The organism is Micromonospora sp. RTP1Z1 (assembly GCF_033804685.1).
Taxonomy (GTDB): domain Bacteria; phylum Actinomycetota; class Actinomycetes; order Mycobacteriales; family Micromonosporaceae; genus Micromonospora.
The window spans coordinates 1-55393 of sequence record NZ_JAPFQV010000043.1 but is presented as its reverse complement, the minus strand read 5'-3'; the positions used below and the strand labels follow the sequence as shown (position 1 = coordinate 55393).

At 72.9% G+C, this 55393-nt stretch carries 54 protein-coding genes; 15 read left to right on the top strand and 39 right to left on the bottom strand.

What is annotated here, in order from left to right; all coding sequences use genetic code 11:
- Window positions 1-304, top strand: a 304-nt coding sequence (locus tag SLP03_RS21030) for a zinc ribbon domain-containing protein (protein WP_319462331.1), incomplete at its 5' end; no start/stop codon positions are given.
- Window positions 305-371: 67 nt separating this feature from the next.
- Here SLP03_RS21030 and SLP03_RS21025 read toward each other — a convergent pair.
- Complete coding sequence (locus SLP03_RS21025) at window positions 372-1160, bottom strand: sporulation protein (protein ID WP_319462330.1); 789 nt, start codon at window positions 1158-1160, stop codon at window positions 372-374.
- A gap of 227 nt (window positions 1161-1387) precedes the next feature.
- Between SLP03_RS21025 and sigB the strand changes: the two genes are divergently transcribed.
- Window positions 1388-2404 carry an RNA polymerase sigma factor SigB gene (sigB, locus tag SLP03_RS21020; RefSeq protein WP_413644606.1) on the top strand — a complete coding sequence of 339 codons (1017 nt, stop codon included), beginning with the start codon at window positions 1388-1390 and terminating at the stop codon, window positions 2402-2404.
- Window positions 2405-2496: 92 nt separating this feature from the next.
- Entirely contained in the window at window positions 2497-2904 is a 408-nt protein-coding gene (locus SLP03_RS21015; RefSeq protein ID WP_319462329.1) for a VOC family protein, read from the top strand.
- A gap of 9 nt (window positions 2905-2913) precedes the next feature.
- On the opposite strand, the gene SLP03_RS21010 is transcribed toward SLP03_RS21015, so the two are convergent.
- From SLP03_RS21010 to SLP03_RS20995, 4 genes are all read right to left on the bottom strand, one after another.
- Window positions 2914-5469 carry a GNAT family N-acetyltransferase gene (locus tag SLP03_RS21010; RefSeq protein ID WP_319462328.1) on the bottom strand — a complete coding sequence of 852 codons (2556 nt, stop codon included), beginning with the start codon at window positions 5467-5469 and terminating at the stop codon, window positions 2914-2916.
- A 24-nt stretch (window positions 5470-5493) separates the two neighbouring features.
- Window positions 5494-6675, bottom strand: coding sequence for an acetoin utilization protein AcuC (locus SLP03_RS21005; RefSeq protein ID WP_319462327.1), 1182 nt, complete (start codon window positions 6673-6675; stop codon window positions 5494-5496).
- A gap of 48 nt (window positions 6676-6723) precedes the next feature.
- Complete coding sequence (locus SLP03_RS21000; RefSeq protein ID WP_319462326.1) at window positions 6724-7581, bottom strand: sulfurtransferase; 858 nt, start codon at window positions 7579-7581, stop codon at window positions 6724-6726.
- 182 nt (window positions 7582-7763) lie between these two features.
- Window positions 7764-9218, bottom strand: coding sequence for a recombinase family protein (locus SLP03_RS20995; protein WP_319462325.1), 1455 nt, complete (start codon window positions 9216-9218; stop codon window positions 7764-7766).
- Between the two features lie 80 nt (window positions 9219-9298).
- On the opposite strand from SLP03_RS20995, the gene SLP03_RS20990 reads away from it, so the two are divergent.
- Entirely contained in the window at window positions 9299-9997 is a 699-nt protein-coding gene (locus tag SLP03_RS20990; RefSeq protein WP_319462324.1) for a metal-dependent transcriptional regulator, read from the top strand.
- Between the two features lie 4 nt (window positions 9998-10001).
- Here SLP03_RS20990 and SLP03_RS20985 read toward each other — a convergent pair whose 3' ends face one another.
- The 4 genes from SLP03_RS20985 to SLP03_RS20970 form a co-directional block, all read right to left on the bottom strand.
- Entirely contained in the window at window positions 10002-10550 is a 549-nt protein-coding gene (locus tag SLP03_RS20985) for a hypothetical protein (protein ID WP_319462323.1), read from the bottom strand.
- An 83-nt stretch (window positions 10551-10633) separates the two neighbouring features.
- Window positions 10634-10876 carry a DUF5522 domain-containing protein gene (locus tag SLP03_RS20980; protein ID WP_319462322.1) on the bottom strand — a complete coding sequence of 81 codons (243 nt, stop codon included), beginning with the start codon at window positions 10874-10876 and terminating at the stop codon, window positions 10634-10636.
- A gap of 121 nt (window positions 10877-10997) precedes the next feature.
- Entirely contained in the window at window positions 10998-11975 is a 978-nt protein-coding gene (locus SLP03_RS20975) for an asparaginase (protein ID WP_319462321.1), read from the bottom strand.
- Entirely contained in the window at window positions 11972-12622 is a 651-nt protein-coding gene (locus tag SLP03_RS20970; RefSeq protein WP_319462320.1) for a class I SAM-dependent methyltransferase, read from the bottom strand. Before SLP03_RS20970 ends, SLP03_RS20975 begins: the two co-directional genes overlap by 4 nt.
- A 145-nt stretch (window positions 12623-12767) precedes the next feature.
- On the opposite strand from SLP03_RS20970, the gene SLP03_RS20965 reads away from it, so the two are divergent.
- A complete protein-coding gene (locus tag SLP03_RS20965) occupies window positions 12768-14051 on the top strand; it encodes an MFS transporter (protein WP_319462319.1) in 1284 nt (427 codons plus the stop codon).
- On the opposite strand, the gene SLP03_RS20960 is transcribed toward SLP03_RS20965, so the two are convergent.
- From SLP03_RS20960 to nrdR, 3 genes are all read right to left on the bottom strand, one after another.
- Window positions 14035-14970 carry a DUF2332 domain-containing protein gene (locus tag SLP03_RS20960; RefSeq protein WP_319462318.1) on the bottom strand — a complete coding sequence of 312 codons (936 nt, stop codon included), beginning with the start codon at window positions 14968-14970 and terminating at the stop codon, window positions 14035-14037. The two genes, SLP03_RS20965 and SLP03_RS20960, sit on opposite strands and share 17 nt — an antisense overlap.
- 83 nt (window positions 14971-15053) lie before the next feature.
- Window positions 15054-17957, bottom strand: coding sequence for a vitamin B12-dependent ribonucleotide reductase (locus SLP03_RS20955; RefSeq protein ID WP_319462317.1), 2904 nt, complete (start codon window positions 17955-17957; stop codon window positions 15054-15056).
- A gap of 66 nt (window positions 17958-18023) precedes the next feature.
- The gene (nrdR, locus tag SLP03_RS20950; protein ID WP_319462316.1) at window positions 18024-18524 is read right to left on the bottom strand and encodes a transcriptional regulator NrdR; all 501 of its coding nucleotides are present in this window, start codon (window positions 18522-18524) and stop codon (window positions 18024-18026) included.
- Between the two features lie 547 nt (window positions 18525-19071).
- Here nrdR and lexA point away from each other — a divergent pair.
- Window positions 19072-19857, top strand: coding sequence for a transcriptional repressor LexA (lexA, locus tag SLP03_RS20945; RefSeq protein ID WP_319462315.1), 786 nt, complete (start codon window positions 19072-19074; stop codon window positions 19855-19857).
- Between the two features lie 46 nt (window positions 19858-19903).
- Here lexA and SLP03_RS20940 read toward each other — a convergent pair whose 3' ends face one another.
- On the bottom strand, window positions 19904-21463 hold the full coding sequence (locus tag SLP03_RS20940; protein WP_319462314.1) for a hypothetical protein: 1560 nt from the start codon (window positions 21461-21463) through the stop codon (window positions 19904-19906).
- Between the two features lie 50 nt (window positions 21464-21513).
- The gene (gene hflX, locus SLP03_RS20935; protein WP_319462313.1) at window positions 21514-22980 is read right to left on the bottom strand and encodes a GTPase HflX; all 1467 of its coding nucleotides are present in this window, start codon (window positions 22978-22980) and stop codon (window positions 21514-21516) included.
- Between the two features lie 197 nt (window positions 22981-23177).
- Between hflX and SLP03_RS20930 the strand changes: the two genes are divergently transcribed.
- A complete protein-coding gene (locus SLP03_RS20930) occupies window positions 23178-24650 on the top strand; it encodes an NAD-dependent malic enzyme (protein WP_319462312.1) in 1473 nt (490 codons plus the stop codon).
- 62 nt (window positions 24651-24712) lie between these two features.
- On the opposite strand, the gene dapF is transcribed toward SLP03_RS20930, so the two are convergent.
- Genes dapF through SLP03_RS20915 form a run of 3 tightly spaced genes read right to left on the bottom strand, consistent with a single transcriptional unit; the run spans window position 24713 to window position 27199 of the window.
- A complete protein-coding gene (gene dapF / locus SLP03_RS20925) occupies window positions 24713-25558 on the bottom strand; it encodes a diaminopimelate epimerase (RefSeq protein WP_319462311.1) in 846 nt (281 codons plus the stop codon).
- Between the two features lie 7 nt (window positions 25559-25565).
- A complete protein-coding gene (gene miaA / locus SLP03_RS20920) occupies window positions 25566-26489 on the bottom strand; it encodes a tRNA (adenosine(37)-N6)-dimethylallyltransferase MiaA (RefSeq protein WP_413644608.1) in 924 nt (307 codons plus the stop codon).
- The gene (locus SLP03_RS20915) at window positions 26474-27199 is read right to left on the bottom strand and encodes a hypothetical protein (RefSeq protein ID WP_319462309.1); all 726 of its coding nucleotides are present in this window, start codon (window positions 27197-27199) and stop codon (window positions 26474-26476) included. Before SLP03_RS20915 ends, miaA begins: the two co-directional genes overlap by 16 nt.
- A gap of 195 nt (window positions 27200-27394) precedes the next feature.
- Between SLP03_RS20915 and SLP03_RS20910 the strand changes: the two genes are divergently transcribed.
- The gene (locus tag SLP03_RS20910) at window positions 27395-28603 is read left to right on the top strand and encodes a DUF349 domain-containing protein (protein WP_319462308.1); all 1209 of its coding nucleotides are present in this window, start codon (window positions 27395-27397) and stop codon (window positions 28601-28603) included.
- A gap of 192 nt (window positions 28604-28795) precedes the next feature.
- Here the strand turns inward: SLP03_RS20910 and miaB are convergent, their stop codons facing one another.
- On the bottom strand, window positions 28796-30331 hold the full coding sequence (gene miaB, locus SLP03_RS20905; protein WP_319462307.1) for a tRNA (N6-isopentenyl adenosine(37)-C2)-methylthiotransferase MiaB: 1536 nt from the start codon (window positions 30329-30331) through the stop codon (window positions 28796-28798).
- A 52-nt stretch (window positions 30332-30383) separates the two neighbouring features.
- Here miaB and SLP03_RS20900 point away from each other — a divergent pair, with 52 nt between their 5' ends.
- Window positions 30384-30608, top strand: a complete 225-nt coding sequence (locus SLP03_RS20900) for a DUF2277 family protein (RefSeq protein ID WP_319462306.1) — start codon at window positions 30384-30386, stop codon at window positions 30606-30608.
- 56 nt (window positions 30609-30664) lie between these two features.
- Here SLP03_RS20900 and SLP03_RS20895 read toward each other — a convergent pair whose 3' ends face one another.
- Both SLP03_RS20895 and selD read right to left on the bottom strand, forming a co-directional pair.
- Window positions 30665-31144 (bottom strand): hypothetical protein, encoded by a 480-nt coding sequence (locus tag SLP03_RS20895; RefSeq protein WP_319462305.1) that lies wholly within the window; start codon window positions 31142-31144, stop codon window positions 30665-30667.
- Window positions 31145-31343: 199 nt separating this feature from the next.
- A complete protein-coding gene (gene selD / locus SLP03_RS20890; RefSeq protein ID WP_319462304.1) occupies window positions 31344-32333 on the bottom strand; it encodes a selenide, water dikinase SelD in 990 nt (329 codons plus the stop codon).
- A gap of 196 nt (window positions 32334-32529) precedes the next feature.
- Here selD and SLP03_RS20885 point away from each other — a divergent pair, with 196 nt between their 5' ends.
- From SLP03_RS20885 to SLP03_RS20870, 4 genes are all read left to right on the top strand, one after another.
- The gene (locus tag SLP03_RS20885; RefSeq protein WP_319462303.1) at window positions 32530-33285 is read left to right on the top strand and encodes an amino acid ABC transporter ATP-binding protein; all 756 of its coding nucleotides are present in this window, start codon (window positions 32530-32532) and stop codon (window positions 33283-33285) included.
- Between the two features lie 58 nt (window positions 33286-33343).
- Window positions 33344-34276 carry a glutamate ABC transporter substrate-binding protein gene (locus SLP03_RS20880; RefSeq protein ID WP_319462302.1) on the top strand — a complete coding sequence of 311 codons (933 nt, stop codon included), beginning with the start codon at window positions 33344-33346 and terminating at the stop codon, window positions 34274-34276.
- Between the two features lie 78 nt (window positions 34277-34354).
- Entirely contained in the window at window positions 34355-35011 is a 657-nt protein-coding gene (locus SLP03_RS20875; protein WP_319462301.1) for an amino acid ABC transporter permease, read from the top strand.
- The gene (locus tag SLP03_RS20870) at window positions 35008-35880 is read left to right on the top strand and encodes an amino acid ABC transporter permease (protein ID WP_319462300.1); all 873 of its coding nucleotides are present in this window, start codon (window positions 35008-35010) and stop codon (window positions 35878-35880) included. Before SLP03_RS20875 ends, SLP03_RS20870 begins: the two co-directional genes overlap by 4 nt.
- Window positions 35881-35966: 86 nt before the next feature.
- Here the strand turns inward: SLP03_RS20870 and rny are convergent, their stop codons facing one another.
- The 11 genes from rny to SLP03_RS20815 form a co-directional block, all read right to left on the bottom strand.
- Window positions 35967-37733, bottom strand: a complete 1767-nt coding sequence (rny, locus tag SLP03_RS20865; protein WP_319462299.1) for a ribonuclease Y — start codon at window positions 37731-37733, stop codon at window positions 35967-35969.
- A complete protein-coding gene (locus tag SLP03_RS20860; RefSeq protein WP_319462298.1) occupies window positions 37730-37870 on the bottom strand; it encodes a hypothetical protein in 141 nt (46 codons plus the stop codon). Before SLP03_RS20860 ends, rny begins: the two co-directional genes overlap by 4 nt.
- A 435-nt stretch (window positions 37871-38305) precedes the next feature.
- Entirely contained in the window at window positions 38306-38551 is a 246-nt protein-coding gene (locus tag SLP03_RS20855) for a 3-keto-5-aminohexanoate cleavage protein (protein ID WP_319462297.1), read from the bottom strand.
- Window positions 38552-38842: 291 nt separating this feature from the next.
- Complete coding sequence (locus SLP03_RS20850) at window positions 38843-39541, bottom strand: regulatory protein RecX (protein WP_319462296.1); 699 nt, start codon at window positions 39539-39541, stop codon at window positions 38843-38845.
- Window positions 39542-39556: 15 nt separating this feature from the next.
- Window positions 39557-40603, bottom strand: coding sequence for a recombinase RecA (recA, locus tag SLP03_RS20845; RefSeq protein ID WP_319462295.1), 1047 nt, complete (start codon window positions 40601-40603; stop codon window positions 39557-39559).
- A gap of 185 nt (window positions 40604-40788) precedes the next feature.
- Window positions 40789-40989 carry a DUF3046 domain-containing protein gene (locus tag SLP03_RS20840; RefSeq protein ID WP_319462294.1) on the bottom strand — a complete coding sequence of 67 codons (201 nt, stop codon included), beginning with the start codon at window positions 40987-40989 and terminating at the stop codon, window positions 40789-40791.
- Between the two features lie 4 nt (window positions 40990-40993).
- A complete protein-coding gene (locus SLP03_RS20835; RefSeq protein WP_319462293.1) occupies window positions 40994-42313 on the bottom strand; it encodes an MFS transporter in 1320 nt (439 codons plus the stop codon).
- A gap of 65 nt (window positions 42314-42378) precedes the next feature.
- Entirely contained in the window at window positions 42379-43521 is a 1143-nt protein-coding gene (locus SLP03_RS20830) for an acyl-CoA dehydrogenase family protein (RefSeq protein ID WP_319462292.1), read from the bottom strand.
- A 20-nt stretch (window positions 43522-43541) separates the two neighbouring features.
- Complete coding sequence (locus SLP03_RS20825; protein WP_319462291.1) at window positions 43542-44048, bottom strand: hypothetical protein; 507 nt, start codon at window positions 44046-44048, stop codon at window positions 43542-43544.
- A gap of 185 nt (window positions 44049-44233) precedes the next feature.
- Entirely contained in the window at window positions 44234-44938 is a 705-nt protein-coding gene (locus SLP03_RS20820; RefSeq protein WP_319462290.1) for a UdgX family uracil-DNA binding protein, read from the bottom strand.
- A 241-nt stretch (window positions 44939-45179) separates the two neighbouring features.
- Entirely contained in the window at window positions 45180-46520 is a 1341-nt protein-coding gene (locus tag SLP03_RS20815; RefSeq protein WP_319462289.1) for an aminotransferase class I/II-fold pyridoxal phosphate-dependent enzyme, read from the bottom strand.
- Between the two features lie 38 nt (window positions 46521-46558).
- Here SLP03_RS20815 and SLP03_RS20810 point away from each other — a divergent pair, with 38 nt between their 5' ends.
- Together SLP03_RS20810 and leuE are read left to right on the top strand one after the other, a co-directional pair.
- Window positions 46559-47806 (top strand): bifunctional pyridoxamine 5'-phosphate oxidase family protein/GNAT family N-acetyltransferase, encoded by a 1248-nt coding sequence (locus tag SLP03_RS20810; protein ID WP_319462288.1) that lies wholly within the window; start codon window positions 46559-46561, stop codon window positions 47804-47806.
- Window positions 47803-48471 (top strand): leucine efflux protein LeuE, encoded by a 669-nt coding sequence (gene leuE / locus SLP03_RS20805; RefSeq protein WP_319462287.1) that lies wholly within the window; start codon window positions 47803-47805, stop codon window positions 48469-48471. Before SLP03_RS20810 ends, leuE begins: the two co-directional genes overlap by 4 nt.
- Before the next feature lie 11 nt (window positions 48472-48482).
- Here the strand turns inward: leuE and SLP03_RS20800 are convergent, their stop codons facing one another.
- The 8 genes from SLP03_RS20800 to SLP03_RS20765 form a co-directional block, all read right to left on the bottom strand.
- Complete coding sequence (locus SLP03_RS20800) at window positions 48483-49403, bottom strand: sporulation protein (protein ID WP_319462333.1); 921 nt, start codon at window positions 49401-49403, stop codon at window positions 48483-48485.
- Window positions 49404-49536: 133 nt separating this feature from the next.
- A complete protein-coding gene (locus SLP03_RS20795) occupies window positions 49537-50601 on the bottom strand; it encodes a hemolysin family protein (RefSeq protein ID WP_319462286.1) in 1065 nt (354 codons plus the stop codon).
- Window positions 50598-51953: a hemolysin family protein gene (locus SLP03_RS20790; RefSeq protein WP_319462285.1), complete on the bottom strand. Its 1356-nt coding sequence runs from the start codon at window positions 51951-51953 to the stop codon at window positions 50598-50600. The genes SLP03_RS20795 and SLP03_RS20790 overlap by 4 nt, the downstream gene beginning before the upstream one ends.
- Window positions 51954-52114: 161 nt before the next feature.
- Window positions 52115-52444, bottom strand: a complete 330-nt coding sequence (gene mnhG, locus SLP03_RS20785) for a monovalent cation/H(+) antiporter subunit G (protein ID WP_319462284.1) — start codon at window positions 52442-52444, stop codon at window positions 52115-52117.
- Window positions 52444-52707, bottom strand: coding sequence for a monovalent cation/H+ antiporter complex subunit F (locus tag SLP03_RS20780; RefSeq protein ID WP_319462283.1), 264 nt, complete (start codon window positions 52705-52707; stop codon window positions 52444-52446). Before SLP03_RS20780 ends, mnhG begins: the two co-directional genes overlap by 1 nt.
- Window positions 52704-53396: a Na+/H+ antiporter subunit E gene (locus SLP03_RS20775; RefSeq protein WP_319462282.1), complete on the bottom strand. Its 693-nt coding sequence runs from the start codon at window positions 53394-53396 to the stop codon at window positions 52704-52706. Before SLP03_RS20775 ends, SLP03_RS20780 begins: the two co-directional genes overlap by 4 nt.
- Window positions 53393-54901, bottom strand: coding sequence for a Na+/H+ antiporter subunit D (locus SLP03_RS20770; protein ID WP_319462281.1), 1509 nt, complete (start codon window positions 54899-54901; stop codon window positions 53393-53395). Before SLP03_RS20770 ends, SLP03_RS20775 begins: the two co-directional genes overlap by 4 nt.
- Entirely contained in the window at window positions 54898-55377 is a 480-nt protein-coding gene (locus SLP03_RS20765; RefSeq protein WP_319462332.1) for a Na(+)/H(+) antiporter subunit C, read from the bottom strand. The genes SLP03_RS20770 and SLP03_RS20765 overlap by 4 nt, the downstream gene beginning before the upstream one ends.
- Window positions 55378-55393: the final 16 nt, after the last annotated feature.

The following is a 55393-nucleotide window of genomic DNA, read 5'->3' as shown; positions in this document are numbered from 1 at the left end:
AGCCAAACTGCCGCTGCACGCGCGCACTTTCTGCTGCGATGTATGCGGCCTGGTGATGGACCGGGACGCTAACGCCGCCTGCAACCTCGCCGCCCTTGCGGCGGCCAGCACCACCGGTACCGGAGTGCCCGGAGACCGGGGCGCGAAAGCGCCGAAGCCTCGTGGAGCCGACCAGAAGACCCGCGTCACCCTCCCCAGCCGAATCGCCGGGGCGGGGCGGGCAGGTGGCGCAACCCTGCCACGACAGCGGCAGACGGAAACGAGAGACCGTCATCAGGACACCACGACCCTCACGTTGCGGTGACACCGTTACGGACCTTCCATGCGGAAACGCACGGATTGCTGAGACCTGACGATAGGATCAGCAACGGTCAGGAGAAGAGGCCGCGGCGGTGGAGGGACTGGCGGAGCCGGGCGTCGAGCTGGGCGGCCCAGTCGACCGTCGCGGCGCTCGCGTGGCCGACGGTGAAGCGACCGAAGGCGTCATGGCCCTCGGCGAAGAGGCCGCCCCGCTTGTCGACCTCCAGCACCACCTGCACCTGCTGCGGGTCGGTGACGAAGGTGACCTCGAGCTGGTTGATCGCGCGGGCGTACTGCGGCGCGGGATGGAACTCGATCTCCTGGTAGAACGGCAGGCTTTGGCGTACGCCGTAGATGTGCCCGCGCTCCACGTCGGCCCGGGCGAACCGGAAGCCCAGCCGCAGCAACGCCTCCAGCAACCGCTCCTGGGCCGGCAGCGGATGCACCGCCACCGGGTCTAGGTCGCCGGAATCGACCGCCCGGGCCACCTCCAGCTCGGTACGCAGCCCCATGGTCATCCCGTGCAGGTGCTGGCCGTACAGGTCGGTCAATGGCGTCTCCCACGGCACGTCGAACCGGAACGGGATGTCGTACCGCTGCCCCGGCTCCAGCCGGAACGCCCCGGTGACCCGACGGCGGCCGAACTCCTGGTTGGTGTCGTAGTCGGAGTCCCCGCTCTCCACCTCGACCCGGGTGACCAGGCCGAGGGCCACGTAGGACACATCCACGGCGTGGTCGCCGCCAGCCACCTGGATCCGGCCCTCCAGGTGACCACCCGGGCGGCAGTTCGGGTCGGTCAGCACCGTCTCCACCGAGGGACCACCGACACCCATCGCCTGCATGAGCCGCTTGAAGACCACCACGTCCTCCGATCACGTGTCTTGCCGGGCCCCAGTGGCCGGCCGCTGGCACGGTAACCGGGTCGGGCAACCGACGCCCGACGTTCCGACGGTATTGCTGTCGGTTCCCCGATCGCCTCACTCCCGTTTCACGCCCCGACCGCCAAGCTGTTCCTCACCGGCACCACCGCGCCGGCACGCGGCACGGAATCCGGTACGCGGCACGAAGGACACGGGGAGAGACAGAGATGGCCCTGCAGATGATCGAGCACCAGACCCGCCCGGCTGCCACCGTCGACGCCGAGCCAGGCACCGACACCCTGACCGATCTGGACGCCACCGACGAGCGCGGCGTCTCCACCGACCTGGTCCGGGCGTACCTGAACGGGATCGGCCGCACCAAGTTGCTCACCGCTGCGCAGGAGGTCGGGCTCAGCAAGCGGATCGAGGCCGGGCTCTTCGCCGAGGAGAAGCTCTCCACCTGCACCCCGGTCTCCACTGAACTGCGGGCCGACCTGGCGCTGATCGCGGCCGAGGGCCGCGCCGCCAAGGACCACCTGCTGGAGGCGAACCTGCGGCTGGTGGTGAGCATCGCCAAGCGGTACACCGGTCGCGGCATGGCGTTCCTGGACCTCATCCAGGAGGGCAACCTCGGCGTGATCCGCGCCGTCGAGAAGTTCGACTACACCAAGGGCTACAAGTTCTCCACCTACGCCACCTGGTGGATCCGCCAGGCCATCACCCGCGCCATGGCCGACCAGGCCCGCACCATCCGCATCCCGGTGCACATGGTCGAGCAGGTCAACCGGATGGTCCGGGCCCGCCGGGAACTGTCGGTCTCACTGGGCCGGGAGCCCACCGTCGCCGAGGTGGCCGTCGCGCTGGGCGTCCCGGAGTTCCAGGTGATCGAGCTGATCTCGTACGACCGGGAGCCGGTCAGCCTGGACCAGGCGGTCGGCGCCGACGGGGAGAGCGCGCTCGGTGACTTCGTAGCTGCGGTGGACCCGCGCGCGGAGCCGGGTGACGCCGCGGCCAACGGCGAACTGCGCAACGAGGTCCGGATTGTGCTGGCCACCCTCTCCCAGCGGGAGCAGGCGGTGATCCGGCTCCGGTTCGGCCTGGACGACGGCCGGCAGCGCACCCTCGACGAGGTGGGCCGGGAGTTCGGCCTGTCCCGGGAGCGGATCCGGCAGATCGAGAAGGTGACGCTGCTCAAGCTGCGCGCCCCGGAGCGGGCGAATCGCCTGGAGGCGTACGCCTGCTGACGCACCCGGACGCGGAGGCCCCGGCGGTTCGCCGGGGCCTCCGCCGCGTGGCGCCCTTGACACCCTGCTCAGGTCGGGCAGGGTGCGAAGGCATGAACTGGACCCTGGAAGTGGTGGTGGTGCCGGTCTCCGACGTGGATCGGGCCAAGGAGTTCTACGCCGACCGCCTCGGCTTCGCCGTCGACCACGACACCCGGATCGGCGATGACATACGGATCGTGCAGCTCACTCCCCCGGGCTCGGGCTGCTCGATCGTGATCGGCAGAGGCGCGGTCCCGGACATGCCGCCGGGCTCGCTCAAGGGCCTCCAACTGGTGGTGCCGGACCTGGAGAAGGCCCGCGCGGAGCTGGTCGAGCGGGGCGTGGCGGTCAGCGAGATCCAGGTGATGGGGCGCAACCCCCGCCCGGTGCCGCACCCGCTGGACAACGTCGGCTTTGTCTTCTTCACCGACCCGGACGGCAACGCCTGGGCCGTCCAGCAGATCTCCGGTCGCGGCTGACGCCGACCGTCAGAGCCGGCGGGGTCCGGTGTCGGGGCGGGGCGCCTCGATGCCGGTGCGGACGGCGGCGTGCAGCACCGAGATGCCGTCCGGACGGGCCAGCACCGGGTTGAGGGTCAGCGACCGGACCCGGGGCTGCTCGTCGGCGAGCCGGCCGACCCGCAGCAGCAGCTCGACCAGGGCGGCCCGGTCCACCGGGGCGGCGCCCCGGTGCCCGCGCAGCAGTGGCGCGGCGCGCGGCTCGTCGACCAGCTCGGCGGCGTCCCGGTCGGTCAGCGGCACGGCCCGCCAGGCCCGGTCGCCGAGCAGCTCGGTGGCGACACCGCCGAGCCCGAAGCCGACCACCGGCCCGAACGCCGGGTCCTCCATCAGCTCCACCACGCAGGCCACGCCGGGCGGGACCATCGGCTGGACCAGGACGTCCGCGCCGAAGACCGGGGCCATGTCCGCGTACGCCCGGCGCAGCGCCGCCGGGTCGGCCAGGTCGAGGCGGACTGCGCCGAGGTCGAGGCGGTGCCGCAGGCCGGGCGCGGCGGCCTTCAACGCCACCGGCCAGCCGAGTCGCCCGGCGGCCTCGACCGCCTCGTCGGCCGTCCGCGCCGGCGCGGACTCCACCACGTCGATGCCGTACGCCCCGAGCAGCGCCGCCGGATCGGCGCCGTCCACCCGGAACGCGGCCTGCCCGGCAGCCCGGTCGACCCGGTCCAGCTCCGGCAGCACCCCGGCCGGCCGGCGCAGCCAGTCGGCGTACGTGGAGGCCCGGGCCAGGGCCCGGACCGCCTCCTCCACGCTCGGGTACGCGGGCACCCCGGCGGGCACCCGGCCGGCGAGGAACGTCGCCACCACCGGCTTGCCGGCGGCGAGGGCGTCGGGCAGGGCGGCGGTGAAGTCGGCGTCCGGGTCGGCGAGCTGGCCGGGCAGCGGGGGGGCGAAGACCGCCACCACCGCGTCGACGCCCTCGTCGGCGGCCGACGCGGCGAGCGCGGCCGCGTACTCGGCGGCGCCGGCCCGGGGGCCGACGTCGCGGGGGTAACCCTCGGCCACGGTGAGCCCCTGGGCGGCGCAGGCGGTGGCGGCCAGCCCGGTCAGCGCGGAGGAGTTGCCCACCACGGCCACCCGGCGGCCGGCCGGCAGCGGCTGGTGGGCCAGGAGCACGCCGACGTCGAGCAGTTCGGCGACGGTGTCCACCCGGATCACCCCGGACTGGGCGAAGAGCGCGCTCACCGCGACGGCGTCCAGGGCCGGCGCGTCGCCGACGCCGGGCGGGCGGGCCAGCGAGGCGAGCGCCACCACCGGCTTGCTCCGGCCGATCCGGCGGGCCAGCCGGGCGAACTTGCGCGGGTTGCCGAAGGTCTCCAGGTAGAGCGTGATGACGTCGGTGCCCGGGTCGTCCTGCCAATACTGGAGCAGGTCGTTGCCGGAGACGTCGGCCCGGTTGCCGGCCGAGACGAAACTGGACACGCCGAGTCTGCGTCGGGACGCCTCGGCGAGCAGCGCCACCCCGAACGCGCCGGACTGGCTGAACACGCCGACCCGACCGGGGGCGGGCAGCACCGGGGCGAGGGTGGCGTTGAGGCGTACCGTCGCGTCGGTGTTGGCGACACCGAGACAGTTCGGGCCGACCACCCGCATGCCGGCCAGGTGCGCGGCGCGGACCAGGGCCCGCTGGGCGGTCGCCCCCTCCGGCCCGGCCTCGGCGAACCCGGCCGAGATGACCACCAGGCCGTGCGCGCCGGCCTTCGCGGCGTCAGCGACCACCGCGGTCACCGCCTCCGGGGCCACCGCGACCACCGCCAGGTCGATGTCGAGCCCCGCGTCGGCCGCCGACGGGTACGCGGGCAGCCCGGCCACCGTGGCCGCGGTGGGGTGCACCGGCACGACCGCCCCGGTGAAGCCGCCGTCGCGCAGGTGCCCGAGCACCGCCGCGCCGACGCCCTGGCCGGTGGCGCTCGCCCCGTAGACGGCGATGCCGCGCGGGGCGAGCAGCCGGGCGATCGAGCGGGATTCGGTGCGATGCTCCCGGCCGCGCTGCACCTCCAGGGTCGCCTCGGTTGGCGCGATCGGGAAGCTCAGGTGCACCACGCCGTCGGCGAACTGGCGCTGGACCTGGTAGCCGAAGTCGGAGAAGACCCGCAGCATCGCCCCGTTGGCCGGCAACACCTCGGCGACGAAGTGCACGATGCCGAACCGGCGGGCCGCGTCGGCCAGGTGCTCCAGCAGCACCGAGCCGATGCCCCGGCTCTGGTACGCGTCCTCGACCACGAAGGCCACCTCGGCCTCCGGCGACCCGGGGCCGAGCCGCTCGTACCGGCCGACGGCCACGATCCGGCCGCCGGCCAGCACCACGAACGCCTCCCGGTCGCGGTGGTCGACGTTGACGAACCGCTGCAGGTCCCGCTCCGGGATGCGCGGGTACGGCGAGAAGTAGCGCAGGTAGCGGGTGCGCTCGGAGAAGCGCGCGTGCATCGCCACGATCGCCGGGGCGTCGTCCGGACGGATCTGTCGCAGCTGCACGGTCGTACCGTCGCTGAGCAGCACGTCCACCGGTTGTTCGACGGTGGTCACCGTCGTCCTCCCCCCACCGCCGGCTCAGTCCCGGGGATCGTGCGGGTCCAGCCCGAGCAGCGGGAAGACCGCCCTGCGGGTGGCCGCGACGGCCCGGCCCACGGCGTCCGGCTCACCGTTCGGCTGCCACGGCTCGTAGGACGGGTCGGCGTCGTCGGTCATCCGCAACGGCACCTCCCGGCCCGGCCGCCGCGCGGCGGCCAGCTCGCGCCAGGCCGGCGGGGTGAGCCTGGCCGGGTCGATCGGCTCGCCGCTGGCGATCGCGAGCAGGTGGGTCCACGCCCGGGGCACCACCTCGACCAGCGCGTACCCGCCGCCGCCGAAGGCCACCCAGCGGCCGTCGCAGAGCTCGTCGGCGAGCGCCCGCAGCGCCAGGTAGGTGGCCCGCTGCCCGTCCACCGAGAGGTGCAGGTCGGCGAGAGGGTCGAGCCGGTGGCCGTCCGCCCCGCACTGGGTGACCAGCAGCTGGGGCCGGAACGCCCGCAGCACCGACGGCACGATCGCGTGGAAGGCGCGCTGCCAGCCGGCGTCGTCGACCCCGGGCGGCAACGGCACGTTGACGGCGCTGCCCTGCGCGCCCGGCCCGCCGGTCTCGTCGGGGAACCCGGTGCCGGGGAAGAGAGCGAGCGGGGTCTCGTGCAGGCTGATCGTGAGCACCCGCGGGTCGTGGTAGAAGATCTCCTGCACGCCGTCGCCGTGGTGCACGTCCACGTCCACGTACGCGATCCGCTCCGCGCCGAGGTCGAGCAGGCGGGCGATGGCCACCGCCGGATCGTTGTAGACGCAGAAACCGGCGGCCCGGGCGGGCATCGCGTGGTGCAGGCCGCCGGCGACGTTGACCGCCCGACGGGCGTCGCCGCGCCACACCGCCTCGGCGGCGGCCACGCTGGCCCCGGCGATCAGCGCGCTGGACTCGTGCATGCCGTCGAAGACGGGATTGTCCGACGTGCCCAGTCCGAAGCCGGCGAAGAGCGGATCGCACGGCGCGGCGCGGACCGCGTCCAGGTAGCGGGGGTCGTGCACCAGGGTCAGCAGCGCGTCGTCGGCCGGCTCCGGTTTGACCAGGCGGACTCCGGGTCGGTCCAGCACGCCGAGCTCGCGGGCGAGCGCGATGGTCAGCTCGACCCGGACCGGGTCGAGGGGATGGTCACCCATGTCGTAGGCGAGGAGGGCCTCGTCCCACACCACCACCGTGTCGTCGGCCATGGCGTCATCGTCGCACGCGGCCCGGCGGGTGCCCACCGCACGCGCTGCTCAGCCGACGGGTGTCTCCCCGGTGGCGACCGACCGGGCCGGGTCGGCGACCCAGTTGCTCCACGAGCCGACGTAGAGCGCGGCGTCCGGCCGGCCGGCGAGGTGCAGCGCGAGGACCGCCTGGGCGGCGGTCACCCCGGATCCGCAGTACGCCCCGACCGGCGTGGTGTCGACCACCCCCGCCGCGGCGAACCGCTCCCGCAGCGCCTCGGCGGCCGGGAAGCGGCCGCCGGTGACGTACTCCGGTGCGGGCAGGTTCACCGCACCCGGCACGTGCCCGGCGACCGGGTCGATCGGCTCGGTCTCGCCCCGGTAGCGCGGCGCGGCCCGCACGTCGAGCAGGACGCCGGAGTCGGCGGCGGCCAGCCGGGCGGCCTCCCCGGCGTCGAGGACCGGCAGCGCGCCGGGCGCGACGGTGACGTCACCGGGGGTGGGGGTGGGCGGCTCGGTGGAGGTGGGCAGGCCGGCGGCGACCCAGGCCGGGAAGCCGCCGTGCAGCACGCGTACCGGCCGGTGCCCGACCCAGCGCAGCGTCCACCAGGCCCGGGCGGCGGCCATGCCGTCACCGCCGTCGTACACGACGACGGGGTGACCGGCCCGGACGCCGGCGGCCCGCAGCGCGGCCTGGAGCGCGGCGGGGTCGGGCAGCGGGTGCCGGCCGGCGGCGCCGGGCCGGCCGCAGAGCTCGGTGTCCAGGTCGACGAAGACCGCGCCGGGCAGGTGGCCGGCCGCGTAGTCGTCCCGACCGGGTGGGCCGACGAGCCGCCAGCGGACGTCGAGCAGGACGGGCGGGTCGGCGCGGTCGAGCTCGGTGCCGAGCGCGTCGGCCTCGACCAGCAACTCCTCGGTTCCGGACATGAGGTCCAGTCAACACCATCCGGGCAGCGACCTTGGGCGTTGGCCTGTGAGCAAGCGCCCGACCCCGGAGAGCGTCCGGACCCATTTCCGCCAGCTTGGCCGGGAGTGGGTCCGGCAACGCCCGGACCCTCAGCGAGACGCCGAGGTGACAGCCATCCTCCGATCCATCCGGAAGGACAGGGTCAGCCGCGAGGGACGATAACCACCGAGTCAGGCGGCGGCCCGTCCCATCCGTTGCTGGCTCTCTTACCTACTGGCTTGACGATGATCCGCTTGACGTAGCGGCCCAGGATCTCCCTGCGCCTGTGCAAGCTCTCCGGAGCATCGTCAAGCCAGTCTTCTAGCTCCTCGTCCTTGTCGACCGAGATCATCGCGGCTTCCTTGGCCAGCTCGCCCTGCTGGGCTCGTAGCTGCTGGATTTGCTCGCGTAGCGGGATGAGCCGGTCCATGGCCTGATCGTCGTTGTAGATGCCCTTCTGGTGGCCGTTCTGGACTCGCGTGTACTCCGTCTCCAGCTCCCGGATTCGAGCCTCAATGGCAGGGTTGGGATCGTCGGCCTGCTCCGCGGGGCCGCTCAACTTGCCTTCGATGGCGCCGGTTACCCACTCCCTGACCGCATCCTCCAGCCAGGGGCGCTGGCGGGAGCACTGGCCGCACCCTCCCCGCTGGGAGATGCAGACGTAGCGGTTGTACCGGCTGTACTTGGTGTCCCCTGGCGGGTCGTACACCTGGGCGGACATCGGGGCACCGCACATGCAGTACACGAAACCCGGCAGCAGGTACTTTCGAGCCCTCGTGGGTCCACCCTTCCCCTTGGCCCCCCGGGTACCCAGAGCCTCAAGGATGGCCTCATGTTCGGCCCGGGTGATGATGGCGGGCCACTTGCCCTCCCCGACAACCTCTCCGTCGTGAGCCACCAGGCCGGCAATCCGCGGGTTGCGCAGGGTCCGGGCCACGTTGCCGTCGTTCTGCCATTCCTTCCCCAGCGGTGTACGCACCCCCATGCGCTGCCAGAGCTTCCGAACCTCGGACACCCTTCCGGTGACAAACAGCCTCTCCATGCCCTCCCGGATGGCCTTGGCGGCGACCGGGTCGATCTCTTGGCAGTACCCGAGCGGGGAGCCGTGGACGTACCCGAACGTCCGCGCCCCGCCGTGTAGACGGCCTTCCTCCCGGCGCTGCCTGGCGGCCCGCTCCACCCGCTCCCCGGTCCGCTCCGCTTCCGCAGCGTCAATCGACGCCTTGATGCGGGCGGTCATGCGGCCTTCCGCGGTGCTCAGGTTGTCGTCGCCGCTGACGAGGGTGCGGAGGAAGACGCCCGTGTTCTGGTGCAGGGTGATGAGGCGTTCAAGCTCAAGGGGCCGGCGGGTAAGCCGGCTGTTGGAGTAGGACACGATCACGTCAGCGTGGCCGCCCTCGGCGGCGGCCATCATGTCCTCGAAGCCGGGCCGGCGCTTCTTGGCGCGGGTCGACGCGGATAGGTCGTTGTCGACGTACACTCGGACAACCTCGAACCCGAGCTTGGCGGCTAGCTCCCGGCAGTCTTCCTCCTGCCGGGTGACGCCCCGCTCCTCGCTCTCCCGGTCCTGGCTGATCCGGCAGTAGATGGCGCACCGCAGGGGTACGGGCTCACCCACGGTTCACCCCCTGATGGTGGTGGCAGGTGGGCGCTTGATCGTGAGACACTTGGGCCTCCGGTTCGTTCCTCGCTAGACGGGTGATAAAGATAAACGCTCACTCACTGGTAGATACAACCGAGATGTACCTGCGCACCATCCTCGAGCTGGAGGAGGAGGGGGTGCCGCCGCTGCGTGCCCGGATCGCGGAGCGGCTGCGGCAGAGCGGTCCCACCGTCAGCCAGACCGTCGCCCGGATGGAGCGGGACGGCCTACTCACCGTCGAGGGCGACCGGCACCTGTCGCTCACCGCGCTGGGTCGCGCCGCCGCAGTCTCGGTGATGCGCAAGCACCGGCTGGCCGAGCTGCTGCTGGTCAACGTGATCGGCATGCCCTACGAGGAGGCCCACGAGGAGGCCTGCCGCTGGGAGCACGTGATGAGCGACGCGGTCGAGAAGCGGGTCTACGACCTGCTCAACCGGCCGACCCGCTCGCCGTACGGCAACCCGATCCCCGGTCTGGAGGAGCTGGGCAGCGCCGAGCAGCCCGAGACCGTCGGGGTGGAGGCCGAGCGCAACCTGGCGTTCCCGGGCCTCTCCGGGCCGGTCGTGGTCCGGCGGATCTGCGAGAGCGTGCAGACCGACGCCGACGTGCTCCGGCAGCTGCACGCGGCGGGCGTCGACCCGGGCGCCACGGTGACCGTCGCCCAGGAGCGGGACGGCGTGTCGATCGACCGCTCCGGCGACCGGGTCCGGCTGCCCCGCGAGGTGGCCTCCCGGGTGTTCGTCGCCACCCACTGACGGGTCAGAGCCGGCGGGTGTCCACCGTCTTCGCCAGGATGACCAACCGGCCGGCCACCTTCTCGGCGGCCGCCTTGTCGGCGCCGGGCGGGCAGGTCCAGCGGAGGGTGGCCAGCCGCCCCTCGGTGGCGAGCCAGCCCACCTCGCCCGCCGGCCCGAGCTTCGCGGTCTTCGGCAACGTCCGGCGGTAGGCGATCTGGCCCAGCTTGGGCACCTTCTTCGACCCGTCGGGCAGCACGTCGGCGGAGAAGGCCGACACGTCGATCGAGGTCTCGGTGACGGTCAGCGTCAGCTCCGGCAGGACGGCCTGCTCGGCCCGGACCACGCAGGTGTGCGTGTCCCCCCGCTCGCTCGCCGCCGCCACGTCGAACCGGCCGCCGGTGTGCTTCGCGATCACCGTGAAATCGAGCAGCCGGCAGGCGCCGCCGGAGGAGGCGGCCGCCACCTCGACGGTCACCGGTTCGGCTGCGGGAACCGCCACCGGCTGGGCCTCCTTGGCGCAACCGGCGGTCAACGCCACGGCCACGCCGACGAGCCAGATCCGCCCGTGCACGCCCACCCCTCCTCACCGGCGGGGCTCCCCTCGCCGGACGTCCGTCGGACACCGTACGGGGTGCCCCGGTCCGGCGGAAGCCCTCAATCGTCCACATACGGACAGTGCCGGCACCCTCGCCCACAGCAGGTGCCGCGCCGAGCCAGGAACCCGGCGCTGAGCACGAAGAGCCCGGTCGCCGGGTCGAGGTAGCCGGCCTCCCCGGCGGCCAGGACGGCGGCGTGCGCGGCCAGGATCACTTCCCGGTCCGGATGGTCGGACGGCAACCGGGACGGGTGCGGCTCGGTCAACGGCCGGTCCGCCAACGGTCGTTGCTCTCCAGGCACCGGGCGAGTCTACGGAGGTCGGATCGCTCGATCATCGACCACGACAAGGTCGGGGGAGGGTGGTGCGGATGCTACGAAGCTGATGTCGCAGATGAATCGGGACGTCAGCCGGGCCGGGCCGTCAGCCGTGGCGGGCGAAGGCGGCGGCGATCTCCGCCCGGTCCGCGCCGCCCGCCAGCAGCAGCCGGAGCAGCACCTTCGCCTTGTACGGGTCGAGCAGCCCGCCGTTGACCAGCCCGCGTCGCCGCAGGTCGGTCTCCGAGCCCGCCGCGCCGTACGTGTGCCGCAGCACCGACCCGGCGCCGGTGCGTGAGGTGAGCACCACCGGCATCCGCTCGGCGAGGGCGCCGAGCACCGGCGCGAATGCGGGCGGCACGTGACCGACGCCGAAGCCGGCCACCACCAGACCCTGCCGACCGTGGGCGAGCCCGTCGAGCAGCGCCACATCGTCGTCGAGGGTGACGGTGTGCAGGGCCACCCGGGTGGCGGCCAGCCGGTCGGGGTCCACCGACGGCAACGGGGCGTGCCGCGCCGGCCGGGTCAGCAGCCGTACCGCTGACTCGATCACGTGGCCGAGCGGGCCGGCGTTGGGCGAGGCGAAGGTGGCCGTGCTGGTGCTGTGGGTCTTGCGGACGTACCGGGCGGCGTGGATCTCGTCGTTGAACGCGACGAGGACGCCGAGGTCGCGGGCGACCGGCGCGGCGGCGACCCGGACGGCGGCGAGCAGGTTCGCCGGTCCGTCCGGGCCGGCCAGGGTGGGGTTGCGCATCGCGCCGGTGAAGACCAGCGGCGCCGGGTGCGGCCAGACCAGGTCGGCCAGGAAGGCGGTCTCCTCCAGGGTGTCGGTGCCCTGGGTCACCACCACGCCGGTCGCCCCGTCGGCCACCGCCGCGCCCGCCGCGGCGACCAGGTCGAGGATCCGGCGGTACGTCAGGTCGGCGCTCGGCACCGCCTGCACGTCCCGCACGTCGAGCGGGAGGTCGGCCAGCCCGGGCACGGCGGCGGCGAGTTCGGCGCCGGTCAGCCGGGTGACCACCCCCGTCGACCCGGCCCCGGCCATCGCGATGGTCCCGCCGAGGGTGAAGAGGACGACGCTCACCGGTCGACCCCGTCCGCCCGGACCGCCAGCATCAACGACTGCGGCCCCTTCTCCCGGCCCTGCCGCTCCCGGTCCAGCCGGGCGCACACCTCGAACCCGGCCGCGGCGAGCTGCTCGGCGACCCGGTCCGGCGACAGCCAGTGCACGTCGTACGAGACGGTGTGGCCGTACGCCTCCTCGAGGCGACGGCAGCGGTCGCCGGCCTTGAAGGCGAGCAGCAGCCGACCGCCCGGGGCGAGCACCCGGTGGAACCCGGCGAAGACGCCGGGCAGCAGCTCCGGCGGCACGTGGATGATCGAGTACCAGGCGACGAGACCGGCGAGGGCTCTGTCGGGCAGCGCCAGGTCGGTCATCGAGCCGACCTCGAAGCGCAGCCCCGGGTGGTTCCGCCGGGCCACCTCGACCATGCCGGGCGACAGGTCGATCCCGGCGACGTCCAGCCCGAGGTCGCGCAGGTGGGCGGTGATCCGCCCGGTGCCGCAGCCGACCTCGACCACCGGTCTCGCTCCACCGACCTGCTCGGCGAACGCGGCCAGCATCGCCCGGTCCAGCGTCCCCTCCCCCACGTCGGGCAAGAGTCGGGCGTAGTCGACGGCGACGGTGTCGTAGGCGGCGCGGGTCTCGGCCATCCAGTGCGGTTCCGGCATGACCGGAAACCCTAGTGGGCCGCGGCGCACGGGGCGGCGATCGGTCGGCGGACCGAAATCCCGTGCTGTGGTACGGGATGCGGCGATAGGGTGCTCCAGCTCCGGGGCAACCGGCCGCGGCGCTCGTCAACGGACAGGCTCAGCAGTGACGCAACAGCTGGCACCCCCCACCACCCCGGGTCATGCCTCGCTCTGGCGTAGCCGGAACTTTCTGCTGCTGTGGAGCGGCCAGACGGTCAGCGAACTTGGCACTCGGGTCTCCGGCGTGGCGGTGCCGCTGCTCGCCGCGGACGTCCTCGGCGCCAGCGTCTTCCAGATCTCCCTGCTGACCGTCCTGGCCTGGCTGCCGTACCTGATCTTCTCGCTGCCCGTCGGGATCCTGGCCGACCGGGTGGACCAGCGCCGGCTGATGATCGTCTGCGACCTGGGCCGGGCGGCGCTCATGCTCTCCCTCCCGGTGGTCGCGCTGGTTGGGCACCTCACCCTGGCGTTCCTGTACGTCGTGGTGAGCCTCTCCGGGGTGCTGACCGTCGCCTTCACCGTGGCGTACCGGAGCATGCTGCCGCGGCTCGTGGGCGCGGATCAGCTCGTCGACGGCAACGCCAAGCTGGTCGCCAGCCAGCAGTTCGCCGAGCTGGCCGGCCCCACCCTCAGTGGCGCGTTGATCGGACTGGTCGGCGCGGCCCGGACGTTCTTCACCACCGGCGTCGCCTTCACGGTCAGCGCGGTGACGCTCCTGCTCATCCGCCCCACTCCGGACGCCGCGCCGCCGACCGCCGGGCGGGTGCCGCTGCGGGCCGCCCTGGGCGAGGGGATCGGTTTCGTCCGCCGCCAGCCGATCCTGGTGAAGATCCTCGCCTGCACCACCACGTCGAACTTCTTCGTGATGGCCGCGAGCTCCATCGAGGTCCCGTTCCTGCGCCGGGAGCTGCACGCCTCACCCCTGGTGATCGGGCTGGTATTTTCTGCCGGCGCCGTCGGCGGCCTGGTCACCGGCGCCCTGGCCAACCGGCTCTCCCAACGGATCGGCACCGCCCGGATCATCTGGGTGGCGATGGCCGCGCCCGGACCGCTCTACCTGCTGATCCCGCTGGCCCGATCCGGCTGGGGCGTGCTGCTCTTCGCGGTCGGGTTCGCCGCGTTCTCCGCGAACGCGGTGCTGTTCAACGTGGCGGCGATGTCGTACCGGCAGCGGATCACCCCGGCGCCGCTGCTCGGCCGGGTCAACGCCGCGTTCCTCTGGATCTGCTACGGGGTGATCCCGCTGGGCGCCCTGTTCGGCGGGACGCTCGGCAGTCAGCTCGGGCTGCGGCCGGCGCTGTGGATCTGCGTGCTGGGCATGTGGAGCGCCGCGGTGTTCGTGGTCTGCTCCCCGCTGGGGAGGATGCGCGACTTCCCGCCGATCGGTGACCTCACCCGAACCAGCTGAGCGCCTGCCCGTGCCCGCGGGTCCAGGCGAGCGGCGTGCCGTCCAACGCGAGCACGTTGTGCAGCGCCCCGCCCGGCGGCTCCGGCAGCCCGTCGTGGCGCAGCACGTCCGGCGCCTCGTTCGCGATCCAGTGCCCCGGGAGGCCGCCTACCACCTCGACGAACGCCTCCCGACGCGGCGCCGGGACCTGGTAGAGCATGGAAGTGTGGAACACCACCAGGGTCGCGCCGGCCGGTGCCTGCGCGGCCAGCGCCGGCAGGTCGTCCGCCAAGTCGCCGCGCATCAGCACCGGCGGCTCGGCCGCGGCGACGGCCACCGCGGCCCGCAGTCGGGCACGGCGGTGCGTGTGCTCCGGCCAGATGAGGGCGTCGAGCCACGCGACGTCCGCGGGTTCGCTCACGTCGAGCGGGTTCAGGTCCAGGCCGGCCCGCCACACCACCTCGGGCAGGCCGACGGGCGGCGCCATGCCCGTCGCCGCGCACTCGAGCACCGGTTCACCGGAACCAACCTCGTGGTCTCCGTAGCGGTAGGCGTACCGGTCGGGATAGAGGCAGAGCCCGGCGGACGCGCCGACCTCCAACAGCGCGAGCGGCTGCGGCAGCGCGGCCAGCACCGGCAGCAGCACGGTACACCGCCCGGCCTCGTTCGTCTGTGTCGCCCGGACGCGCATCTCGGCCTCGACCGTCGGCCAGTTCGCCACCGTGTAGTCGTGGAACGCGGCGGGGTCTTCGACCGGGCCGCCGAGCAACCGGACGACGCCGAACAGCAGATTCGGCTGCCGCTTGGCGGGCGGGAGCGTGCCGAGCAGGGCGAGCAGTTCCTCGTCGCGGGAGACCGCCAGTGCCAGGCGCTCGTACGCGGATGACAGGCCGTGCGCCTCGCGGGCGGCGAACGTGGTGTAGCTCGCGGCGATCGACATGTCCCAATGATCGCACCGCCCCGGACAACGCGAGGGGAGCCGGGCAACGCCCGACTCCCCTCGCGCCTACTGCACTTTCAGCGTCAGCTGCAGCCGCTGGTGGAGCCGCAGCCCTCGCAGACGTAGCAGCTACCGGCCGGCCGCATCTTCGTACCGCAGGTGAAGCAGAGCGGCGCGTCGGCTGCCTTGCCGATGACGGCCTCCAGCAGCTCGGTGCTGGAACCGACGGCCGGCGCCGGCTTGGCGGCGGCGACGTCCGCCATCTCCAGCGCCGGCTGGGCCACCGCCTTCTTCTCGACCGGGGTCTCGACCGGGGCGGAGGACGCCATGGCGGTGAGCTCCGCGCCGCTCACCGAAGCGCTCTCCGCCTCGGCCTCGGCCCGCAGCTGCGCGGCACGCTCGCTGGCGGTGAAGATGCCCAGCTCCGCGCGACGCTCGTACGGCAGGAAGTCCAGTGCCAGGCGACGGAAGATGTAGTCCATCACCGAGGCCGCCATCCGCACGTCCGGGTCGTCGGTCATGCCGGCCGGCTCGAAGCGCATGTTGGTGAACTTGCTGACGAACGTCTCCAGCGGCACGCCGTACTGCAGACCGATGGAGATGGCCACCGAGAAGGCGTCCATCACGCCGGCCAGGGTCGAGCCCTGCTTGGACATCTTGAGGAAGACCTCACCCAGGCCGTCGTCCGGGTACGACGACGCGGTGAGGTAGCCCTCGGCGCCGCCCACCGAGAAGGAGACCGTCTCCGACGGACGCTTCTTCGGCAGCCGCTTGCGCACCGGCCGGTACTCGACGACCTTCTCGACGACCTTCTCGACGGCGGCCGGGGCGGCCCCGGCGGTGGTGGTTGCCGCGGCCTTGTTCGGCTTGGCCACCGAGAGCGGCTGGCCCACCTTGCAGTTGTCCCGGTAGATCGCCAGCGCCTTGAGGCCGAGCTTCCAGCCCTCGAAGTAGATCTTCTCGACGTCCTCGACGGTGGCCTGCTCCGGCATGTTGACCGTCTTGGAGATGGCGCCGGAGATGAACGGCTGGACGGCCGCCATCATCCGCACGTGCCCCATCGGGGCGATCGTGCGCTCACCCATCGCGCAGTCGAAGACCGGGTAGTGCTCCGGCTTCAGCCCGGGGGCGTCGACCACGTGGCCGTGGTCGGCGATGTGCTCGACGATCGCCTCGACCTGCTCCTCGGGGTAGCCGAGGCTGCGCAGGGCGCGCGGGACGGTCTGGTTGACGATCTGCATCGAGCCGCCGCCGACCAGCTTCTTGAACTTGACCAGCGCCAGGTCCGGCTCGACGCCGGTGGTGTCGCAGTCCATCATCAGGCCGATGGTGCCGGTCGGCGCGAGCACGGCGGCCTGCGAGTTGCGCCAGCCGAACTTGTCGCCGATCTTGTTGCCCTGGGTCCACTGCTTGGTGGCCTCGCGGCCGATCGCGGTGGCCACGGTGCTGGTGGGCTTGATCTCGTCGTTGGCCGCGGCGTGCTTGCGCATGACCCGCTTGTGCGGCTCGGCGTTGCGGGCGTAGCCCTCGTACGCGCCGACGATGCCGGCCAGCTCGGCCGAGCGGCGGTACGCGGTGCCGGTCATCAGCGAGGTGATCGCCGCGGCGACCGAGCGGCCCTGCTCCGAGTCGTAGGGCAGGCCGGTGGCCATCAGCAGCGCGCCGAGGTTGGCGTAGCCGATGCCGAGCTGCCGGTAGGCGCGGGTGGTCTCGCCGATCTTCTCGGTCGGGAAGTCGGCGAAGCAGATCGAGATGTCCATCGCGGTGATGACCAGCTCGACGGACCGGACGAACTTCTCCACCTCGAAGCCGCCGTCGGCGCGGAGGAACTTCATCAGGTTGAGCGAGGCCAGGTTGCACGAGGAGTTGTCCAGGTGTAGGTACTCCGAGCACGGGTTCGACGCGGTGATCCGCCCGGTCTCCGGGCAGGTGTGCCAGTCGTTGATGGTGTCGTCGTACTGCAGGCCGGGGTCGGCGCACTCCCAGGCGGCCTGGGAGATGGTGCGGAAGAGCTTCTTCGCGTCGATCGTCTCGATGGTCTGCCCGTCGAGCCGGCCGCGCAGGTGGAAGCCGCCGCCGTTCTCCACCGCGGTCATGAACTCGTCGGAGACCCGCACCGAGTTGTTGGCGTTCTGGTACTGCACGCTGACGATGTCGGCGCCGCCCAGGTCCATGTCGAAGCCGGCGTCCCGCAGCGCGCGGATCTTGTCCTCCTCGCGCGCCTTGGTGACCACGAACTCCTCGATGTCCGGGTGGTCCACGTCGAGGATGACCATCTTGGCCGCGCGCCGGGTGGCGCCGCCGGACTTTATGGTCCCCGCGCTCGCGTCCGCGCCGCGCATGAAGCTGACCGGGCCGGAGGCGGTGCCGCCGGAGGAGAGCAGCTCGCGGGAGGAGCGGATCCGGGACAGGTTGACGCCGGAACCGGAGCCGCCCTTGAAGATCAGCCCCTCCTCCTTGTACCAGTCCAGGATGGAGTCCATCGAGTCGTCGACGGCCAGGATGAAGCACGCGCTGACCTGCTGCGGCGACGGCGTGCCCACGTTGAACCAGACCGGCGAGTTGAAGCTGAATACCTGGTGCAGCAGCATCCAGGTCAGCTCGTGCGCGAAGATCTCGGCGTCCGCCGGGGTGGCGAAGTAGCCGTTGTCCTCACCGGCCTTGCGGTAGGTGGTGACCACCCGGTCGATCAGCTGCTTGAGCGACCACTCCCGCTCCGGGGTGCCCACCGCGCCCCGGAAGTACTTGGTGGTCACGATGTTGGCCGCGTTGACGCTCCACGACTCGGGGAACTCCACGCCGCGCTGCTCGAAGTTGATCGAGCCGTCCCGCCAGTTGGTCATCACGACGTCGCGGCGCTCCCACGCCACCTCGTCGAACGGATGGACCCCCTCGGTCGTCCACACCCGCTCGACCTTCAGGCCTGCGTTGGCCGTCGCACCGGCCCGGGTCCGCGACTTGCTTGCTGTCACGCCGTCCCCCGCCATCTCATCCGCCCCCTCGTCTGCGCGGTCACCCGCCGCGCGTTCGTCGCTGTCAGAAATCCGAAAAACTCAACTGGTACGGCCGGCGGTCTCGACCGCGTCGGCCCCGGTGCCCTCCCGGGCGCGCGCGGCGGCCCGCAGCGTCTCGATCTCGTGCTCGAAGTCGGCGAGCGAGTCGAAGGACCGGTAGACGCTGGCGAAGCGCAGGTAGGCCACCTCGTCCAGGTCGCGCAGCGGCCCCAGGATCGCCAGCCCGACCTCGTGGCTCGGGAGCTCGGCGGCCCCCTTGGCCCGGACGGTCTCCTCGACCTTCTGCGCCAGCAGCGCGATCGAGTCGTCGTCGACCGGCCGGCCCTGGCACGCCTTGCGCACCCCGCCGATGATCTTCGTACGGCTGAACGGCTCGGTCACCCCGCTGCGCTTGACCACCGCGAGCACCGCCTCCTCGACGGTGGTGAACCGCTTGCCGCACTCCGGGCAGGACCGCCGCCGGCGGATGAGCTGGCCGTCGTCGGCCTCCCGCGAGTCGACGACCCGGGAGTCGGCGTGCCGGCAGTACGGACACCGCATCGCCTGACCTCCTTCATCGAACCGCGGGCGCACCGACGCGCTCCGGGCACGCGTCACCGCGCCGAAGGCCATCGTCGGATGGCCGTCGCCGGGTCGACGGTACGGGAGTGCGGTCGGTAGTCGAACCCAACCTGTAGGCAACTTACGCCCATGTGACTACTACATCTAGGGGTCGACGGTATGTCGTCGCCCAGGCGAGGTCAAGCTCGCCGGCGTGTCCGGCGCGTCATCAGAATCACTCACCCGTCCCACCTCCCCGGGGGGTCGCGGAAAGCCCAACGCCCCACTCCCGCCACGGTCACGGTCAGCCGTCACCTCGAACACCCGTTCGAAGTCGACGTATCATTTATCAGAACAGGCGTTCGGAATTCTCGGATTTCGCCCCGACACGCCGACAAGAGGTCGTACAGATGTTTGAAAATGGCCGATCTCACCTATACGGTCAACAACGACCGGGCGCGGCGTGTCGCCTCCGGCCGGTCGGCAGCATCATCCGCGCGCACCACGAGCCGCCAAGGCACCCAGCGCCGACCAGGGAGGGACGGACGTGACCGAGGACCGGGCCAGCCGGCAAAAGAACCCGCAGCCGATCGACGGGGCGGGTCCGCCGGCGATCCGACGGCCCCGCGCCGCGCGCAGCCGGACGGGCCAGCCCGCCGTGCGACCGGTCACGCCGGTGGTCAGCAGCTTCCCCGACCCCGCCACCGTCGACCTCACCGCCCGGCAGCGCCGGATCCTGGAGTTCATCCGCAGCTGGGTGGAGCGCCACGGGTACCCGCCGAGCGTGCGCGAGATCGGCGAGGCGGTCGGTCTGGTCTCCCCGTCCAGCGTCGCCTACCAGCTCAAGGAGCTGGAGAAGAAGGGCTTCCTGCGCCGCGACCCGAACCGGCCCCGGGCGGTCGACGTCCGCGCCCCCAGCGACGCGATCGACGACGAGCTGACCCGCTCGCAGCGTCCCACCCCGGCGTACGTGCCGATGCTGGGCCGGATCGCCGCCGGCGGCCCGATCCTCGCCGAGCAGGCGGTGGAGGACATCTACCCGCTCCCCCGCGAGCTGGTGGGTGAGGGCGAGGTCTTCATGCTCCAGGTCAAGGGCGATTCGATGCTCGACGCGGCCATCTGCGACGGCGACTGGGTGGTGGTCCGCCAGCAGCCCAACGCCGAGGCCGGCGACATCGTGGCCGCCATGCTGGACGGCGAGGCGACCGTGAAGACCTACCGGCGCCGCGACGGGCACGTCTGGCTGATGCCGCAGAACCCGGCCTTCGACCCGATCCCCGGCGACGACGCCACCATCATGGGCCGCGTCGTCGCGGTGCTGCGTCGGATCTGACACCCGGCCCGGGTGACCGCCGCGCGGCGGTCACCCGCTGGTGCGGTCAGTAGCGGTCGCCCCGGTACTCGCGGCCGTCGGGCACCTGCCCGTACTGGCCCCGCAAGTCGTCGTGGCCGTTGCGCCGGCCCCCGCGCGGGTCCCGAGGGTCCGGGTCACGCCGGGGCGGCTCCGCGCGGCCACCGCCGTACGCGCCGCCGCCCTGCGGGGCGCCCCCGTAGACCCCGCCGCCCTGGGGGCGGCCGCCACCGCCGCCGTAGACGCCGCCCTGCGGACGGCCGCCCTCGGCGGGACGCCCGCCGCCGTACACCCCGCCCGAGGCAGGTCGGCCGGCCGGTGCGCCGTAGCCGCCCCCGGCCGGGCCGCCGCCGTACCCGCCACCGTGGGGTCCGCCGGGTGGCGGACCGCCCTCGGCGCGGCGGTCGTCGAAGCCGTCGTTCAGCGAGGGTCCGTTCGGGCCCGGTCCGTCCGCCCGGTCGGTGGCCGGTGCGGGCCGGCGCCGGGCCCGGAGGATGCCGAAAATGCCCGCGCCGACCAGCAGGGCGCCGAGCACGCCGACCGCCGCGATCAGGTATGTGATCTCGTCCAGGGTCAGCCCCTCGACCCAGGACTTCTGCGCGCCCGGCTTGGCCACCTCACCGGCCGCCGGAAGCGCCTCGATCCCCTTGGTCGACGGGACGTAGCCGAGGATGTCGATCGGGTCGTCGGGGGCGAGCTGCTGACCGCCGTCCGAGACGGTGACGAAGGACTTGCCGTCCGGGGTGTAGGAGATCGCCTCGCCGAACGGGTCGGTCAGCGGGGTGACCCGCGGCTTGCCCGTGGACAGGGCGCCGACGATGTCACCGCCGGTTACGTCGAACTCGAAGGCGTCCGCGTACGTCCGCAGCACCACCTTCGTGCCGTCCGGGGAGCGGGCCGCGCCGGTGACCAGGAGCCGGCCGGCCGCGCCCAACTTGTTGTCGGTGGTGGTCTTGGGGAGCGTGACCTCGCCGAGCTTCCGCAGTGGCACCGGATCGGTGTCGCCGTTCTTCAGCGCGGCCGCCGGGGTGAAGATCTCCGACTTGCCGGAGAGCTCCTTGGTGATGATCAGCGGCTTGCCGTCGTCGCCGATGAGCAGCGCCTCGGCGTCGTGCGGCTGCTTGTCCGGGTACGACAGCCGGTGCAGCACCGGCTGCTTGGATCCGCTGACCGGCATGGTCCAGACGGCCACGCGCTCCCGGCGCTGCTTGCTGGTGATGTTGTCCCCGGTGTCCGCGATCCACAGGGTTCTGTGGTCCGGCGAGAGCGCCAGGTCCTCGGTGTCGAACGGCCCGTCCCCGGAGTAGCGGACCGGCTCCTTCGCGATCTTGCACTTGGTGTCCAGGTAGAAGACCCGCTTAAGGCTGTCCTTTTCGCTGCTGTCGTTGATGACGATGTAGCCGCTGCTCGTGGCCACCAGGCCGGAGAGCTCGCGCAGCCGCACGTCCTCGACGGTGCATTTCTTCTTACCGGGGGCCGCGGCCTGCACGGGGGCCGCGACCGGGCCGGCCAGGGCGATCCCGGCAGGCGCCACGGTTGCGCCGAGCAGGCCGAGCGCAACCGTGACCGAGGAGACAACGTGCCGCATGAGGCCCAGTGTCGCATGCCCGGTAACCCGGGCGGGTGACGCCGGACGCCTCACCGGCCGGCGCCGACCCGCTCCTCCTCGACGAACCGCTCACCGGCGTGGAACGGCGCCAGCTCGGCGGCGAGCGCCTCGCCCACCCGGACGTGCAGCAGCGTCCCCTCCGGCAGGTGGGCGGTGCTGAGCACCTCGCCCTGCCGGTGCACCCGGGCCACCAGGTCGCCCCGGTCGTACGGGAGCACCGCGTGGATCTCCACCGCCGGACGGGGCAGCCGCTCCTCGATCGCCTCGCGCAGCCCGTCGATCCCCCGCCCCCGGTGCGCGGAGACGAAGACCGCGTCGGGCCAGAGCCGCTTGAGCCGCAGCAGCGTCTCCTCGTCGGCGGCGTCGGTCTTGTTGACCACCAGCAGCTCGGGCAGCCGGTCGGCGCCCACCTCGGCGAGCACCTCGCGGACCGCCCGGACCTGCTCCTCCGGGTCCGGATGGGCGCCGTCGACCACATGCACCACCAGGTCGGAGTCGGCGACCTCCTCCAGGGTCGAGCGGAACGCCTCGACGATCTGGTGCGGCAGGTGCCGGACGAAGCCGACCGTGTCGGACAGGGTGTAGAGCCGCCCGTCGGAGGTGGTGGCCTTGCGGGTGGTCGGGTCGAGGGTCGCGAAGAGCGCGTTCTCGACCAGCACACCCGCCCCGGTCAGCCGGTTCAGCAGGCTGGACTTGCCGGCGTTGGTGTAGCCGGCGATCGCCACCGCGGGCACCGCGTTGCGGGACCGGCGGGCGCGCTTGGTCTGGCGTACCGTCTTCATGCCCTTGATCTCACGGCGCAGCCGCGAGATCCGGTTCCGGATCCGGCGCCGGTCGGTCTCGAGCTTGGTCTCACCGGGACCGCGCAGGCCCACCCCGCCGCCGGCGCCGCCGCCGCGGCCGGAACCACCGGCCTGCCGGGAGAGCGTCTCACCCCAACCGCGCAGTCGCGGGAGCAGGTATTCGAGCTGGGCCAGCTCGACCTGCGCCTTGCCTTCCTTGCTCTTGGCGTGCTGGGCGAAGATGTCGAGGATCAGCGCGGTACGGTCGACCACCTTGACCTTGGTGCGCTGCTCCAGGTTGCGCAGCTGGGACGGGGAGAGCTCACCGTCGCAGATCACCGTGTCGGCGCCGGTGGAGAGCACCAACGCGCCGAGGTCCTCGACCTTGCCCCGACCCACATAGGTGGCCGGGTCCGGCCGGTGACGCCGCTGGATCAGCCCCTCGAGCACCTGCGAGCCGGCCGTCTCGGCCAGCGCCGCCAGCTCGGTGAGGCTGTTGTCCGCGTCGTCCTGCGTGCCCTCGGTCCAGACACCCACCAGGACGACCCGCTCCAGCCGCAGCTGGCGGTACTCGACCTCGGTGATGTCCGTGAGTTCGGTGGAGAGGCCGGGGACCCGCCGCAGCGCTTGCCGCTCCGACAGCTCGAACTCGCCGGTGGTGGTGGCGTTGAGCTCGTCGTCCTCGAAGGGAACGTAGGTCTCCTGGTCTCGCAAATCGCGTCTCCTGTCCGTTCTGTCAGCTACCGAGGGATTTCGGGCTGGTACCGAGCATCCTGACATGTGGCAACGCCCGACGCACCCGCTATATGCCCGTGACACACACCCTCAACAGCGGGGGCGGATGCCGGGCGACCTCGGCGGGCGAGTAGAAATGCGGGGCGAGCCGCTCAGCGTTGACGGAGGGATTTCCCGTGGGCATCACCCGACTTCCGAGTGCGGGATTTTCGATCACGATCCGGATCGCGGTGACGGCGGACGCCTCCTCGATCGGCCGGCTGACCACCGCGGTGGGTGAGGCCGACGCGATCGTCACCGCGCTGGACGTGGTCGACTCCGACCCGACCAGCGTGATCGTCGACCTCACCTGTGACACCGCCGACGCCGGCCACGCCGAGCAGGTGGTCGACGCGCTGACCGCTCTCGACGGCGTGGACGTCCGCAAGGTCTCCGACCGGACGTTCCTGCTGCACCTGGGCGGCAAGATCGAGGTCAGCTCCAAGGTCGCGCTCCGCACCCGCGACGAGCTGTCCCGGGCGTACACCCCGGGGGTGGCCCGGGTCTGCATGGCGATCGCGGAGAACCCGGCCGACGCTCGCCGGCTGACCATCAAGCGCAACACGGTGGCCGTGGTCAGCGACGGCTCGGCCGTGCTCGGCCTGGGCAACCTCGGGCCGGCGGCGGCACTGCCGGTGATGGAGGGCAAGGCGGCGCTGTTCAAGCGCTTCGGCGGGGTGGACGCGTGGCCGGTGGTGCTGGACACCCAGGACACCGACGAGATCGTGGCGATCGTCAAGGCGATCGCACCCGCGTACGGCGGGATCAACCTGGAGGACATCGCCGCGCCGCGCTGCTTCGAGATCGAGGCCCGGCTGCGCGAACTGCTGGACATCCCCGTCTTCCACGACGACCAGCACGGCACCGCGATCTGCGTGCTGGCCGCGCTGACCAACGCGCTGCGCGTCGTGGGCAAGCAGCTCGCGGACGTCCGGGTCGTCGTCTCCGGGGCCGGCGCGGCCGGCACCGCGATCATGAAGCTGCTGCTGCGCCAGGGCGTGGGCGACATCGTCGCCTACGACCGGCAGGGCGCCCTGCACCGCGGGCTGCCCGACCTGAACCCGGCCTGGCAGTGGCTGGCGGAGAACACCAACAAGGAGAACTACTCCGGCGACCTGCCGGGCGCGCTGCGCGGCGCGGACGTCTTCATCGGGGTGAGCGCGCCGAACCTGCTCACCGGGGACGACATCGCGACCATGGCCAAGGACTCGATCGTCTTCGCGCTGGCCAACCCGGACCCGGAGGTCGACCCGCGGGAGGCGCGCAAGCACGCCGCGGTGGTCGCCACCGGCCGTTCCGACCAGCCGAACCAGATCAACAACGTGCTCGCCTTCCCGGGCGTGTTCCGCGGCATGCTCGACGCGCACGCCGAGGAGTTCACCGAGGAGATGGCGATCGCCGCGGCGCGGGCCATCGCCGACGTGGTCGGCGAGGAAAAGATCAACCCCACGGTGATCGTGCCGAGCGTCTTCGACTCGCGGGTGGCCCCCGCCGTCGCCGCCGCCGTCCGCGCCGCCGCCCAGCACCCGGCGACCACCCCGCCGCCGGCCGCCGACCCGGGCCCGGCCGACCTCCCCGAGATCGCCGCCAACGCCAGCGCCACCCCCTGACCCACCTCCGGGTGTGTTTCTCGTCGCGGTGGCGACCAGAAGCGCACCCGCGGGCGGCGGGCTCAGGCGAGCAGGGCGCTCCGGGTGACCTCGCCGGCGGCGACCAGCACCGCCGGCCCCGACAGCCAGCAGGAGTCCCCGGTCACCGTGACCGTGAGGCGCCCGCCGGGGACGTCCACCGTGACCGTGCCGGTGTCCCGGGCGGCGTCGCGCAGGGCCACCGCGGCCACCGCGCAGGCACCGGTGCCGCAGGAGAGCGTCTCGGCGGAGCCGCGCTCGTGGACCCGCATCAGCACGTGCCCGTCGGTGCCGTCCACCGGCTCCCCCGGGACGGTGAACTCGACGTTCACCCCGGCCGGGAAGACCGCCGGGTCGACGTCCGGCGCCCGGGTCAGGTCGAGACCCGCCAGTTCCAGCCCCGCCGGCAGGGCGCAGACCAGGTGCGGGTTACCGACGTCCACCACGGCGCCGGGCAGGGTCAACCCGCCCAGGGTGGCGGCGGCCGTGGCGTACAGCTGGGGGCGGCGCATCTCCACGGCGATGGCCTCGCCCTCGACCCGCGCGCGCACGACGCCGGCCCGGGTGGCCACCGGCACCGCCGCACCGGACGGCGTGGCCAGGCCGGTCTCCAGCAGGTACCGGACGAAGACCCGGGCCCCGTTGCCGCACATCTCGGCGAACGAGCCGTCGGCGTTCCAGTAGTCCATGAACCACTCGGCCTCGCCCGCGAGGGCCACCCCCTCGGGGTGCTTGGCCGCCCGCACCACCCGCAGCACGCCGTCCCCGCCGACCCCCCGCCGCCGGTCGCAGAGCGCCGCGACCAGCCGGGGCGTCAGCTCCAGCGCGCCGTCCGGGTCGGGCAGGATCACGAAGTCGTTGCCGGTGCCGTGGCCCTTGGTGAACTCCACGCCCCCATCATCCCCGATGGTCGGCGACCACTCGCAGCGCAGTCTCGACAAACGCCGGTGACGCCGAGTCCAGCCAGTGGATGCGCGGGTCCCGACGGAACCAGGACCGCTGCCGCCGGACGAACCGACGGGTGGCCCGGACGGTCTCGTCGCGCGCCTCGACCTCGGTCAGCTCCCCGGCGAGGAAACGCAGCACCTGCTGGTAGCCGAGCGCCCGGCTGGCCGTCCGCCCTGCGGGCAGGCCGCGCCCGACCAACTCCCGGGTCTCGGCGACCAGGCCGTCGGCCCACATCCGGTCCACCCGCAGCGCGATCCGCTCGTCCAGCAGCGCGGTGTCCAGGTCGACGCCGAGCTGCACCGCCGGGTAGTACGGCGTCGGCTCGGGCAGCGAGGCGGTGAACGGCGCCCCGGTCAGCTCGATCACCTCCAGGGCCCGGACGATCCGCCGGCCGTTGCCCGGCAGGATGCCGGCCGCCGCCACCGGGTCGGCCTCGGCCAGCCGGGCGTGCAGCGAGGCCGGGCCGACCACCGCCAGCTCGGCCTCCAGCCGCTCCCGCACCGCCGGGTCGGTGCCGGGGAACTCGAACTGCTCCAGCACCGCCCGCACGTACAGCCCCGAGCCGCCCACCAGCAGCGGCACCCGACCCCGGGCCAGGATGTCGTCGACCGCCGCCCGGGCCAGCCGCTGGTACTCCGCGACGCTGGCCGGCTCGGTCACCGGCCAGATGTCCAGCAGGTGGTGCGGCACGCCGTCCCGCTCGGCCGGGGTGAGCTTGGCGGTACCGATGTCCAGGCCCCGGTAGAGCTGCATCGAGTCGGCATTGACCACCTCGCCGCCCAGAGCGTGCGCCAGGGCGACGCTCAGCGCGGACTTGCCGGCCGCGGTCGGCCCGACCACGGCCACCACCGTGCCCCTCACGCCGGTTCCCAGTTCGCCACGAAGTAGGCAACGCCGTAGGGGGCCTCGTGGTAGCTGAGGTCACCCCGCCAGTCGCCGCCCGCCGGCCGGACCGCGCCGGCCAGCACCTGCCAGGGCGCCCGCCCGGCGACCTTCAGCTCCGCCGACAGCACCGGGTCCAGGCCGAGCAGGGCGTCGGCGTCCGCGTCGGCCAGGGCCCGGGCCACCCCCTCGTCGTACGCCTCGGCGCGCGGGTCGTCGTAGCCGGGCGACTTCGGCCCCCGGCACGCCGATCCGTCCCCCATCACCAGCAGCGCCACCCGGGGGCGGTACTCGTGCACCTGGCCGGCGAAGCTGCCCAGCTCGGCGGGGGTCGCCGCCGGGCTCACCTGGGCACCGACCACGCGCACGCCGACCCGCTGCTGGTTGAGCAGCCACGCCCCGACGGTGACGCTCAGCGGCAGGATCGCCCCGCCGTCGGGCAGCGCCGGCACGAGCGGGACGGCCAGGTCGAGGCCCCACGGGCGCAGCGAACCGGCTGCGGGCGGGATGATCCATCCCGTCGACGGGCCGGAGCCCAGGACGACCACGCAGTCCGGTCGGGCGGCGAGGAGCCGGGTGACGGCCGCGGCGGCGGCGGCGCGGAGGTCGTCCAGCTCGGGCGCGGCGGCACCGGCCAACTCGGGAACGATCAACGGCGGGTGGGGGCAGACGGCGGCGGCGACCAGAGGCACGGGGTTCACGGTAGCCGGACTCGCCGGTGCGTCCCCGCGCCGATCCGGTCATTCGAGGCCCAGGACACCGTATGGTCACGGTCGGCGACAGGCGCTCGACGCGGACGGGGGCGGACCTGTGACAATGCCCGGAGTAACTTTGCTGCGCCGTGGCGGCGATCGCGGGGGCTGTCCCGTCGACGCCGGGAGATCGAGGATGGGCACATGAGCGACTGGACTGCCTTCGGACGGGTGGACGCGGACGGCACCGTGTACGTCAAGACCACCGAGGGCGAGCGGGTGGTCGGATCCTGGCAGGCGGGGGCCCCGGAGGAGGGGCTGGCCCACTTCGCCCGGCGCTTCGCCGACCTGGTGACCGAGGTGGACCTGACCGAGGCCCGGCTCAAGTCGGGTGCGGCGGACGCCGGTGGGTCGCTGACCACGATCCGGCGGATCCGCGCCTCACTGGCCGAGGCCCACGTCGTCGGTGACATCGACGCGCTCGCCGCCCGCTTGGACAAGCTCGCCGAGGTGGCCGAGGCGAAGGCCGGCGAGGCGAAGGCCGCCCGCGACGCCGCTCGGGTCGAGGCCCTCGCGCGCAAGACCGCCCTGGTGGAGGAGGCCGAGAAGCTGGCCGCCGAGTCGACCGGCTGGAAGACCGCCGGGGACCGGCTCAAGGAGATCCTCGACGAGTGGAAGACCGTCCGCGGCGTCGACAAGAAGACCGACGGTGAGCTGTGGAAGCGGTTCGCCGCCGCCCGGGACGGCTTCACCCGCCGGCGGGGCGCCCACTTCGCCTCCCTCGACCAGCAGCGCAAGCAGGCGCAGACGGTCAAGGAGGAACTGGTCGCCGAGGCCGAGAAGCTGAAGGAGTCCACCGACTGGGCGGTCGCGGCCAACCAGCTCAAGGACCTGATGACCCAGTGGAAGGCCGCGCCGCGGGCGTCCAAGGAGGCCGAGCAGAAGCTCTGGGAACGGTTCCGGGCGGCGCAGGACGAGTTCTTCAGCCGGCGCAGCGAGGTCTTCTCCGCCCGCGACAACGAGCAGCGCGGCAATCTGGAGCGCAAGCAGGCCCTGCTCGCCGCGGCCGAGGCCCTCGACGTGGACGGCGACCCGAAGGGCGCCCAGGCGAAGCTGCGGGAGATCCAGGCGCAGTGGCACGAGGCAGGCCGGGTGCCGCGGGAGGCCGCCGCCGGGCTGGAGCGCCGGCTGCGCGCCATCGACGACAAGGTCCGCGAGGTCATGGACTCCGCGTGGCGGCGCACCACCAAGGAGGACAACCCGCTGCTGGCCCAGATGCGGACGCAGGTGGCCGAGGCCGAGGAGCGGCTGGCCCGGGCGCAGGCCGCCGGGGACGCCCGCCGGGTCAAGGAGGCCGAGCAGGCCCTCGCGTCGAAGCGGCAGTTCCTCCAGCTCGCCGAGCGGGCCGGCTGACCTGATCCACCCGGAGCCCCCGATCCCCGCACGGGACCGGTGGCTCCGCCATTTCCGAACATCCCGCGCCCCGGGCTGCCGTGGCCGCACCGGGGCCGATCCACTGCGGCGGGTGGGGCGCGGGACGGGGCGGGCGCCCGGACACCACGACGGCCGGGGCCACCACGGGGGGTCCCGGCCGTCGGCGGTCGGTCAGTGCGCGGCGCAGCCGCTGGTCGGCGCGGGCGCCGCGGCCGGCGTGCCGAGCGTGGGCAGCCCGAGCAGCACCCCGGGGGTACGCGGGGCGCGTCCCGCCTCGGCCGCGTCGCCGGCCCGGGTACGCCGGTGCGACAGCGGCCCGCCGTCGGCGTTGAGGTGGTGCGGGGCGGCGTACGTGACGGTGGTGTGCACGATGTCGCCGGGGCGGATCTGGCCGGCGTACGACCCGGCGTCGCCGTGCCGGCCGTTCGCTCCGGCCGCGTCCGCCGCGAAGTGCACCAGGCGGCCGTCGCGGGCGCGGCCGGACATCCGGCCGGTGCGCTCGTCCTTGCGCCCCTCGCCGACGGCGACCAGCACCTCGACGGTCTCCCCCACGAGCTTCCTGTTCTCCGCCCAGGTGATCTCCTCCACCGTGGCGATCAGCCGCTCGTAGCGTTCCTGCACGACCTGCTTGGGGAGCTGGCCGTCCATGGTCGCGGCCGGGGTGCCGGGGCGCTTGGAGTACTGGAAGGTGAACGCCGAGGAGAACCGGGCCGCGCGGACCACGTCGAGGGTCCGCTCGAAGTCGGCGTCGGTCTCGCCGGGGAAGCCGACGATGATGTCGGTGGTGATCGCCGCGTCCGGCATCGCCGCCCGGACCTTCTCGATGATCCCCAGGTAGCGCTCCGACCGGTACGACCGGCGCATCGCCTTCAGCACGTCGTCGGAGCCGGACTGCAACGGCATGTGCAGCGAGGGGCAGACGTTCGGCGTCTCGGCCATCGCGGCGATCACGTCGTCGGTGAAGTCCTTCGGGTGCGGGCTGGTGAACCGGACCCGCTCCAGCCCGTCGATGTCGCCGCAGGCGCGCAGCAGCTTGCCGAAGGCGTACCGGTCGCCGAACTCGACGCCGTAGGAGTTGACGTTCTGCCCGAGCAGGGTCACCTCCAGCACGCCCTCGTCGACCAGGGCGCGCACCTCGGAGAGCACGTCGCCGGGACGGCGGTCCTTTTCCTTGCCGCGCAGAGCGGGCACGATGCAGAACGTGCAGGTGTTGTTGCAGCCCACCGAGATCGACACCCAGCCGGCGTACGTCGACTCGCGCCGGGTGGGCAGCGTGGACGGGAAGACGTCGAGGGATTCGAGGATCTCCACCTCGGCGGCGGCGTTGTGCCGGGCCCGCTCCAGCAGCACCGGCAGCGAGCCGATGTTGTGCGTGCCGAAGACCACGTCCACCCAGGGAGCCTTGCGGACGATCTCGCCGCGGTCCTTCTGGGCGAGGCAGCCGCCGACCGCGATCTGCATCCCGGGATGCTTGTCCTTCACGGGGCGCAGATGACCCAGGTTGCCGTAGAGCCGGTTGTCGGCGTTCTCCCGGACGGCGCAGGTGTTGAACACCATTACGTCCGGGGTGTCGTCGGCCTCGGTGGCGCGCACGTAACCGGCCTGTTCGAGCAGGCCGGAGATGCGCTCGGAGTCGTGCACGTTCATCTGGCAGCCGTACGTGCGCACCTGGTAGGTGCGCGGGCTGCCCACGGCTGCGGTAATCATGACGTGCACAGCGTATCCGGGCCGAGTTGGTCGGACCGAACGAGGAGGAACCGTGTGCCGGAGCATCAAGACCCTGCGTGAGCCGTACGTCCCGGCGGTGACCGAGGAGGACGTCCGGGCTGCGGCGTTGCAGTACGTCCGGAAGATCTCGGGCTTCCGGACGCCCGCCGCCCACAACGCGGCCGCATTCGACGCCGCGGTGGACGCGGTGGCCGCCGCCACGGCGACCCTGCTCGATCAGCTGGTGGTGCGCGGCCAGCCGGCGACCCGCCCCTGACGCCGCCCGACGCGCTCCCCGGCCGGCCCGCCGACCCGCGCCGGCCGGGGCCGGGCTCAGGCTGCGGCGAGCGCGGGGGCGACCGAGTCGGGTGCCCACCGGGAGCGGTGGCACTGCGACCAGCCCCGGCAGCCGGGGTGGGCCACGGTGCAGAGCCGCTGGTCGGACAGCACCTCGCCGTCGTCGGTCTCGGTGACGGTGAAGTGCACCGGACGGATGGTGCCGTCCGGTGCGACCAGCAGGTGCCGGCCGGCGTCCAGGGTGTCGTCACGCATCAGGCAGTTGCGGTCCAGCAGCCTGGCCAGCGCCGCGATGCTGGGCAGTTCGGGTAGCCGCTCCGGCACCCCGTAGCAGTCGACCATCGTGCCGAACTCCCCCGGCGCCTCCCACACGTCGCAGATCACCGCGTACGTGGGCAGCCGGACCGGGTCGGCGACGGCGAGGGGCATCACCACCCGGCCGAGCGCCTCGGCCAGCGCGGGGTACACCTCCACGGGTGCCGCCCCGTCGATTCTCCAGTTCCACAGCTCGGTCATGCCGCCTCCTCGCTGTGCTCGTCCCACCGGCCTCCGGATCGGGCCTTAATGACGATGGTGGGGTGCATATGGCCTGAGCCGGGGGCAAGTTACCGGTCTGTGACCATTCCGGGCAAAATTTCCTCGGGCGCCATTGCTCCGAGTAGCGGGAAGATGACAGATTATCGGGTATCGTGTCCCGCCCGGCGGAACATGGCGGTCAGCGGACCCGGATCAGGTGCTCGCTCCGGGGCAGCAGCTCGCCGATCACCGTGCCGCCGGGCACCTCGCCGGCCACCAGCAGGCCGCCGGAGGTCTGCGCGTCGGCCAGCAGCAGCCGCTCCCCCTCGTCGGCGGCGCCGAAGTCCGTCCACGGGGTCACCCAGTCCAGGTTGCGGCGGGTCCCGCCGCTGACGTACCCGTCCCGCAGCGCCTCCCGCGCCCCCGCCAGGTACGGCACCCGGGCCGCGTCGATGGCGACCGTCAACCGACTGGCCCGGGCCAGCTTGGAGGCGTGCCCGAGCAGGCCGAAGCCGGTGACGTCGGTGCCGCAGCGGATGCCGGCGGCGACCGCCGCCCGGGCGGCGTCCCGGTTCAGCGCGCTCATCGAGGCGACCGCCTCGCCGAAGCGCTCGCCGGTCGCCTTGTGCCGGGTGTTCAACACCCCGACGCCGAGCGGCTTGGTCAGCGAGAGCGGCAGGCCGGCGCGACCGGCGTCCAGGGTGATCAGCTCCTCGGGCCGGACCACGCCGGTGACCGCAAGGCCGTACTTCGGGCCGTCGTCGTCGACGCTGTGCCCGCCGGCCAGGTGACAGCCGGCCTCCCGGGCCACGTCCTGGCCGCCGCGCAGCACCTCCCGGGCCAGCTCCAGCGGCAGCCTCTCCCGCGGCCAGCAGAGCAGGTTGAGCGCGACCAGCGGGGTGCCACCCATCGCATACACGTCGGAGAGCGCGTTGGCCGCGGCGATCCGACCCCAGTCGTACGCATCGTCGACCACCGGGGTGAAGAAGTCGGCCGTGCTGACCAGGCCGGTCCGCTCATCCAGCCGGACCACCGCGGCGTCGTCGCCGTTCTCCAGGCCGACCAGCAGGTCGGCGCTGCCGGTCGCCGGGCCCAGGCCGGCGACCATCGCCTCCAGCTCGCCCGGTGGGATCTTGCAGGCGCAGCCGCCGCCGCGGGCGTAATCGGTCAACCGGATCGGGTCGGTCATCCTCACATGATCTCCGCCAAATCCGGCCGGCGCCACCGGGCGGGCCGGTGCCTGACGGAATTCGGACTCCCCGGCACGCCGCCGACCGGTGTTACCGCTCCGTGACCAACTGGGTTGCGTTCCGCCACGTCAACCCGCCTACAGTTGCCCAACCAGGGGTCGACCGACCCCGCTTCCGGGACGGACGACAGGGACGGTGGACGACGTGACGACGGGCGAACCGCTCATCGTGCTGGACGGGGTCAACAAGTACTTCGGCCCGCTGCACGTGCTGGACGACGTGTCGCTCTCCGTCGGCAAGGGCGAGGTGGTCGTGGTCATCGGCCCCTCGGGCTCCGGCAAGTCGACACTCTGCCGGGCGATCAACCGCCTCGAGCCGATCAACTCCGGCACCATCACCTTCGACGGGCAGCCGCTGCCCGCCGAGGGCAAGGCGCTGGCGAAGCTGCGCAGCGAGGTCGGCATGGTCTTCCAGTCGTTCAACCTCTTCGCGCACAAGACGATCCTGGAGAACGTCACCCTCGGCCCGGTGAAGGTCCGCAAGGAGAAGCCGGCCGCCGCCCGCGAGCGCGGCCTGGCCCTGCTGGACCGGGTCGGCATCGCCAATCAGGCCGACAAGTACCCGGCCCAGCTCTCCGGCGGCCAGCAGCAGCGGGCGGCGATCGCCCGCGCGCTGGCCATGCAGCCCAAGGCGATGCTCTTCGACGAGCCGACCAGCGCGCTCGACCCGGAGATGGTCGGCGAGGTGCTGGACGTGATGACCGCGCTGGCCCGCGACGGGATGACGATGGTCGTGGTCACCCACGAGATGGGCTTCGCCCGACACGCGGCCAACCGGGTGATCTTCATGGCCGACGGCAAGCTGGTCGAGGACGCCCCGCCGACCGAGTTCTTCGCCAACCCGCGCAGCGATCGGGCCAAGGACTTCCTCTCCAAGATCCTCACGCACTGAGCGTCCCTAGTGGAGCGTGTCGTCCCCCGGCGGGCTCCCGTTGAAGAAGGAGAAGTGTATGCGTTACAAGCGCGTGGCGGCGGTCGCCATGATGGCCTCCCTCGCTCTCTCGGCCGCCGCCTGCGGCAAGGAGGGCAACCCGACCCCCGGCAGCGGCAACGCGTCCGGCGGCGCCCAGTCCGACACCTGCAAGTCCTCCGGCGTGACCTTCACCCCTAAGTCGGACGCCAACATCGCCGGCAGCCCTGCCTTCCAGAAGATCAAGAGCGCCGGCAAGGTCACCGTGGGCGTCAAGTTCGACCAGCCGAACCTCGGCTACAAGGACGCCCAGGGCAAGCGGTGCGGCTTCGACATCGAGATCGCCCAGTATCTCGCCAGCACGCTCGGCGTCGACCCGGCGAAGATCGAGTACAAGGAGATCGCCTCCGCCAACCGGGAAACCGCGATCAAGGGCGGGGAGATCGACTACTACGTCGGCACCTACTCGATCACGGACAAGCGCAAGAACGACGTCTCCTTCGCCGGCCCCTACTTCGTCGCCGGCCAGGACCTGCTGGTGCGCAAGGACGAGTCGGCGATCACCGGCAAGGACGCCCTCAAGGGCAAGAAGGTCTGCTCGGCCACCGGCTCGACCCCGATTCAGCGGGTCCGGGACGAGGGCCTGACCGAGGCGAACAACATCGTCGAGTTCAAGACCTACTCCGAGTGCGTCTCGCAGCTGCTCGACAAGAAGGTCGACGCGGTGACCACCGACGACGCCATCCTCAAGGGCTACGCGGCGCAGAACCCGGACGAGCTCAAGGTCGTCGGCCAGCCGTTCAGCACCGAGAAGTACGGCATCGGCCTGCCGAAGGACGACAAGGCGATGCGCGACTACGTGAACAACCAGATCGAGGCGGCGTTCACCGACGGCACCTGGCAGAAGATCTACGACGGCACGCTGGGCAAGTCCGGCTCGTCGGCGACCCCGCCGAAGCTTGAGCGGTACTGACCGACAGTCTCGACACGTGTTGGGGGCGCCGGGCGGGTTCATCCCGTCCGGCGCCCGTCCGAGGACTGAGAGCGAGGCATGGGCGAGTTCTTCCGCGTACTGACGGACAACGCGCAGCTGTTCGTCGACGGGTTCACCAACACCGTCAAACTCTTCCTGATCGCCGCCGTCGGCAGCATCGTCCTCGGCACGCTGCTCGGAGCGATGCGGGTATCCCCCGTCCCGGCGCTGCGGGCGTTCGGCGCCACGTACGTCAACCTGGTCCGCAACACCCCCTTGACGCTGGTCTTCGCGTTCCTCGTGTTCGCGGTGCCGAAGCTGGACGTCAACATCGACTACTTCCCGAGCGCCTGCATCGCGCTGACCGTCTACACCTCGGCCTTCGTGTGTGAGGTGATCCGCTCCGGCGTGAACACCGTCGCCGCCGGCCAGGCGGAGGCGGCCCGGGCACTGGGGATGACCTTCGGTCAGGTGCTCAGCCTGATCGTGCTGCCGCAGGCGCTGCGGGCGATGGTCCCGCCGATGATGAGCGTGTTCATCGCGATGCTGAAGAACACCACCATCGCCGCGGGCTTCTCGGTGTTGGAGGCGGGTGCGATTCCGCAGTACATGGCAGAGCGGGGCGAGCCCCAGTTCGCCGTGCTGCTCTGGATCACCATCGGCTTCCTGATCCTGATCCTGCCGCTGGTGGCCCTGCAGCGGTTCCTTGAGCGCAAGTGGAGGGTGGCACGATGAGTCAGGCGTCGATCCTCTACGACCTGCCCGGCCCCCGGGCGCGGCGGCGCAACGCGACTCTCGGCGTCGTCTCCACCCTCGGCATCATCGCCCTGATCGCGTTCATCGGCTACAAGTTCGCCCAGACCGGTCAGTTCGAGGCCCGAAAGTGGGAGCAGTTCCAGTACGCCTCGGTGCAGCGCGAGCTGCTCGGCGGCCTCTGGGCGACGCTCAAGGCGGCCGGCATCGCCGGGGTGCTGGCGCTCCTCTTCGGCGCGGTCTTCGCCAGCGCCCGACTGAGCGACAAGTGGATCCTGCGCACCCCGGCCACCTTCGTGGTGGAGCTGTTCCGGGCGATCCCGCTGCTGATCCTGATCTTCTTCGGCTACTACGTGCCGCTGCAGTACGGCTGGTCGATCGACAAGCTCTGGGCCCTGGTCATCGGGCTGATGCTCTACAACGGTTCGGTGCTGGCGGAGATCTTCCGGGCGGGCATCAACGCGGTGCCGTACGGGCAGTCCGAGGGCGCGTACGCGGTGGGCATGCGCAAGAACCAGGTGATGCGGCTGATCCTGCTACCGCAGGCGGTCCGCTCGATGCTGCCGGCGATCGTCAGCCAGCTCGTCGTGCTGTTGAAGGACACCGCGCTGGGCTTCATCATCACCTATCCCGAGCTGCTCTTCGTCGGCAAGCAGATCGGTGGCCGGCTGCCGTTCGGGCTGCCGTACGTGCCGGCGTACCTGATCATCGGCGCGGTCTACATCGCCATCTGCGGCTCGCTGTCGATCCTGGCCTGGTGGCTGCAGAAGCGGATGGGCCGGACGCCAAAGACGGCCGGCAGGGTGCTGCCGGCCCAGGACGCCGGCGAGGATGCCGCACGGATGGTGTGACGACAACACCTCGGCGGGCGGGTGGTACAGCCACCCGTCCGCCGATGTCATCCGATCTCAGACACTGCCGGTAGGAGTAACCCGCGTCAGCGGGCGATCTCGGTCACTCGGGACTCGCGGACCACGGTCACCCGGATCTGACCGGGGTAGGTCAGCTCCTCCTCGATCTGCTTGGCCACGTCCCGGGCCAGCACCGCCGCGCCGATGTCATCGACGTCCTCCGGCTTGACCATCACCCGGATCTCCCGGCCCGCCTGCATGGCGAAGACCTTCTCCACGCCGACCTTGCCGGCCGCGATCTCCTCGATCCGCTCCAGCCGCTTGACGTACGCCTCCAGGCTCTCCCGCCGGGCGCCCGGCCGCCCACCCGAGCAGGCGTCGGAGGCCTGGGTGAGCACGGCCTCCACCGTCTGTGGCGGCACCTCGTTGTGGTGCGCCTCGATGGCGTGGACGACGTCCTCGCTCTCGCCGTACCTGCGGGCCAGATCGGCGCCGATGATGGCGTGGCTCCCCTCGACCTCGTGGGTGAGCGCCTTGCCGATGTCGTGCAGGAACGCCGAACGCTTGATGGTCGGCACGTCCAACCGCAGCTCGGCGGCCATGATCCCGGCGATGTGCGCGGTCTCCACCAGGTGCTTGAGCACGTTCTGCCCGTACGACGTCCGGTAGCGCAGCCGGCCGAGCAGGGTGACCAGCTCGGGGTGGATCTCGGTGATGCCCACCTCGACGAGGGCGTCCTCGGCGGCCCGGTGGCAGAGCTCCTCCACCTCGTGGCGGGCCAGATCGTAGACCTCCTCGATCCGGTGCGGGTGGATCCGCCCGTCGAGGACCAACTTCTCCAGGGTGAGCCGGCCGACCTCCCGGCGGACCGGGTCGAAGCAGGAGAGCAGCACCGCCTCGGGGGTGTCGTCGATGATCAGGTTGACCCCGGTGACCGACTCGAAGGCGCGGATGTTGCGCCCCTCCCGGCCGATGATCCGCCCCTTCATCTCGTCGCCCGGCAGATGCAGGACGCTCACCACGCTCTCCGCGGTCTGCTCGCTGGCGACCCGCTGGATGGCGTCCACCACGATGTGCCGGGCGCGCTGCTCGGCGGTGTTGCGGGCGTCCGACTCGATGTCCCGGACCAGCAGCGCGGCCTCCCGCTTGGCCTGCCCCTCGATCGCCTCGACCAGCTCGGCCCGGGCGGCGTCGGCGGTCAGCCCGGCCACCCGCTCCAGCTCCCGGCGGCGCTGCTCCTCCGCCTCGGCCACCGCCCGCTCCCGCTCCGCCAGGGCGTTCTCCCGGGCGGCGAGGGCCGCGCTGGCGGCGGTGAGCTGCCGCTCCCGGGCGGCGAACCGCTCCACGTCCTCGGTGTGCTGCCGCTCCCGGTCGTCCATCCGCGCGGCGCGCCGTTCCACCTCGGCGGCCTGCTCCCGGGTGGTCGCGGCGAGCACGGCGACCTCCCGCTCGCCGCTGCGCCGGGCGGCCGTACGGAGCTGCTCGGCGTCCGCCTCGGCCTGGTTGTGCGCCCGCTCCAGGACGGTGTCGGCCTCCGCCCGGGCGTCGTCGAGAACCCGGCGGGCCTCCGCCCGGGCCGCCTTCGCCTCGGCCTTCGCGCCGGCCGCCTCGGCGCGGGCCGCGGCTGCGGCCGATTTCGCCACGTCGATGGTGCTGTTCGCCTCGTCGGCAGCGGTGCGCAGGGCGGCGAGCGACTGCTCCTGCCGATCCTTCTCGGCGACGAAGGCCGGGTCCTCGGGGGCCGGCGCGACGCCGATCCGGCGCAGCGCCCGGACGCCGACCAGGACGGCCCCGACCACCACGACGGCCAGGATCACCACCACCGCGAGGATGACGACGTCGAAGGCGTTCATGCCGTCGCCTCGGCGCGTGCGGTCGTCTCCCGACCGTCGAAGCCTGGGGCCGTCTCCCGACCGCCGGTGGCGTGGTCGGCGCCCGACCGGCCGGCGATGCGTGGAAGACCGCCGGTGAACCGCTGCCGCACCGCCATGGCCGCCTCCCCTGAACGTCGACGCCGCAGAAGGCGTGCCGGGGGCACGCACCTGCGGCTCTGGACGCCCGACCGGAGCGGCTGGCAGTGGGTAGCTCTCCCCTCGGCGGTGCCCTCGAAGGGCACCGCCGACGGCCGGTTGCAGTTGTCGGTCAGCTCCGGACCGGCTGTCCGCAGCTGCCGTCAAGGGCCGGTGAAGCTGGCCAAAGTGATGCTGTTCTGTTACGAGATCTATGTTGTGCGCTTAGCCTGCGCTGGTCGGGCAATGTGAGCCTGTATGGCGAGGCTAGGTCGCCGGGGGCGGTTCGGTCAAGGACTCATGATCAAACCACCCGGACGGAGAGAAGTTGCGGCATCACCCAGCGCTGACCAGATGCCGGACACGGGCGGACAAACACGGCGAGCCGGCCGGACGATGAGCGGTGTCGGCCCTGCTCAGCGGGCACCGAGCGCGACGGCGGCGGAGACCAGCGCGGAGTTGTCGGCCGCCGGCGACCCGTCCGGCAGCACGATGGTGTCCTCGAGACCGATCCGGGTGCCCAGGCCGCGGCGTACCGCGTCGGCGAGCACCGGCCAGGTGGCCGGGCCCTCGCCGTGCAGCAGCACCGGCGGACCGTCCGGCGGAAGCGTTGCGAGGGTCGCCGCGGCGTCGGCGAGCGCCACCTCGGGGGCCTCGGCCACGCACTCGACCAGGATCCGGCCGACCGGTGTCCGCTAGCGCCGCCAGGCCCCGACCGCCGGCACCGTCCAGAGCCCGACCTCGACCAGCACGCCCCGCTCGTGCAGCGCCGCGGCGACCGCCTCCGCGCCGGGCTCGTGGGCGTTCACCGAGGCGAAGTCGGGCGGCGTCGGCCGCCAGCTCGACCGGGGTGACCGGGACGGCGACGTGCTCGTCGCGGCGCCGGCCGCCGTTGAGACAGGCCTTCAGCACCCGACCGACCCTCCCGTCCGCGCTTCCGCTCCAGGTCACAGTCAGCCGAGGGCGCGGTTGTCCCGGTCGAGTTCACCCTCGGCGTCGGCGAGGGCGTCGGCGTCGATCTGCTCGGCGAACTCGGCCGCCTCCGCGCTCTGCGCGGCGAGGGCATCCTTCACCGCCCGGATGGCCACGCCCGGCGGGTAGCCCTTGCGGGCGAGCATGCCCACCAGCCGGCGGAACACCGCGTCCGGCTCGCCCCGGACGGAGCGCAGCTTCCGTTCGACCAGGGCACGGGCGGTCTCCGCCTCGGTCTCCTCGTCCAGCTCGCCGAGCGCCTCGCTGGCCACGTCCCCGTCCACACCGTGCTGGCGCAGCTCGTTGGCGAGCGCCCGCCGGGCCAGCCCCCGGCCGGCGTGCCGGCTGGCGACCCAGGCCCGGGCGAAGGCGGCGTCGTCGATGATGCCGACCTCGTCGTACCGGTCGAGCACCTGCGCGGACACCTCCTCGGAGATGCCGCGCTTCGCCAGCGCGCCGGCCAGCTCCGCCCGGGTACGCGGCCGCACCGCGAGCTGCCGCAGGCAGATCTCCCGGGCCACCTCGGCCTCGTCGCGCGGCGGCCCGGGGGTCGCCTCCGGACCGGCCTCCTCGGACCGGCCGCGGCGACCCCGCCGGGGCCGGGGCGTCGTGTTGTCGTCCCCCGCCCGGGGCGGGCTGGCGTCCCAGCCCCGCCCCGTGCGGGCGCGTCGTCCTGTCACTTAACCGGCGACCGGTCAGAAGTCGACCGGCGGCAGCTCCGGGCCACCGGCGGCGTCGCCCGCGCCGACCCCGACGCCGAGCTTCTCCAGGATCTTCTTCTCGATCTCGGCCGCCACGTCCGGGTTTTCCTTGAGGAACTCGCGGGCCTTCTCCTTGCCCTGGCCCAACTGGTCGCCGTCGTAGGTGTACCAGGCGCCAGCCTTGCGGATGATCGCCTGCTCGACGCCGACGTCGATCAGCGAACCCTCGCGGGAGATGCCCTTGCCGTACATGATGTCGAACTCGGCCTGCTTGAACGGCGCGGCGACCTTGTTCTTCACGACCTTGACGCGGGTGCGGTTACCGACCACGTCGGTGCCGTCCTTGAGGCTCTCGATGCGGCGCACGTCGAGCCGGACCGAGGCGTAGAACTTCAGCGCCCGACCACCGGTGGTGGTCTCCGGGCTGCCGAACATCACGCCGATCTTCTCGCGGAGCTGGTTGATGAAGATCGCCGTGGTGCCGGTGTTGCTGAGCACACCGGTGATCTTCCGCAGCGCCTGGCTCATCAGCCGGGCCTGCAGACCCACGTGGCTGTCACCCATCTCGCCCTCGATCTCGGCGCGCGGCACCAGGGCGGCGACCGAGTCGATCACGATGACGTCGATCGCGCCGGAGCGGATCAGCATGTCCGCGATCTCCAGCGCCTGCTCGCCGGTGTCCGGCTGGGACACCAGCATCGCGTCGGTGTCGACGCCGAGGGCCTTCGCGTAATCCGGGTCGAGCGCGTGCTCGGCGTCGATGAAGGCGGCGATGCCGCCCGCCCGCTGGGCGCTGGCTACCGCGTGCAGGGCGACCGTGGTCTTACCGCTGGACTCGGGGCCGTAGATCTCGACCACCCGGCCGCGAGGCAGGCCGCCAATGCCGAGCGCCACGTCGAGCGCGATGGAACCGGTCGGGATCACCGAGGTCTGGATGACCGGCCGGTCCCCCAGCCGCATCACCGAACCCTTGCCGAACTGCTTGTCGATCTGAGCGAGAGCAAGGTCGAGTGCCTTCTCCCGGTCAGGACCTGCTGCCATCGTTGCCACCCCTGCCTTCGCCGGCGTCTTTCCTGAGCTTCGCGTCACGCGGGACACGCTAGGCGCTGGGTCCGACAGAAAACCAGCCGACGGGCCGCGAGCTGTGGACGAGCACCCCGCTGTGGACAATAGCCGAACAGGTGTACGACTCGACAAGCGACACGCGGAAGTGGCGAAAAGGCTGCTCAGCGTAGCCGGGCGGGCACCCGGTCGGGATAGGCGGAGACGACGGCCCGCCAGACCACGTGGGCCTGCTCACCCGATCTCAGCGCCTGCTCGATGGTCCGCCCACCGAGCTGGGACAGCACCTGGTCACTGGCGATGCTGGCCGCGTAACCCGGCCCGAACACCTCCTCCAGCCGCGCCCAGAAGTCGGTCAGCCGCACGTGATCAGTCCTCCTCGTCGGGCACCCGTCCGGGCACCGGACGCAACGCTAGCGCCACCAGGGGCACGGTTGCGATCGCCGCGAGCAGGGTGAGCGTCGGATAACCCATCACCCGCATGACAAACCCGCTGACCGCCGCGGCGCCGGCGCCGGCCAGCCCCATGGTCAGGTCCGACAGCCCCTGCACGCTGGGCCGGACGGCGGTGGGCACCGACTCCGACAGCAGCGTGGAGCCGGCGACCATGGTGCCCGACCAGCCCAGCCCGAGCAGCGTCAGACCGACCGAGAGCCCCGGCGTGTGGTGTCCGGCCGTGCCGGCGACCGCGCAGGCGGCCAGCAGCACCCCCACCCCGCCGAGAATCACCGGCCGCCGGCCGAGCCGGTCGGTGAGCCAGCCCACCACCGGAGAGAGGGCGTACATGCCGGCGATGTGCAGGCTCAGCACGACGCCGACCACCCGCAGCACGTCGGCGTCGTCGTGGAACTCGCCGAGGCGTACCGGGGTCATCGACATGACCGCGACCATCACCAGGTGGCCCACCGCCACCGCGGCGATGCCGAGCCGAGCGGCGGGCCGCTCGCGTACCACCCGCCAGGCCGCCCGCATCCCGGCGCCGCGCCCGGCCGCGGACCGGACCGGGGCGGCGCCGGCCGGCTCGGCGACCGGCGCGTCGGCCGCCACCAGCCGGCGCGCGGTGAGCAGCGGGTCGGGCCGCAGCAGGAGCAGCAGTACGACCGCCGCCAGCACGAACGCGGTGGCGCTGAAGGCGAACGGGCCGGCCAGCGGGGGCAGACCCCAGCGGTTGGTGGTGCGATCGGCGAGCGCGGCGAAGTTCGGCGCCGCCACCGCGCCGATGGTGGTGGCCCAGACGATCACGGAGAGCTGACGGCCCCGGCGGGCCGGCTCGGCCAGGTCGACGGCGGTGTAGCGGGCCTGGAGGTTGGCCGCGGTGCCGCCGCCGAAGAGCAGCATGCCGAGGAAGAGCAGCGGCACCCAGCGGGTGACCGCGGCGAGCACCACCAGCACGCCACCGGTCGCCCCGACCAGGTACGCCACGACCAGGCCCGGCCGGCGGCCGTGGCCGAGCATGATGCGGGTGACCGGGACGGCGAGCAGCGCCGCGCCCACCACGCCCGCGCTCTGCGCCAGGCCGGCCGCCGCCGTGCCGGCGATCCGGGCGGCGAGCAGCGCGCCCACGGCGATGCCGATGGTGACGCCGATACCGCCGATGATCTGGGTGCCGAAGAGCAGCCGCAACGTGCGGCGCTGGATCGGGGCGACGTCGGGCCGGGTCGGGGCCGGCGCGGTGAGGTCGGTGGCCATGGGGCTCCTCGGTAAGGGGTGACCCATCCTCCCGCACCCGACCGGGGCACCGGCACCCGGTTTCCCTAGAGGCCGAGACCCCGGCCGATGATCTCCTTCATGATCTCGGTGGTGCCGCCGTAGATGGTCTGCACCCGCCCGTCCAGCCAGGCCTTCGCCACCGGGTACTCCAGCATGAAGCCGTAGCCGCCGTGCAGCTGCACGCACCGGTCGGCCACCTTGTTCTGCAGCTCGGTGGTCCACCACTTGGCCTTCGCCGCGTCGGTCACCGACAGCCGTCCGGCGTTGAACTCGGCGACGCAGTGGTTGACGAAGGTCCGCGCGATGGTGACCTCGGTGTCCAGCTCGGCCAGGAGGAAGCGGTTGTGCTGGAACTTTCCGATCGGCCGGCCGAACGCCTCCCGCGAGCGGGCGTAGTCGAGGGTGACCGCGAGCAGCTTCTCCGCCGCCGCCACCGCGGCCACCGCGATGCCCAGCCGTTCCCGGGGCAGGTTCCCCATCAGCTGGTAGAAGCCGTGGTTCTCGGTGCCGATCAGGTTCTCCGCCGGCACCCGGCAATCGTCGAAGAAGAGCTCGGCGGTGTCGTTGGCCTTCAGGCCGACCTTGGCCAGCCGCCGGCCCCGGCTGAAGCCGGGGGTGCCGGTCTCCACCGCGATCAGGCTCACCCCGTGCGCGCCCTGGTCCGGCGCGGTCCGCACGACCACCAGCACCAGGTCGGCCATCTCCCCGTTGGTGATGAACGTCTTCTGCCCGTTGAGCAGATAGGATTCGCCGTCCCGGACGGCGCTGGTGCGGATGCCGGCCAGGTCGCTGCCGGCGCCCGGCTCGCTCATCGCGATCGCGGTGACCAGGTCACCCGAGCAGAAGCGCGGCAGCCAGCGCTTGCGCTGGTCGTCGGTGGTCAGCTCGGTCAGGTACGGCGCCACCACGTCGTTGTGCAGGCCGAAGCCGAGGCCGGAGCAGCCGGCGGCGACGATCTCCTCGACCAGCACCGCGTTGAACCGGAAGTCCCGCTGGCCGCCGCCGCCGAACTCGGTGTCGACGTCCATGCCGAGCAGCCCCGCCGCGCCGGCCTTGCGCCACACCTGCCGGTCGACGATGCCGTCGGCCTCCCAGCGCTCGTGGTGCGGGACGGCCTCCCGGGCCAGGAACTGGCGGCACAGGTCCCGGAACTCTTCGTGGACGGGCTCGTAGAGATGCTGCTGCATGGCGGCCAGTGTGGCACCGCTCACCCGCGCTGCCCAGGGGTCGGCGGGTGCTCACCAACGGGGGCCGGTCGGGTGGTCAGGTGACCCTTCAGCCGGCGGGTCAGGGTCCGCGCGGCGACGACGGCGGAGATGGCGGCGATGAGGCCGTAGATCACGGTCCAGTACGCGCCGGACGCGGTGGACCTGGTGGACAGGGCCAGCAGGATCAGTCCGGCGCAGAACGCCAGGATCAGCGCCAGCCCCAGCAGGGCGCCCTGGCGCTGCCGACGCAAGTGGGCCGGCAGCTCGGCCCGCAGCCGGGCCTCGGCCAGCGGCGTGCCGCGCCGGAGCGCCTCCCGCAGCGCCGCGCCGTCCGGGTCGACGACGCGGCGCTGCTCCTGCGTCGTCCGGCGGGTCAGCGCGATCACCGGACCGATCCAGACCCCGCTGAAGGCGGCCTCGAGCAGCAGCTCGTCCAGCGGCTCGGAGCGGTCGAAGAGCCACCGCAGCGGAAGCGAGACCAGCAGGGTCAAAAGCGGCCAGAGCATGGCGAAGACCAACAGCCCCGGCTGGCGGTCGAAGGCGATGCGCGGCGGGTGCGGGCGTCGGACATGGGTGCTGCGTTACCCGCCGCACGTCCGCGGTACTCCTCTGTGGAGGGTGCCTCGGCTGCCCTCCCCTCCGCGCCCGGTGCGGCCGGAGCCGGTCCGCACGCTCGTGATGTGCGAGCGGGTCAGCCGGCGAGGGCGCGGGCGGCCACCGTCAGGTCGGCGACCAGCCCCTCGTACGCCTTGTCCTGGTCGTCGGCGCGCAGCACCGCGGACGGGTGGATGGTGGCCAGCAGCTGGGCGGCGGGCGCGTCGGCGACCTTGCCCGCGCTGTTCACCGGCACCCGGGTGAAGTCCTCCGGATGCTGCGCGGAGGCGGGCCAGGGCAGCAGCTCGCCCCGCTGCCGGGTGACCCGGAACGCCGGGCCGAGCAGCGCCTTGGCGGCGGTCGCGCCGAGCACCACCACCACCTCGGGGCGGAGCTGGGCGAACTCGGCGACCAGCCAGGGCCGGCAGGCGGTGATGTGCACCCGGTCCGGGCTCTGGTGGATGCGCCGCTTGCCGCGCAGCTCGAATCTGAAGTGCTTTACGGCATTTGTCAGAAAGATGTGGCCCGGGTCGATTCCGGCGTCGTCAACCGCCTTGCGGAGCAGCCGGCCAGCCGGACCGACGAAGGGCAGGCCTTTCTGGTCCTCCATGTCGCCGGGCTGCTCGCCCACGAAGACCACCCGGGCGCTCTCGTCGCCCCGGCCGAAGACGGTCTGCGAGGCGTCCCGGTAGAGCTCGCACCCCTGGCAGTTGGCCGCCGCGGCGCGCAACTCGTCGATGGTGTCGGCCTGCGGCGGGATGAACTGCTGGGCTCCGGGGGCGCTCTCGGTCTGCTCGGCCATGCCGACTTTATATACCGGTTTCGTCCCGGACGCCGGGTGCCGCTCGTCGCGCGGCACCCGTCCGGGCGTCAGTAGCCGCCACCTCCGCCGCCGCCGCGCGAGGCCAGCGCGATCGCGATGATCACGACGATCACCGCCACCGCGATGGCGATCCAGAGTCCCGTCCTGGACCTGCTCGAAGCCATGTCGACCACCTCCCGGCGCGGCATTCCCGCATGTGCGGCCGGCATGCCTCGGCCGGTCAGGCGGTGAACCCGAACGGCGCGGTGGGGCGTACCGCGCGGGCGAGGTCGGCGGCGAGCGGGGCGAGGTCGGCCTCGTCGAGGAGGCTGACCGTGATCCGGACGCCCGGGCCGGCGGCGATCCGGTTGAGTGTGCCGGGGGCGACCGACCAGCCGGCGTCCCGCAGCGCGGTGACCACCACCGTCTCGTCCGGCACGGGCACCCAGACGTTGATCCCGGTGCGGCCGTGAGCGGCCAGGCCGTGCGCGGCGAGCGCGTCCGCCAGCCCGTCCCGCCGCCGCTCGTAGCTCTCCCCCGCCCGGCGGACCAGGTCGGCGGTGGCAGGGTCGCGCCAGAGCGCCAGCACGAGGCGTTGCAGCACGGTGGAGACCCAGCCGGCGCCGACCCGGGCCCGGCCGGCGACCCGGGCCACCGTGGCCTCGTCGCCGGCCAGCACGGCCAGCCGCAGGTCCGGGCCGTAGGGCTTGCTCACCGACCGGACGAAGGCCCAGGCCGTGGTCGCCCCGGCGAGCGGATGCAGCGGTACGCGGGCCAGTTCGGCGGCGTGGTCGTCCTCGATCAGCAGCAGGTCGGACCGGCCGGCGAGCAGTGCCCGCAGCGCGTCGGCGCGGTCGGCGGAGACGGCCGCCCCGGTGGGGTTCTGGGCGCGGCTGGTGACGATCAGCGCCCGCGCCCCGGCGGCGAGGGCGGCCCGTACTCCCGGCGCGGTGGGGCCCTCGTCGTCGACCGGCACGCCGATGGCGCGCAGCCCTAGCGCGGCGACCAGGTCGAGCAGGTTGGCCCAGCCGGGGTCCTCCACGGCCACCGCGTCACCGGGGCGCAGGTGGGCGGCGAGCAGGCGTTCGATGCCGTCCAGCGCGCCGCCGGTGACGGTGATCTCCGCGGCCGGTACGCCGTCGGCGGCGAGCCGTTCCCGGGCGACGGCGGCCAGTTCGGGGACGACGGCGGCGGTCGCGTACCCGGCGGGCGGGCCGATCTCGGCGGCGAGCGCGGCCAGGTGCGGACCCAGCGGCGGCAGCAGCCGGGGGTCGGGCTGCCCGGCGGAGAGGTCGCGGACGCCGGGGAGCGGCGGCGGCAGCAGGCCGGCCCGGCGGGTGGCGACCGGCGGCCGCGGGCATACCCGGGTGCCGTGCCGGCCGGCGGTCACCACCAGGCCGCGTTGCCGCAGCTCCTGGTACGCCTTGGCGACGGTGGCCGGGCTCACCGCCAGCTCGCCGGCGAGGGCGCGGACGGCGGGCAGGGCGGCTCCCGGGGCGAGGGCCCCGCCGCGGATTCCGCCCTCCACGCTGGCCGAAATGGCGGCCGACGTCGAACCCTCGATCTGATAATGTGCTGCCACAGTTTTGGGATTGTACTAGAACAAAGGTGGGATGTCGCATGTACCCCCCGACCGAACGGACCACCCCCAGCCGCACCCGCGACCGGATGAGCTACGACGAGACCGCCGCGCACGCCGTCCTCGACGAGGCGTACCACTGCGCGCTGGGGTTCACCGTGGACGGTGAGCCGCGGGTGCTGCCCACCCTGCACGTCCGCGTCGACGACACCCTCTACCTGCACGGCTCCACCGGCAGCCGGCCACTGCTCGCCGCCCGGGGCGACGCCGGGCTGCCGGTCTGCGTCGCGGTCACCCTGCTCGACGCGCTGGTCTACGCCCGCTCCCAGTTCCACCACAGCGCCAACTACCGCTCGGTGGTCGCCCACGGCACCGCCCGGCTGGTCACCGACGAGCGGGAGAAGACCGCCGTCCTCACCGCGCTGGTCGAGAAGGTCGCCGCCGGGCGCAGCACGGACAGCCGCCCGCCGAGCCGCCGGGAACTGGCCGAGACGGCCGTGCTGGCGCTGCCGCTGCGCGAGGTGTCGGTCCGCGCCCGCACCGGCGGAGTCAACGACGACCCCGCCGACCTCGACCTGCCGTACTGGGCCGGGGTGCTGCCCCTGCGGCTGACCGCCGGGGCGCCGGAGCCGGACGCCGGGGTGACCGCGCCGGTGCCGGCGTACCTGCGGCCGGCCCGGTCGGCCCGGCTGGAGCCGGTGGTGCTGCGCGGCCAGCACGTCGTGCTGGAACCCCTCGACCTGGCCCACGCCGAGGAGTTGTACGCCGCGCTCGACGACCCCGAGGTGTGGCGGTACGTCGGCAGCCCCCGACCGACGAGCGTGGCCGAGATGGCCGGCCACGTCCGGGCCGCGCTGGCGGACCACCAGCGGGGCGTACGGGTGCCGTGGGTGCAGCGCTGCGCGGCCACCGGGGCGGTGGTCGGCACCACCTCCTACTACCACCCCGACGAGGCCACCCGGTCCCTGGAGATCGGCTACACCCAGCTCGGCCTGGCGTGGTGGCGCACCGGGATCAACACGGAGGCGAAGCTGCTGCTGCTCACCCGGGCCTTCGAGGAGCTGGACGCGATCCGGGTCACCTGGCAGACCAGCACGCTCAACGAACGCTCGCAACGGGCCATCGAACGGCTCGGCGCGACCCGGGAGGGCACCCTGCGGGCCAACCGCCGTCGCGCCGACGGCACCTGGCGGAACTCGGCGCTCTACTCGATGCTGGCCGACGAGTGGCCTAACGCACAGGTCAGGCTGCGGGAAAGGCTTCGTCCGGCGGCACCGGTGGGGTCATGATGTCCGACGTGCTGGGCATCACCGACATCTGGACGTACGTGCTGGGGACCGTGGCGATCGTCCTGCTCCCCGGGCCGAACTCGCTCTTCGTGCTCTCCACCGCCGCCCGGCGCGGGGTGGGGGTCGGTTACCGGGCCGCGGGCGGGGTGTTCGTCGGCGACTCGGTGCTGATGATCCTCTCCGCCGCCGGGGTGGCGTCGCTGCTCAAGGCGTACCCGCCGCTCTTTCTCGTGATCAAGTACGCCGGCGCGGCGTACCTCGGTTATGTGGGGTTGATGATGCTGCGCGGCGCCTGGCGGCGCTGGCGCGACCGCAACGACCCGACCACGCCGCGGCTCATCGACGCGGCGGAGCCCGCGGCGGTGCGCAGCCCGTTCCGGCGGGCGCTGGTGATCAGCCTGCTCAACCCGAAGGCGATCCTCTTCTTCATCTCGTTCTTCATCCAGTTCGTCGACCCCGGGTACGCCTGGCCGGCGCTGTCTTTCCTGCTGCTCGGCCTGATCGCCCAGGTGACCAGCGCGCTCTACCTGACCGCGCTGATCTTCGCCGGGACCTTCCTCGCCACCCAGTTCCACCGCCGTCGCCGGCTGGCTCTCACCGGCACCACCGCGATCGCCGCCCTCTTCCTCGGCTTCAGCATCAAGCTCGCCACCGCCTCCGTCTGACCACACGGCGGTCAGGTGCCGTCGCCGCCGCCGCCGATGCCGCCACTTCCGGCCGTGCCGCCCAGGCCGTAGCCGGGCGCGACCGGCTCGTCGGGGTGGCGGCTGACGTGCGCGGACTCACTGATCGCGGCGGACCAGTCGGCGTGCGCGGCGGCGGCCGCGTGCCGGTTGATGGCGTGCCGCAGCCACCCGTCCACGGTGGCCACCCAGTCCCGCCGGTCCTGACCCGCGTGCCAGACCCGGAACCGGCTGATGCTCTGGTGGGTGACCCCGGCCAGGGAGAGCCGCCGATCCAGCCAGAGCAGCACCTCCAGTCCCGCCGCGTTGGTCACGAAGATCAGTTCCAGCTCGGTGATCGGGCCGGCGTAGAGCGGCGCCACCCAGTAGCCCAGCCGCTCGTGGAGCGGCAGCGCCTGCTCCACCCCGGGCAGCCGGCCCTGCTGCAGGCCCGCCTGCCGCATCACGAAGCCCAGGGTCTCCAGCGCGGCGAGGATGTGCTGCTGGGTGGGGAGCGGGTGGACGAAGACCGGCACCATCGCGCCCTGGTCCAGGTCCGGATCCACCGACACCTCGGTACGCAGACCGGTGCGAAGACCCATCAGCGGCACCCCGCCGAAGATCGTCACCGGGGTCTCCCAGGGCAGCGGCAGCGCGAAGTCGACCGCCCGCCGCCGCCCCGCCGGCACCACGAACCGGCCGGCGATCGGCGCCTGGTGGTACTGCATCAGGCGGCGCGGCGAACCCGGATCCTCCGGTTCGGCCTGGGCGACCAGGCCGAGCCGCACGTGCCGGACCGGCACGTCCTCGCCCCCGGCGGCGAGCGTCACCCGCCCCGGCAGCCGCAGGCCCGGACGGGTGCTCGGGTTGGTCAGGGTGGTGCTCACCGACAGCCCGGTCCAGCCGGACTCCGACGACACCCCGGTCAGCCGCACCCCGCTCCCCCGTCCGCCGCCGCCGACCCGGCGGCATTCCCGGTCCCCGGCCCGGCACTCCTCGCCGGCCGGATCGACCGGCCGGCGCCGGGCCGGGGACCGGGTCACGGAAACCTGGCGGCCGGACGGTCGATCAGCGCAGGCGCCGGCCCCTCGGCACCGGGTCGGTCTCGTCGTCGAACTCGCCGATGACCTCCTCCAGCAGGTCCTCCAGGGCCACGAAGCCGATCGGCCGGGTCGGACCACCGCCGTTACGGACCAGCGCCAGCTGGGCCTGCCGGCCCCGCATCACCGCCACCGCCTCGGTGACCGAGGCCTCCCCGGGCAGGGTGAAGGCCGGGGTCATCAGCTCACCGGCGGTCGCCGGCCGGCCGGTGGTGACCGCCCGCACCGCCTCCCGGACGTGCACCAGCCCGCAGACCTCGCCGCCCGCGTCGAGCACGGCCAGCCGGGACCGGCCGCTGTCCCGGGACACATGCTCGATCCGCTCGGCGGTGTCGTCCCGGCGGACCGTGACGATCCGGTCGAACGGCTCCATCACCTGCGCCACCGTGGTGCCCTGCAGCTCCAGCATGCTGGTCAGCAGCTGGTGCTGCTCCGCGCCGAGCAGCCCGTGCTCGCGGGACTGCTCCAGCAGGATGCGCAGCTCGTCCGGGCCGTGCACCATGGCGAGCTGGTCCTGCTGACGCACGCCGACCAGCCGCAGCACCAGGTTGGCCAGCGCGTTCAGCGCGGAGAGCACCGGGCGGGCGACCCGGGCGAAGGCCCGGAACGGCAGCGCCAGCAGCGTCGCGGAGCGCTCCGCGTCGGTGATCGCCCACGACTTCGGGGCCATCTCGGCGACCACCAGGTGCAGGAACGTCACCAGGCCGAGCGCGAAGAGCAGCGCCACCAGGTGGCTGACCGCGTCCGGCAGGCCCACCACATGCAGCAGCGGGCTGAGCAGGTGCTCGATCGCCGGCTCGGCCAGGGCACCCAGGCCCAGGGTGCAGAGCGTGATGCCCAGCTGGGCGCCGGCCAGCATCAGCGACAGCTCGCGGACGCCGTCCAGCGCCGCCCGGGCGGCCCGCCCGCCGCCGGCCGCAGCGTGCTCCAGCCGGTACCGCTTGGAGGCCACCAGGGCGAACTCGGCGGCCACGAAGAACCCGTTCAGCGCCAGCAGCACCACGGAGAAGAAGAGCGCGAACCCGGGGCTCATGCCGCCTCCTCCCCGCGTGCGGCCCCGGCCATCCGGAGCCGGACGGAGTCGGCGACGTGCCGGTCCACGGCCAGCACCTCGACCAGGGCGCGCGGCTCGGCGTCGGGCTCGTCACCATCGGCGGCGAGGCTGATCTCCAGCCGGTCGCCGACCTCGGGCACCCGGCCGAGCTCCCGCATGACCAGGCCGGAGAGGGTGTCGTACTCGGGGGCCTCGGGCAGCGCGATGCCGGTGCTGTCGGCGACCTCGTCGATCCGCCAGCGGGCCGGCACCACCCAGGAGCCGTCGTCCTGCCGGGCCGGAGCCCGCTCCGGCGGGTCGTCCTCGTCGCGGATCGGCCCGACCAGCTCCTCGGCGATGTCCTCCAGGGTGATCACGCCGGCGAAGCCGCCGTACTCGTCGACCACGCAGGCGAGCTGCCGGTGGCCGACCCGGAGCCGGTCCAGCACCGTCGGCAGCGGCAGCGTCTCCGGCACCAGCAGCGGCGGTACGGCCACCGCGGCGACCCGGGTGGTCGCCCGCTCGGCCGGCGGCACGCCGAGCACGTCGGCGATGCCGACCACGCCCACCAGGTCGTCGACGCCCTCGGCGCCGCGGACGGGGAAGCGGGAGTGGCCGGTGTCGAGCAGTTCGACGATCCGGCTGACCGGCTCGTCGGCGCGTACGGTGTGCACGTCGACCCGGGGCACCATGGCCTCCCCGGCGGTCAGCTCGCGGAAGTCCAGGCCCCGGTCGAGCAGGTCGGACATCTCGGCGTCGAGGCGCCCCTCCTCGCGGGACTCGGCGATGATCTGCTCCAGGTCCTGCGGGGTGGCGCCGCTGGGCAGCTCCTCGATCGGCTCGATGCCGAGCCGACGCAGCAGCCGGACGGCGGCCCGGTCGAAGAGGGTGATCACCGGGCCGGCGAGCTTCAGGTAGATCAGGGTGGACCGGCTCAGCGCCCGGGCGAGCGACTCGGCACGGGCGATGGCGAGGTTCTTCGGGGCCAGCTCGCCGAGGACCATCTGCACCACGGTGGCGATGAGCAGGGCCAGCACCACCGACAGCGGCAGGCTGACCGCGGTGGACACCCCGGCGACGCCGAGCAGGTCGGCCAGCCCGGCGCCCAGGTACGGCTCGGCGACGTAACCGACCAGCAGGGCGGTCACGGTGATGCCGAGCTGGGCGCCGGAGAGCATGAACGACAGCCGGCCGGTCACCTCCAGGGCCCGGGCGGCGGCCACGTCGCCGGCGTCGGCGAGCTGCTTGAGCTTGCCGCGGTCCACGGCGACGTAACCGAACTCCTGGGCCACGAAGTAACCGGTGGCGGCGGTGAGCACGATGATGAGTACGAGACCCACGACGATCAGCACGGGAGGTTCAGGGCTCCCGGGGTCGTCGGGGCGAGGGGATGCCGGGCACGACCCGGCTGGCTACTGCTGCCCTCCTGGGCAGAGGAGTCGATCATGTGACCATTTTATCCGCGCTGCCTGGACGCCCGCTGAGGGTGGCGCAGTTGTCCGGTTCCGCCCGGTCAGCGCTCGGCCAGCTCGTCCGTGTCGAGGAGAGCCCGGTCGACCCGACCCGACCGGTACGCGGCCCGGCCCACCATCTGGGCGGCGACCGGCGCGGTGGCCAGTTGGAAGACCGCCACCAGCGCCAGCATGCCCAGGTCCGACGGTGTACGCAGCCGCAGCGCCACCCCGGCCAGCAGGAGCAGCACGCCGAGCACCTGCGGCTTGGTGGCGGCGTGCATCCGGTCCAGCACATCCGGGAAGCGCAGCACGCCGATCCCGGCGGCCAGGCTGAGCAGCGCCCCGGCGGTCAGGCAGGCCGCACCGAGCCAGTCCGCGACGACTCCCATCACGCCTCCTCGCGGACGGCGAAGCGGACCATGGCCACCGAGCCGACGAAGCCGAGCAGGGAGAGCACCACCAGCACGGGCAGCGTGGTGGCGTGCCGGTTGACCGCCGCCTCGGCGCCGACCGCGCCGAGCATGGTGGAGAGCAGCAGGTCGGCGGCGACGACCCGGTCCAGCAGCGACGGCCCCCGGTAGATGCGGGCCAGGGCGAGCAGCGCGGTGACCGACAGCAGCACGGTCAGCACGACGGCGAGGAGCGTGGTCACGGGTTCTTCCTCCGGTCGACGGGTTCGGTGTGCAGCTGGCGTACCTCGGCGGGCGAGCCGATCGCGCGGACGAGGCGCCGCTCGACGGCGCGGATCCGGTCGCGGCCCGCGTCCAGGTCCTCCGGGCCGCGGACGTCGAGCACGTGCACGTAGAGGACGCCGAGGTCCCGGTCCACCTCGAGGATGAGGGTCCCCGGGACCAGGGAGATCACCTCGGCGGTGAGCGCCAGGTTGAGGTCGGTACGGACCCGCAGCGGCACCGCGATGATCGCACCGCGCGGCCGGCAGCCGGGGCGGACGGCGATCGCGGCGACGTGGACGCTGGCGCGGACCAGTTCACCGGCGAAGGTGACCGCCAGCACGAGCAGCGCCCCGGGACGGATCCGGCCGCCGAAGGTGACCGGCGGCAGCGGGAAGAAGATCAGCACGGCGGCTCCGACGACCAGCCCGCCGAGCACGTTGCCCCAGGAGAGGTCCCCCCAGAGCAGCAGCCAGATGAGCACCAGCCAGCCGAGCGCGGCCGCCTGGTCCCGCCGCCGGCCGCCGCGCCCGCGCCCGACCGCCGCCGGCTGCGGGCCGGCCCCGCTGCCCCGGTCGGGCGGCGGACCGGACGGCCCGGCGTCACCGCGGGCCGGCGGAGGACCCGCCGGTCCGGACCCGTCACGCCCGGACGGGCCACCGCCCGTCACGGCACGCCGTTCGGGAACACGGCCCGCACGTACGGGGTGCGTGCGCGCAGGTCGGCGGCGGCGTCCGCGGTGACCCCGAAGAGCGGCCCGGCGGCGAGGGTCAGGGCCACACCGAGCGCGACCAGGGCGGCGGTCGCGCCGACCATCAGCGCCGGCAGCCGTACGGTCGGGCCGGTGGTGGCCAGCCGCGGCGCCCGCCAGAACGCGATGTTCCACACCCGTGAGGCGACGTAGAGGGTGAGCAGGCTGGTCACCGTCCCGGCCCCGACCAGCACCCCGGGGAGCACCCCGCGCGCCGCCACGCCGGCCTGGAGCAGGCCGAGCTTGCCGAGGAAGCCGGAGAAGGGCGGAATGCCGGCGAGGTTCATCGCCGGGACGAAGAACAGCACCGCGAGCAGCGGGGCGACCCGGGCCAGCCCGCCGAGGCGGCGCAGGTCGGTGCTGCCGGCCCGCTCCTCGACCAGGCCGGCGACCAGGAAGAGGGTGGTCTGGATGGTGATGTGGTGCACCACGTAGAAGATCGCCCCGGAGAGGCCGGCGACGCTGCTCAGCGACACCCCGAAGATCATGTAGCCGATGTGACTGACCAGGGTGAGCGAGAAGAGCCGCTTCATGTCGGACTGGGCCACCGCGCCGAGGATGCCGACCACCATGGTCAGCCCGGCCACCACCATGAGCAGCCGGTCGGCCTGACCGCCGGGGAAGAGCAGCGTCTCGGTGCGGATGATCGCGTACACGCCGACCTTGGTGAGCAGGCCGGAGAAGACCGCGGTGACCGGGGCCGGGGCGGTGGGGTAGCTGTCCGGCAGCCACGCGGAGACCGGGAAGACCGCTGCCTTGATGCCGAAGGCGAGCAGCAGCATCAGCTGCAACCCCAGCCGTACGCCGTCCGGCAGGCCGTCCAGCCGGCCGGCGAGCTGCGCCATGTTGAGGGTGCCGGTGGCCGCGTACACCATCCCCACCGCGGCCAGGAAGATCATCGAGGAGAGGACGCTGACCACCACGTACGTCGAGCCGGTCCGGATCCGGGTCTCGGTGCCGCCGAGGGTGATCAGGACGAAGCTCGCCGCCAGCAGGATCTCGAAGCCGACGAAGAGGTTGAACAGGTCGCCGGCGAGGAAGGCGTACGTCACGCCGGCGGTCAGCACCAGGTACGTGGGGTGGTAGATGCTCACCGGTGCGGTCTCGCTGGTCTCCCCGCGACCCTGACCGATGGAGTACAGCAGCACGCAGAGCGTCACCGCCGAGGAGACCACCAGCATCAGCGCGGCGAGCTGGTCGGCGACCAGCACGATGCCCACCGGCGCCGGCCAGCCGCCCGCCTGCACCACCACCGGCCCGTGCCGGTACGCCTCGACCAGCAGCGTCACCGCGACCGCCAGGGTGGTGGCGAGGCCGACCACGCTGACCGACCGTTGCAGCCCGGGCCGGTTGGCCAGGATCAGCGTCAGCGCGGCGCCGAGCAGCGGCACCACCACCGGCAACGGCACCAGCGCCGGCGTCACGGCTGGTCCCCCCGGCGCAGCCGACGCAGCGCGGGCCCCGGGTCCACCTGTTCCGGGTCGCTGTCCGGGCCCTCGCCGCCGAGGTCCGCGGTGGACACCTCGTTCCGCTCGGCGAGCCGGACGATCTGCCGGTCCTCCAGGTCGTCCTGCACCTCGTCGTCGCCGCTGAGATACCAGCTCCGGTACGCGACCGCGAGCAGGAACGCGGTCAGCCCGAAGGTGATCACCACGGCGGTGAGCACCATCGCCTGGGGCAGCGCGTCGCTCATCCCTTCGGTCGGCGCGGTGCCCACCACCGGGGCGACCCCGGACCGGCCGCCGAGCAGGATCAGCAGGTTCACCCCGTTGCCGAGCAGGATGACCCCGAGCAGGATCCGGCTCAGGCTGCGCTCCAGCAACAGGGTGACGCCGGTGGCCACCAGCACCCCGACGGCGATCACCAGCACCAGGGTGGGTCCCGCCCCGCCCGCCCTCACCGCGCCACCTCTGTTC

Coding starts and splice junctions, on each gene's coding strand:
- sigB (WP_413644606.1), top strand. CDS start 1,388: ATGGCCCTGCAGATGATCGAGCACCAGACCCGCCCGGCTGCCACCGTC.
- SLP03_RS21015 (WP_319462329.1), top strand. CDS start 2,497: ATGAACTGGACCCTGGAAGTGGTGGTGGTGCCGGTCTCCGACGTGGAT.
- SLP03_RS21005 (WP_319462327.1), bottom strand. CDS start 6,675: ATGGCCGACGACACGGTGGTGGTGTGGGACGAGGCCCTCCTCGCCTAC.
- SLP03_RS21000 (WP_319462326.1), bottom strand. CDS start 7,581: ATGTCCGGAACCGAGGAGTTGCTGGTCGAGGCCGACGCGCTCGGCACC.
- SLP03_RS20970 (WP_319462320.1), bottom strand. CDS start 12,622: ATGCCGGAACCGCACTGGATGGCCGAGACCCGCGCCGCCTACGACACC.
- SLP03_RS20960 (WP_319462318.1), bottom strand. CDS start 14,970: ATGTCGATCGCCGCGAGCTACACCACGTTCGCCGCCCGCGAGGCGCAC.
- SLP03_RS20955 (WP_319462317.1), bottom strand. CDS start 17,957: ATGGCGGGGGACGGCGTGACAGCAAGCAAGTCGCGGACCCGGGCCGGT.
- nrdR (WP_319462316.1), bottom strand. CDS start 18,524: ATGCGGTGTCCGTACTGCCGGCACGCCGACTCCCGGGTCGTCGACTCG.
- SLP03_RS20940 (WP_319462314.1), bottom strand. CDS start 21,463: ATGCGGCACGTTGTCTCCTCGGTCACGGTTGCGCTCGGCCTGCTCGGC.
- SLP03_RS20910 (WP_319462308.1), top strand. CDS start 27,395: ATGAGCGACTGGACTGCCTTCGGACGGGTGGACGCGGACGGCACCGTG.
- miaB (WP_319462307.1), bottom strand. CDS start 30,331: ATGATTACCGCAGCCGTGGGCAGCCCGCGCACCTACCAGGTGCGCACG.
- SLP03_RS20895 (WP_319462305.1), bottom strand. CDS start 31,144: ATGACCGAGCTGTGGAACTGGAGAATCGACGGGGCGGCACCCGTGGAG.
- selD (WP_319462304.1), bottom strand. CDS start 32,333: ATGACCGACCCGATCCGGTTGACCGATTACGCCCGCGGCGGCGGCTGC.
- SLP03_RS20880 (WP_319462302.1), top strand. CDS start 33,344: ATGCGTTACAAGCGCGTGGCGGCGGTCGCCATGATGGCCTCCCTCGCT.
- SLP03_RS20875 (WP_319462301.1), top strand. CDS start 34,355: ATGGGCGAGTTCTTCCGCGTACTGACGGACAACGCGCAGCTGTTCGTC.
- SLP03_RS20870 (WP_319462300.1), top strand. CDS start 35,008: ATGAGTCAGGCGTCGATCCTCTACGACCTGCCCGGCCCCCGGGCGCGG.
- rny (WP_319462299.1), bottom strand. CDS start 37,733: ATGAACGCCTTCGACGTCGTCATCCTCGCGGTGGTGGTGATCCTGGCC.
- SLP03_RS20860 (WP_319462298.1), bottom strand. CDS start 37,870: ATGGCGGTGCGGCAGCGGTTCACCGGCGGTCTTCCACGCATCGCCGGC.
- recA (WP_319462295.1), bottom strand. CDS start 40,603: ATGGCAGCAGGTCCTGACCGGGAGAAGGCACTCGACCTTGCTCTCGCT.
- SLP03_RS20835 (WP_319462293.1), bottom strand. CDS start 42,313: ATGGCCACCGACCTCACCGCGCCGGCCCCGACCCGGCCCGACGTCGCC.
- SLP03_RS20830 (WP_319462292.1), bottom strand. CDS start 43,521: ATGCAGCAGCATCTCTACGAGCCCGTCCACGAAGAGTTCCGGGACCTG.
- SLP03_RS20825 (WP_319462291.1), bottom strand. CDS start 44,048: ATGCTCTGGCCGCTTTTGACCCTGCTGGTCTCGCTTCCGCTGCGGTGG.
- SLP03_RS20820 (WP_319462290.1), bottom strand. CDS start 44,938: ATGGCCGAGCAGACCGAGAGCGCCCCCGGAGCCCAGCAGTTCATCCCG.
- SLP03_RS20810 (WP_319462288.1), top strand. CDS start 46,559: ATGTACCCCCCGACCGAACGGACCACCCCCAGCCGCACCCGCGACCGG.
- leuE (WP_319462287.1), top strand. CDS start 47,803: ATGATGTCCGACGTGCTGGGCATCACCGACATCTGGACGTACGTGCTG.
- SLP03_RS20795 (WP_319462286.1), bottom strand. CDS start 50,601: ATGAGCCCCGGGTTCGCGCTCTTCTTCTCCGTGGTGCTGCTGGCGCTG.
- mnhG (WP_319462284.1), bottom strand. CDS start 52,444: ATGGGAGTCGTCGCGGACTGGCTCGGTGCGGCCTGCCTGACCGCCGGG.